Origin of the sequence: Streptomyces sp. NPDC085931 (genome assembly GCF_044540565.1) — a bacterium.
Lineage (GTDB): Bacteria > Actinomycetota > Actinomycetes > Streptomycetales > Streptomycetaceae > Streptomyces.
In genome coordinates, this window is the sequence record NZ_JBITSK010000012.1 from 1 (window position 1) to 54,411 (window position 54,411).

Genomic DNA, 54,411 nt, shown 5'->3' on the forward strand with positions numbered 1-54,411 from the left:
CGGTGTGTTCCTAGACAGCTCCACCACATCGGAGGTCTTCGCCATGATCAAGCCCGGCAACCGTTAACAACGCTCGTGATCAATACACCTAGGGCGCGGGGAACGGCGCGCTCAGCTCCCGGGGCGTCCGCCCGGCTGGGCGTGCACGTCCCGGTGCGCCTTCGCCAGCTCGGCGTACATCGTGCCGTTGAGGGTGAGACCCTGCCGCTCTTCCTCCGACAGCTCCCGCCGGACCTTGGCGGGCACCCCGGCGACCAGCGACCCGGGCGGCACCACCATCCCCTGCGGCACCAGCGCCTGCGCGGCGATCAGCGACCCGGCGCCGATGACGGCTCCGTTCAGCACGGTCGCCCCCATGCCGACGAGGCAGTCGTCCTCGACCGTCGCCCCGTGCACCACCGCGTTGTGCCCGATGGAGACCCGCTCGCCCACCGTCACCGGAAAGCCCGGATCGGCGTGGAGCGTGCAGTTGTCCTGCACGTTGCTGCTCGCCCCGACGGAGATCGACTCGACGTCCCCGCGCAGCACGGCCCCGTACCAGACGCTCGCGCCGGCGCCCAGCGTCACGCCCCCGATCACCGACGCCGTCGGCGCCACGAACGCCGTCTCGTCGATCTCCGGCTCCCTGCCGCCGATCCCGGTGATCATCGCCCGCTGTGCCATACCCGCCTCCTGAGGTGTCGTGGACACCCCGCACCGTACGCCACCGGGTAGGGCGAAGATCACAGGCCCTCGGCCCGCTGCCGGCTTGCCCGGCTGAGTACGGTGAGCTCGTGCCGAAGCGCAAGAACACGTTCTCATCCTGGCGGCGGGGCCTCGCCCAGCGCGCCGTCCACGCGGGCTGGGCCTGGTTGCAGCGCACGGCCTCGGTGACCGCCGAGCACCCGGGGCGCTACCGCTTCGGTGCGATGGGAACAGGTACCAGGCTCGCCTTCCCGCTCGGCACGGTCTTCGGCGAGCCCTGGATCCACCTCGGCTCCCACTGCATCATCGGCGAGCAGGTCACCCTGACCGCCGGCCTGATGCCCGACCTCGACCTCGGCCCCGACCCCATCCTGCGCATCGGCGACGGGGTCGTGCTGGGCCGGGGCAGCCATGTCATCGCGGACACCGCGGTCACCATCGGCAGCGACTGCTACTTCGGCCCGTACGTGTACATCACGTCCACGAACCACTCCTACGACGACCCGCACCAGCCGATCGGCAGGCAGTGGCCGCGGATGGAGCCGGTGGAGATCGGGACCGGCTGCTGGATCGGCACCGGCGCGGTCATCCTGCCCGGGGCCCGGATCGGGCGGAACGTGGTGGTGGCCGCGGGCGCGGTGGTGCGGGGCGCGGTGCCGGACCACGCGGTGGTGGCGGGCGCCCCGGCCCGCGTCGTACGGCGCTGGACCCCGGCGGACGGCTGGCAGCCGCCGCTGCGCACCCCGGCGCCGGTGCCGATACCGGAGGGTGTCACCCCCGAGCAGCTGCGGGCGCTGTCGGAGCTGGACGAGGAGACGGCGGCGCGTCTGGCCGCGCTGGACGAGGAGACGGCGGCCGGCCTGGCAGAGCTGGAGCCCGGCTCCTGAGCGGGCGGTCGGGTGTGGCCTGAGCCGGCTCTTGAGCGGACCGGTCGGGTGCGGCCGGGCTCTGGCTCCTGGCCGGGCGGTCGGATGCGGCCCGAGTCGGCTCGTGAGCTGACGGTCGGATGCGGCCCGACCCTGGCTCCTGGCCGGGCGGTCGGGTGTGGCCCGGGCGCGGCCGTCGGGGGCGGTGGGGCCTGCGCCCGCCGTGGTGCGGCCGGATCAGCCCGATGCGAGCAGGACCGTCCCGACCAGGGCCAGTCCCGCGCCCGCTGCCTGGATCGCCCGCAGCCGTTCGCGCAGGAACCCGCGCGCGGCCACCGCCGTCACCACCGGGTAGAGCGAGGCGAGGACGGCCGCCACGGTGACCGGGCCCTGCTGGGCCGCGATCGAGTACGTGCCGTTGGCGGCCACGTCCGCGAGGCCGACGAAGGCGAGGGCCGGCAGGGCGCGCCACGGGAAGCCCTCCACCGGGAGAGCGGGTGTGCCCCGGCGCACGGAGACGTACAGCGCCAGCCCACCGGCGGCGACGTTCGTCACCCGCTGCACGAACAGGGCGAGGAACAGGCCCGTGAGCGTCGTCGAGGCCTCCGCGATCAGGGCCATCACCGCGCCGAAGCCGAACGCCGCGAGCAGGGTCAGCGCGATGGCCTGCCGCTGCACCGGGGCGCCCCGGAACTGCGGCCCGCCCGCGAGACAGACCCCGGCGACGGCGACCAGGATGCCGACGAACTGCAGCAGCCCGGGTCGTTCGCCCAGGACCAGACCCACTCCGACGGGCACCGCCACGCCGATCGAGCCGAGGGGCGAGACCACGCCCATGGGGCCCAGCGCGAGCGCCTTGTAGAAGGCCAGCATGGCCACCGGCCCGACGAGACCGGCCGCAACGGCGAACCACAGCTGCGGGCCCGTCTCGCTCCAGCCGCCGGTCGCCACGACGACCGCGCCCAGCACGGCCACCGCGATCGACTGCGAGACGACGACCACGGTCAGCGCCGGGACGCGCCGGGTCAGCAGCCCGCCGCCGAAGTCGGCCAGGCCCCACAGCACGCTGGTGGCCAGGGCGAAGAGCGCTGTCATGGGACTCGGGCCTCGCAGTACAGTTCAGTGAACGATCAGGTCAACCACACCACAGTGCATCCTGTTGCACTGTGTCATACAGAATATTGGACGGAATGTGTCGGACCTCGACCTGCTGACCCAGTCCCTGGCGCGCAGCGTCAAGCACTGGCGCGCGGTGCGCGGCTTCACCCTGGACGTGCTCGCCGCCCGCGCGGGCGTCAGCCGCGGCATGCTCATCCAGATCGAGCAGGCCCGCACCAACCCCAGCCTGGGCACCGTCGTCAAGATCGGCGACGCGCTCGGCGTCAGCATCACCACCCTGCTGGAACACGAGCAGGGCCCGAACGTCCGCGTCGTCCCCGCCGAGCAGGCCGTGCGGCTGTGGCACACCGACGCCGGCAGCTACAACCGGCTGCTCGCCGGCACCGAGGCGCCCGGCCCGCTGGAGATGTGGGACTGGCGGCTCATGCCCGGCGAGAGCAGCCCGTCCGACCCGCACCCCGCCGGCACGACCGAACTGCTGCACGTCACGACGGGCGAGCTGACGCTCACCGTCGACGGGGTCGAGCACCGCGTCCCCGCGGGCGCGACCGTCCACTTCGAGGCCAACGTCCCCCACACGTACGGCAACACCGGCGAGGTGCCGATGGAGATGGTCATGGCCGTCTCGGTGCCGCCCGTGCCCTGAGACACCCGGGCCGGAAGCGGGCGCGAGTTGTTAGCGTGCGGCCATGCGCGCACCCATCGGACACTTCGACGACGCCCGGCCCGCCCCCGACTGCCTCGACCAGCTCACCGGCCCCGTCGCCGAGGCCGTTCGCCACTGGCGGGGCGGCGTCCCGGCCGAGCGGATCCTCTACGTGGACACCGAGCCCGAATGGGCCGACACGGCCACCTTCGTGGAGCACTACGGCCGGGAGCTGCTGGAGAGGTCGGCGAACTGCGTGGTGGTCACCGGCAAGCGCGGCGGCGAGGCCACCCGCGCCGCCTGTGTCGTGCTGTCCACCACCCGGGTCGACGTGAACAACACCGTGCGCCGCCGGCTCGGCGCCCGCAAGGCCTCCTTCGCCCCGATGGACACGGCCACCGGCGAGACCGGCATGGAGTACGGCGGCATCACCCCGCTGGGCCTGCCGGCGGGCTGGCCCGTACTGGTGGACGCCGCCGTCGTCGACCTGCCGTACGTGTTGGTCGGCAGCGGCCGGCGGCGGGGCAAGCTCCTGGTGCCGGGCAAGGCGTTCGCGGAGCTGCCGGGCGCCGAGGTCGTGGAGGGGCTCGGAGTGGCCTGACCTACGCCGCCGTGTGGTGCGCCAGCGGCAGATGTGGGTCGCTCTCGCCGGGGACCGGCTCCGGGTCCGCGTGCACCAGGGCCGCGGTCAGGCGGGGCACCGCGTGCAGCAGCGCGTGCTCGGCGTCGACGGCGATCCGGTGGGCCTCGCGCACCGTGACGTCCCCGTCCACCACGACCGCCACCTCGGCGCGCAGCCGGTGGCCGATCCAGCGCAGCCGCAGCTCACCCACCCCGCGCACGCCGGGAACCTCGGCCAGCGCCCGCTCGGCCCGGTCGACCAGGGCCGGGTCGACGGCGTCCAGCACCCGCCGGAACACCTCCCGGGCCGCGTCCCGCAGGACCAGCGCGATCGCCGCCGTGATGGCCAGGCCGACGACCGGGTCGGCCAGGTGCAGGCCCAGGGCCGAGCCGCCGGCCCCCAGCAGCACGGCCAGGGACGTGAAGCCGTCCGTGCGGGCGTGCAGTCCGTCGGCGACCAGCGCCGCCGAACCGATCGCACGGCCCACGCGGATGCGGTAGCGGGCCACCCACTCGTTGCCCGCGAAGCCCACCAGCGCGGCCACGGCGACCGCCGGGACGTGCTCCACCGGGCGCGGGTCGAGCAGCCGGTCGACCGCGGTCCAGCCGGCGAAGACCGCCGACGCCGCGATCGTCAGCACGATCACCAGGCCTGCCAGGTCCTCGGCCCGGCCGTAGCCGTAGGTGAAGCGGCGCGTGGCCGCCCGCCGCCCCAGCACGAAGGCGATGCCGAGCGGCACGGCGGTCAGCGCGTCCGCGGTGTTGTGCACCGTGTCCCCGAGCAGCGCCACCGAACCGGAGGCGGCCACCACGAACGCCTGGGCCAGCGCCGTCGCGCCGAGCACCGCGAGCGAGACCCACAGCGCCCGCATGCCGCGCGCGGAGGACTCCAGCGCGGAGTCGACCTTGTCGGCCGTCTCGTGGGAGTGCGGGGTGAGCAGGTGCGCCAGGCGGTGGCGCAGGCCGTGCCGGCCGTCGCGCGCACGGCCGTGGACGTGGACGTGGACGTGGGCGTGTGCGTGGGCGTGCCCGTGGTCGTGGGGGCGGCTGTGCGGGTGGGAGTGCTCGTGCCGGTCGCTCACGGGGGTTCCCTTCCGGTGCGGGCGAGTGGACGCGCACGCGTCCTCGGCGCCATTATGTGCGTATGAGCGCACGCATGCACCTGTCATCTGCGCACCATGCGCATCAGCGCAGCCCCGGCGAGGAGCAGTTCGCGCTGGCCGCCGAACGGCTGGCGCTGCTCGGGGACCGGACCCGGCTCGCCCTGCTGCACGTGCTGAGCGGGGGAGAGGCCGATGTCACGACGCTCACCGAGGCGTGCGGGGCGGCCCGCCCGGCCGTCAGCCAGCACCTGGCCCGACTGCGCCTGGCCGGCCTGGTGAACACCCGCAAGGAGGGCCGCCGGGTCGTCTACTCACTCCGCGACGGCCATCTGCGCCGGCTCGTGGACGAGGCGCTGAACGTGGCGGACCACCGGATCGCCGACCGTCCCCCGCACGACTGAGTCAGGACCGCGCGGCGCGTCGTAGGACTGAGTCAGGACCGCGCGGCCGTCGCACGACCGAGTCCATAGCGCGTGGCCGTCGCACGACCGAGTCAGTATCGTGCGGCCGTCGCACGACAAGTCAGTAGCGTGCGGCCGTCCCCAGGTACTGCTCGGCGAAGGCGGCCGCCGCCGCGGGCGAGGTGAACAGGCGGCGCAGCCGGGCCAGCGTGGTGCCCGCGCGGAACGGATCACCCGCCGCCGTGCCGTGGTACACCTCGGACAGCCACTGCGAGAACTCCTGGTAGTCCCACACGCGCCGCAGACAGGCCCGGGCATAGCCGGCCAGGCCGCCGCCCTCGCCCCGGGTCAGCCGGTCCACCAGCGCGTCACCCAGCAGGAAGGCGTCGTGCAGGGCGAGGTTCATGCCCTTGGCGGCGATGGGCGCGACCAGATGGGCCGCGTCACCGGCCAGGAAGAGCCGGCCGTGCACCATCGGCTCGACCACGTAGTCGTGCATGTCCAGCACACGCTTCTCGATCAGCCGCCCCTCCGTCAGCGGCGGCGCGCCGGACGCCCCGAGCCGCTCCCGGAGCTCCGCCCAGACCCGCTCGTGCGGCCAGTTCTCCGGGTCGTCGCCCGGCGGGCACTGCAGGTAGTAGCGGGTCACCTCCGGGCTGCGCGGCATCTGGCCGGCGAACCCGCGGGCGTGACAGCCGAACAGCACGCAGTCCGCGGACGGCGGGGCCTCGGCGAGCAGGGCCAGCCAGCCGATGCCGTAGTCGTGCCGGGCGATCCGGACCCGGTCCGGGGGCAGCGACGCCCGGGTCACCCCGCGCGCCCCGTCGCACCCGGCGACGAACTCCGTGCGCACGACCTGCCGTTCGCCCGTGTCCGGGCAGGCGTACGACACCGAGGGCCGGTCGGAGTCGAGGTCGTGCAACCGTACGTCCCGGACGCCGAAGACGATCCGGCCGCCGCGCACTTCGGCGTACTCGCGGACCAGGTCCGTCACCAGCAACGGCTGCGGGTAGACGAAGTGATGGCTGCCCGTCAGCTCGCCGTAGGAGAAGCGGTAGCGCTCCCCGTCGAAGCGGAACTCGCACGCGGTGTGCAGTTCCGCCCGGTCCAGCAGATTGCGGGCGAGGCCCCGCTTCTCCAGCCCCCGTACGGCCCACTCCTCGATGACCCCGGCCCGGGGCCGCTGTTCGATGAACTTGCGCGTCTCGGTCTCCAGGACCAGGCAGTCCACCCCGGCGGCCTGCAGGATGTTGCCGACGGTCAGACCGGCGGGGCCGGCGCCCACGATGACGACCGGAACGCGTTGCGGGGCGCCGGAGTCGGCAGGCGGCGGTGGCTGGGTCATGCCGCTCATTATGGAGGCCCCCGCCCGGGGACGGGCACGTTCGGGGCGCCCGTCCGGGGAGCGCCTCAGGAACCCTGCGCGCCGCCCCGGCCGAGCCGCGGGATCTCGATCGCCGGGCAGCGGTCCATCACCATCTCCAAGCCCGCGGCCCGGGTCCGCTCGAAAGCCGCCTCGTCGACGACGCCCAGCTGGAACCAGACGCCCTCGGCGCCCTTGGCGACCGCCTCGTCCGCGACGGCTCCGGCCAGCTCGCTGTTGACGAAGACGTCCACGACGTCCACGTCGAAGGGGATGTCCGCCAGGCTCGCGTACCCCTGCTCGCCGTGCACCGGCTCGGCCTTCGGATGCACCGGCACGACCCGCTTGCCGTAGCGCTGGAGCACGGCCGCGACGCCGTACGCCGCGCGCTGCCGGTTGGACGACAGGCCCACCACGGCCCAGGTGTCGCCGAGCTCGTCGAGAATCCTGCGGACCGTTGCGTCGTCGCCGTACACCGGCGGCCTCCTCGGAACGTCGTGGCTGAACTGCTGTCCGGGCAACGACGCGGGGCGCGCGCTGATTCCCCGCGAACCGCCGTGATAGCTTGCCGAGGCCAGTCGAACCCATGTACGTGGGTCAGGGAATCCGGTGGAAATCCGGAACTGACGCGCAGCGGTGAGGGGGACGGGCGGGGCCTCGGCCACTGGACTCCGGCACGGACGTCCGGGAAGGCGCTCCGCTCCGGGTGAACCCGAGTCCGAAGACCTGCTGGCGGCCCCCGCGGCCGGTGCGCGGCGGGGGAGCACCGTACGACCGGGCTCCGCGATCGGGCCCTCGACGACTGAGGACTGGTTCCCCGTGCCCCTCGCCCCACCCGCCCGTGCCGCCGTGCTGCTCGCGGCCGGCTCCCTGCTCCTGACCGGCTGCGGCGACGCCGAGCCCGCCCCAGCGAAGGCCGCCGCGGCCACCCTCGTCAACTGCGGCCACGAGGTGCGGGTCGGCGCCCCGCCCCGGCACGCCGTCTCCCTCGACCAGGGCAGCACCGAGATCCTGCTCCCCCTCGGCCTCGCCGACCGCCTCGCGGGCACGGCCACCTGGACCGACCCCGTGCTGAAGGGACTGGAGAAGGACAACGCGCGCGTGCCGCGCATCGCCGACGGCACCCCCTCCTTCGAGCGGGTCCTGGACGCGGACCCGGACTTCGTCACCGCCTCCTTCGTCTCCACCCTCGGCCAGGGCGGCGTCGCCACACGCGAGCAGTTCGAAAAGCTCGGCGTCCCGACCTACGTCTCCCCGTCCGACTGCGCCGGCAAGGACAACTCGGGCGGCGGTGACGGCGCCCGCGACAAGGCTCTCGGCATGGACGCGGTCTACGGGGAAGTGCGCGACCTCGCGGCCGTCTTCGGCGTGAAGGAGCGCGGCGACGAGCTCGTGGCCTCCCTCCGGCAGCGGATGGAGAAGGCCACCGCGGGGGTCGACGCCTCCGACGTGACCCTCCTGTACTGGTTCGCCAACTCCGAGTCGCCCTACATGGCGGGCTGTTGCGGGGCGCCCGGCATCATCACCCGCTCCCTCGGCGCGAGGAACGTCTTCGACGACACACACCAGGAGTGGCCGCAGATCAACTGGGAGACGGTCGCCGACCGCGACCCCGACGTCCTCGTCATCGGCGACCTGACCCGCACGTCGCAGACCGCCGAGTCGGCCGCGAAGAAGATCGCCTTCCTGGAGTCCAACCCGGCCACGAAGAACATGGACGCCGTCCGGCACAAGCGGTACGTGCTGCTCAGCGGCCAGGCCATGAACCCGACCATCCGCACGGTGGAGGGCGTGGAGCGCGTCGCCGCCGGGCTGCGCCGGTTCGGCCTGGTGAAGTGACCGCCCCGGGCCTTCCGGACGCCGGGGCCCGGTCCCGCCGCGGGGCCGGGCTCGCCCTGGGCGCGGCCGGGGCTGTCGCACTCGCCGCCTCCCTCGCGATCGCCATCACCATCGGCCCCGCCGACATCGGGGTCGGTGACGTGTGGTCCGTGGTGGCCGCCCATCTCGGCCTCGGCCATTCCGGCCTGACACCGATCCGGGACGGCATCGTCTGGCAGCTGCGGCTGCCGCGCACCCTGCTCGCCGCCGTCTGCGGAGCCGGACTCGCCGTGTGCGGGGCGGTGATGCAGTCGCTGCTGCGCAACCCGCTCGCCGACCCCTTCGTGCTCGGGGTCTCCTCGGGCGCCTCCACCGGCGCGGTCCTCGTCGTCGTGCTCGGCGCGGGCGGCGGTGCCGTCTCCGTCTCCGCGGGCGCCTTCATCGGGGCGCTGGTCTCCTTCGCGCTGGTCCTGCTGCTCAGCCACACCCTGGGCGGCAGCACCGACCGGGTGGTCCTCGCCGGGGTCGCCGCCATGCAGCTGTTCTCGGCGCTCACGTCCTTCGTGGTGATGACCTCCGCCGACGCCGAGACGACCCGGGGCGTGCTGTTCTGGCTCCTGGGCTCCCTCGGCGGCGTCGGCTGGACCGACGTGTGGCTGTGCCTGGCGGTGCTGGCCGTGGCCCTGGTGGTGTGCCTCGCCTACGCCCGTACCCTCGACGCCTTCGCCTTCGGCCAGGACGCGGCGGCCGCGCTCGGGGTGTCCGTGGCCCGCACCCGCCTGGTGCTGCTGTGCGTCACGGCCCTGCTCACGGCCGCGCTGGTCAGCTCGGCCGGCGCGATCGGCTTCGTCGGGCTGGTCCTGCCGCACGCCGCCCGGGCGCTGGCCGGGCCCGGGCACGCCCGGCTGCTGCCGGTCACGGCGCTGGCCGGTGCGGTGTTCCTGGTGTGGGTGGACACGCTGGCCCGGACCGTCCTGGATCCCCGGGAGGTGCCGGTGGGCGTGGTGACCTCGCTGATCGGGGTCCCGGCGTTCGTGGCCGTGCTGTACCGGACCCGGAGGACGCGGTGAGCGGGACGGGAGCGGGAGCGGGGGCCGCCGACCGCCGGGCCGGGCGCAGCGCGGGTGAGGCGCGGGGCGAAGGGCTCGAGCGGGCCGGGCTCCCTGACGGGGTGCCAGGTGAGAGGGCTGAGCGGGATGAGAGGGCTGAGCGGGCCGGCTGTCAGGGCGACGGGCTGCGGGCCGAGCGGGTCGGGCGTCGGACCGACGGACGCCTCATCCTCGACGGTGTCGTCCTCGCGCCGGAGCCCGGCTCCACCCTCGGCGTGCTCGGCCCCAACGGCTCCGGCAAGTCCACGCTCCTGCGGCTGCTGGCCGGACTGCTCGCCCCGACCGCGGGGGTCGTCACCCTCGACGGCACACCGCTGGGCGACCTGCCCCGCCGTACCGTGGCCCGCCGCCTCGCCGTCGTCGAGCAGCAGTCGGACACCCAGGCCGACCTGACGGTGGAGGACGTCGTACGGCTGGGCCGCATCCCGCACCGGCGGGCCTGGACACCCGCCTCGGCGGACGACGAGCGTGCCGTGCGGGCCGCCCTGGAGCGCACCGGCCTCGCCGATCGCGCCGGCCGGCGCTGGCACACCCTCTCCGGTGGCGAGCGCCAGCGCGTCCAGATCGCCCGCGCGCTCGCCCAGGAGCCCCGCGAACTCCTCCTGGACGAGCCCACCAACCACCTCGACATCCACCACCAGCTCGGCCTGCTCGCCCTGGTCGCGCGGCTGCCGGTCACCACCGTGGTCGCCCTGCACGACCTCAACCTCGCGGCGATGTACTGCGACCGGGTCGTCGTGCTGTGCGCGGGGCGGGTCGTCGCGGGCGGGACACCGGCGGACGTCCTCACCGAGGAGCTGATCGCCGAGGTGTACGGGGTGCGGGCCGCCGTCCACCCGGACGGCCCCGAGGGGCGCCCCCACGTGCGGTTCCTGGGCACGCTGGACTGAGCGACGGCTCACTCCGTGGCGGGACGGGTGGGCCGAGGTGACCGGAAAACGGCGCGCATGACTGCGCGGGCGGGCCCGCCCGCCTACGCTCGCCTCGTGCTGCGCATCATCGACGCCCGTACCGGCGAGCCGGCCGCCGCCGCCCCGGCCCGCCGGGGCCTGACGCGCGTGGAGGTGCACGCGTCCGGCTCCGAACCGACGGACCTGCGGGTGCTGCTGGTCGCGGACCTGCTCGTGCGGGCCCTGGAGATCGGCGGCACACCCGTGTGGGCCCTGCTGACCGGCGGTCACCGCCAGGCCGAGCTGCGGGCCCGGGCCGCGGCCCTCGGCATCCGTCTCTTCGAGGACAGCCACGATGTCGGCGCGGGGCTCGGTGAGGCCCAGGTCGTCCACGTGGCGGCCGAGGGCGGCCCGGCACCGGACGGCCTGCGCATCGCCGTGGCACCGGTACGACCGGACCCGCCCGGCCCTCTCCGCCTGGTCGGGCCATCCGGCCCGTTCGGCTCCCTCGGCTCCTCCGACGCGTCCGTACGGCCGGGCCCGGCCGACCCGCTCGGCCCCTCCGGCCTGCCCGACCCCTCCGGCGAGGCCCGCCTCACCGACGAGGCCGGTCCCTCCGACGCGGCCGGCCCCGCCGACCCCGCCGCTGTGCGGCTCGCCCTGTTCGCGCGGCATCACAGCGTCGGCGTCCGGCTGGACGGGGCCGCGCTGGGCGAGGCACGTACCACCCTCGCCCGCTGGCGCGCGGCGGTCGCCCGGTGGGCCCGGCGGCCGTCGCGACCCGTCCCCGACGACGTGCGGGCCCGGCTGCGCGACGCCTGGGAGGACGACCTCGACGTGCCCGGGGTGCTGGAGGTCCTGCGCCGGGTGGAGAGCGACCCGGAACTGCCGGACGGCGCCCGCTTCGAGACCTACGCCCACGCCGACCGGCTCCTCGGCCTCGACCTCACCCGCGACCTGGGAAGCTCCTGATGATCGAACGTGCCGGAACCGGTCCGCTGCGCCGCCTGGTCGTGCTGCGGCACGCCAAGTCCGCCTGGCCCGTGGACGTCGCCGACCACGAACGGCCCCTGGCCCCCCGCGGCCGCCGCGACGCCCCCGCCGCCGGACGGGCCCTGGCCGAGGCCGACTGCCTGCCCGACCTCGCCCTGTGCTCCACCGCCGTACGCGCCCGCCGCACCTGGGGGCTGGCCGCCGCCGAGTGGGGCACGCCCCCGCCGGTCCGCCACGACCGGCGCCTGTACGCCGCCGGGCCCGCCGGTCTGCTGGCCGTCGCGCGGGAGGTGCCCGCCGAGGTGGAGACGCTGCTGCTGATCGGCCACAACCCCGGCCTCGAGGAACTGGTCCTCGCCCTGGCGCGCGACGGCCTCGACGACACCCTGGAACGGGTCCGCACCAAGTTCCCCACCTCGGCGATCGCCGTCCTGTCCTGGCGCGGCGCGACCTGGCGGGACCTCGGGCCCGGCACGGCGCTGCTGACGTCCGTGACCGTGCCCCGAGGCGCGCGGAAGTAGCCCCGGGCTCGCGCATAGGCTGGCCCGATGCAGGACGAATACCGCACGGTCGCCCGCGCGGGCGTGCACGAGACCGAGGTCAACCGCTCCCGCTTCCTGTGCTCCCTCGCACCGGCGGCCACCGAGCAGGAGGCCCAGGCGTTCGTCGCCGCGGTCCGCAAGGAGCACGCCGACGCCACCCACAACTGCTGGGCCTACGTCATCGGCGCCGACGCCTCCGTGCAGAAGGCGAGCGACGACGGCGAACCCGGCGGCACCGCCGGCGTCCCCATGCTCCAGATGCTGCTGCGCCGCGACATGCGGTACGTCGTCGCGGTCGTCACCCGCTACTACGGCGGGGTCAAACTCGGCGCGGGCGGTCTCATCCGCGCGTACGGCGGGGCGGTCGGCGAGGCCCTGGACGCCCTCGGCACGCGCACCCGCCGCAGGTTCCGCCTCGCCACGGTCACCGTCGACCACCAGCGGGCCGGGAAGCTGGAGAATGAGCTGCGCGCCACCGGACGCGAGGTCCGGGACGTGCGCTACGGCGAGGCGGTCACCATCGAGATCGCCCTTCCGGACGCCGACGTCCAGCCGTTCCGGGCCTGGCTCGCCGACGTGACCTCCGGCACGGCGGGGTTCGAGGCGGGCGGCGAGGCCTACGGGGACGCCTGACGTTCCGCCCCGAAGCGGTCATAACGGTCGCTTTCGTGGCGGGAGATGACGGTCGATACGGGAGTAACCGCCCGTGCTGTCAGACCCGGCGGTTAGTCTCGGGGGATCATGAGACTGCTGCACACTTCCGACTGGCACCTCGGCCGGGCGTTCCACCGGGTCAATATGCTCGGGGCGCAGGCCGAGTTCATCGCCCACCTCGTCACGACCGTGCGGGAGCGGGCCGTGGACGCGGTGCTCGTGTCGGGAGACGTGTACGACCGGGCGGTGCCGCCGCTCGCCGCGGTCGAGCTGTTCGACGACGCCCTGCACCGCCTCGCGGACCTCGGCGTGCCCACGGTGATGATCTCCGGGAACCACGACTCGGCCCGCCGGCTGGGCGTCGGCGCGGGCCTGATCGGCCGGGCCGGCATCCATCTGCGGACCGAGCCGTCGGCGGCCGGCACCCCGGTGGTGCTGTCCGACACCCACGGGGACGTCGCCTTCTACGGGCTGCCCTATCTCGAACCGGCTCTGGTGAAGGACGAGTTCGGGGTGGAGAAGGCCGGGCACGAGGCCGTGCTCGCCGCCGCCATGGACCGGGTCCGAGCCGACCTCGCCGCCCGTGCGCCCGGCACGCGCTCCGTGGTCCTCGCGCACGCCTTCGTCATCGGCGGCGAGCCCAGCGACAGCGAGCGGGACATCACCGTCGGCGGCGTCGCGGCCGTGCCCGCCGGCGTGTTCGACGGCGTCGACTACGTGGCGCTGGGGCATCTGCACGGCTGCCAGACCCTCACCGACCGCGTCCGCTACTCCGGCTCCCCGCTGCCCTACTCCTTCTCCGAGGCGGCGCACCGCAAGAGCATGTGGCTCGTCGACCTCGCCGCCGACGGCTCCGTCACCGCCGAGCGCGTCGACTGCCCGGTGCCGCGCCCCCTGGCCCGGATCCGGGGGTCCCTGGAGGAGCTGCTCGCCGACCCGGAGCTGGCCCGGCACGAGGAGGCGTGGGTCGAGGCGACCCTCACCGACCCGGTCCGCCCGGCGGACCCGATGGCCCGGCTGACCGCGCGCTTCCCGCACACGCTCAGCCTCGTCTTCGACCCCGACCGGGCCGAGGACGACCCGGAGGTCTCCTACGCCCGCCGCCTCGCCGGCCGCAGCGACCAGCAGATCGCCGAGGACTTCGTCGCCCATGTACGCGGCGCCGGACCCGACCCGCACGAACAGGGCGTGCTGCGCGACGCCTTCGACGCGGTGCGGTCCGACGAGGCCGTACGGGAGGTGGCCCGGTGAGGCTCCACCGGCTCGCGGTCACCGCCTTCGGCCCCTTCGGCGGCACCCAGACCGTCGACTTCGACGCACTGTCGGCGGCCGGACTGTTCCTGCTGCACGGACCCACCGGCGCGGGCAAGACGTCCGTCCTGGACGCCGTGTGCTACGCCCTCTACGGCTCCGTTCCCGGGGCACGGCAGGGCGGCGGCCAGGGCGCCACCCTCCGCAGCGACCACGCCGCCCCCGCCACCCGCACCGAGGTCACCCTCGAACTCACCGTCGCCGGACGCCGCTTGGAGATCACCCGCCAGCCGCCCTGGGAGCGCCCCAAGAAGCGCGGCACGGGCACGACGGTGGACAAGGCCCAGACCTGGCTGCGCGCCTACGACGCCACGGCCGGGACCTGGAAGGACCTCAGCCGCTCCCACCAGGAGGTCGGCGAGGAGATCACCCAGCTGCTCGGCATGAGCCGCGAGCAGTTCTGCCAGGTGGTGCTGTTGCCGCAGGGCGACTTCGCGCGGTTCCTGCGCGCCGACGCCGAGGCCCGCGGCAAGCTCCTGGGCCGCCTCTTCGACACCCGCCGCTTCGCCGACGTGGAGAAGCGCCTCGCCGACCGCCGCCGGGCCACCGAGACCCGGGTCCGGGAAGGCGACGCCGCGCTGCTCGCCGACGCCCACCGCATGCAGCAGGCCGCCGGCGACGCCATGGAGCTGCCGGAGCTGGTCCCCGGCGAACCCGGGCTCGCCGACGCCGTACTGAGCGCCGCCGCCGTCGCCCGCAGCACCGCCCGGGAGCAGCTCGACGTCGCCGCGTGCCGGCTCGCCGCCGCCGAGTCCGCGCAGGCCGCCACCGCCCGCGCCCTGGAGGACGTCCGTGAACGCGCGCGGTTGCAGCGCCGGTTCGCCGACGCGCGGGAGAAGGCGGCCCTGCTGGAGCAGGGCGCCGAGGCCTACCGCCAGGCGCAGGCGCTGATGGAGCGGGCCCGCAAGGCCGAGGCGGTCGCGCCCGCCCTGGAGCTGCGGGAGGCCGCCGAGGCCGAGCACCGCCGGGCGGCCGACGCCGAGGCACGCGCGCGTGCGCTGCTGCCCGAGCGCTTCGCCGGCGAGGGCGCGGCCGGACTCGCCGCCGCCGCCCGCCGCGCCGCCGAGGAACTGGGCGGACTGGACTCCGCCCGCCGCGCCGAGCGGCGCCTGGCCGAACTCCTCGACGAGCGCACCGGCCTGGACCGCCAGGAGCGCGCCGACGCCGACCTCCTGCAGGAGGCGGAGGCCTGGCTCGACGGCTGGGAGGAGACCCGCACCGCCCTGCAGGAGCAGGTCGACTCCGCGCAGCAAGCCGCGGCCCTCGCCGAACAGCTCGCCGTCCGGCGCGAACCCGCCCGGCAGCGCCTGAGGGCGGCCCGGCTGCGCGACCAGCTCGCCGAGGACACCGAGCGGGCCGTCGAACAGGTCCGCTCCGCGCAGCAAGATGCGCTGCGCGCCCAGCAGCACTGGCTCGAACTCAAGGAACAGCGCCTCAGCGGCATCGCCGCCGAACTGGCCGCGCAGCTCACCGACGGCGCGCCCTGCGCCGTGTGCGGCGCCACCGAGCACCCCGCCCCCGCCCGCAGGGTCGCCGGGCACGTCGACCGCGAGGCGGAGGAACAGGCGCTCGCCGCCTACCGGCGCGCCGACGCGCAGCGCGCCGAGCAGGAGCAGCGGCTCGCCGCCGTACGCGAGGCGCTGGCCGCCGCCTCCGCCGAGGCCGGTGACACGCCCACCGGCCGGCTCGCGCGGGAGGCCGAGGAGCTGGAGGAGCAGTACGCGCACGCCCGGGGCGCCGCCGCCGGGCTGCACTCCGCGCAGGAGCGGCTGCGCCAGGCCGGGCAGGAGCACGAACGCCGGATCGCCGCCCGGCAGGAGGCCGCCGTGCGCACCGCCGCCCGGGTCGGTCACCGCGAGCGGCTCGACCGCGAACGGGCCGCGCTGCGGCAGGAGCTGGACCTCGCCCGGGGCGACCAGGACAGCGTCGCCGCACGGGCCGCGCAGGTGCAGCGGCGTACCGCACTGCTCACCGACGCCGCCGACGCCGCCCGGGTCGCCGAGGACACCGCCCAGCGGCTCAAGGACGCCGACGCCCGGCTCGCCGACGCCGCCTTCCGCGCCGGCTTCGAGACCCCGCAGGCCGCGGCCGACGCGCTGCTCGACCCCGCCGCACACCGGGAGCTGCAGCACCGGCTCGACGCCTGGCAGACCGAGGAGGCCGCCGTCCGGGCCGTCCTCGCCGAGGCCGACACGGTCGCGGCGGCGCAGCTGCCGCGGGCCGACGTCGAGTCGGCGCAACAGGCCGCCGACCTGGCCACCAGGCGGGTGCGCGAGGCCGCCTCCGCGCACGACGCGGCCGGCCGGCGCTGCGCCGAACTCGACCGGCTCTCCGCCCGGGCGGCCGAAGCCGTGCGTCGGCTGGGGCCGCTGCGCGAGGAGCACGACCGGGTCGCCCGCATGGCCGGGCTCACCGCCGGCACCTCCGCGGACAACGAACGCCGGATGCGCCTGGAGTCGTACGTCCTCGCGGCCCGGCTGGAGCAGGTGGCCGCCGCGGCGACCGTGCGGCTGCGGCGCATGTCGTCCGGCCGCTACACCCTCGTCCACTCCGACGACCGCACCGGACGCGGCCGCAGCGGCCTCGGACTGCACGTCGTCGACGCCTGGACGGGCCGCGAGCGCGACACGGCGACGCTGTCGGGCGGCGAGACGTTCTTCGCCTCCCTCGCGCTCGCCCTCGGCCTCGCCGACGTCGTCACGGACGAGGCGGGCGGGGTGCGGCTGGACACCCTCTTCATCGACGAGGGCTTCGGCAGCCTCGACGACCAGACCCTCGACGAGGTCCTCGACGTCCTCGACTCGCTGCGCGAACGCGACCGCAGCGTCGGCATCGTCAGCCACGTGCCCGACCTGCGGCGGCGCATCCACGCCCAGCTGGAGGTCGTCAAGGGCCGGTCGGGTTCGGTGCTGCGGCAGCGCGGCACGGGCTGAGCTCAGCGGCCCAGCGGGCGCCGGGGCAGGGGCGAGGAGTACACCACGCTCGTCGTCACCGAGCCCAGGGCCCCGATCCTCCCGGACACCTCCTCCAGATGGCGCATCGAGCGGGCCGTCACCTTGATGACGAAGCAGTCGTCGCCGGTGACGTGGTGCGCCTCCAGGATCTCCGGCGTGACGGCGACGAGGTCGTGGAAGGGCTTGTAGTTGCCGTGGGGGTAGCGCAGCCGCACGAACGCCAGGATCGGCAGCCCGAGCCGCTCCGGGTCGACCACCGCCGCGTACCCCTGGATGACCCCGGCCTCCTCCATGCGCCGCACCCGTTCGGTGACCGCGCTCGCGGACATGGAGACGGCACGGGCCAGCTCGGCGAAACTGACGCGGCCCTCACGCTGGAGGACCTCGAGGATGCGCCAGTCGGTGGCGTCCGGGGAATACGCGGTCATGGCCGAGGGATAGCAGGGAAATCCCCGGCGGATCAAGCCGGACGCAGTGGATCGCCGCTTCAGACAGCGGTCCGGCGGCCGTAGTTTTCTGGTCATGACCACCACCGTGAACTCCGTCCTGCGGGTCGCCCCCGCCGCCCCGGCCGAGGCCGCCGCCCACTTCCGCGCCGCCCTCGCCTTCCACACCGACGTGTCCGACGTCGCCGCCGCGCTCGCGTCCGGCGATCCCGGCTTCGTCCTCGTCGACTCCCGCTCCACCGAGGCCTGGGACCTCGGCCACGTCCCCGGCGCCCTCCACCTGCCGACCGCGCTCGTGGCCGAGCGGGCCGCACAGTTGCTGGACCCGGCGGTGCCGGTCGTGACGTACTGCTGGGGCCCGGGCTGCGACGGGGCCGCGCGGGCGGCCCTGGCCCTCGCCGAACTCGGCTACCGGGTCAAGGAGATGCTCGGCGGCTTCGAGTACTGGGTCCGCGAGGGCTTCGCGTTCGAGACCCGGCGGGGCCGCGAGCGCCGGGCCCCGGACCCGCTGACGGCGCCCGTGGACGGCGAGGACTGCGGCTGCTGAACCCCCTTGTCGCCGCCGCGAGTTGACCCTGTAGGTTCAGGCGCCATGGTGCGATACGCGGAACCGGGCGTCGTGGAGTGGGTGGAGTCGGGCGGCGGGCCGCTGATAGCGGTGCCCGAGACCGTCCTGCCGTTCTGGGCGGGCGCCGACGGCGAGGAGACGGCGTCGGACTACGACCGGGCCTGCGAGGTGGACGGACAGGCCGGGCTGCTCCCCGTCGGCGACGGCACCGCCCTCGTCCTGGGCGACGAACCGGCCGCGACGGCCTACCTGCCCGGGCCCGGCCTGTTCGTCCGCTGGTGCGCGGCCGACTCCGAGGAGGAGGTGCTGGCGAGCGTCCCCTCGGCGGTCGCCACGGCCGCATGGGGCCCGGAGCTGACCTGGCGGGTGCCCGGGCCGGTCCGTCTCTTCGACGCGGCCTGGCCCGGGACGGGCCTCACGGGCACCGGCCAGGTCCGGGTCGCCCTGGAACCCGGTACCTACGCGGTCAGCGCGGCGCGGGCCCAGCCGGGCCCGGAGACCTGGCTGGACCTCGTCCGGCTCCGCCGCGTGCCGCCGGCCTGACAACGTCCGGCGGGAGCACCGGCGGGACGGCTACAGCTGCGACAGCTCGTCCACCAGGTCGTCCAGCCCCAGGGAACCCTGCGACAGCGCCGCCATGTGCCACGCCTTCGGGTCGAAGGCGTCGCCGTGGCGCTGACGGGCCTTCTCGCGCCCGAGCAGCCAGGCCCGCTCGCCGAGCTTGTAGCCGATGGCCTGGCCCGGCATCGACAGGTAGCGGGTCAGCTCGCTCTCCACGAAGTCGGCGGGCCTGCTGCTGTGCGAGCCGAAGAACTCCTGGGCCAGTTCCGGTGTCCAGCGCTCGCCGGGGTGGAAGGGCGAGTCGTCGGGGATCGTCAGCTCCAGGTGCATGCCGATGTCGATGATCACGCGCACGGCCCGCATCATCTGCGCGTCCAGGTAACCGAGCCGCCGTTCGGCGTCGGTGAGGAAGCCCAGCTCGTCCATGAGCCGCTCCGCGTACAGGGCCCAGCCCTCGGCGTTGGCGCTGACCATGCCGACGCTCGCCTGGTAACGGGAGAGATCCGCCGCCACGTGCTTCCACTGGGCGAGCTGGAGGTGGTGGCCGGGCACGCCCTCGTGGTACCAGGTCGACACCAGGTCGTAGACCGGGAAGCGGTCCTTGCCCATGGTCGGCAGCCAGGTGCAGCCCGGGCGGGAGAAGTCGTCCGACGGCGGCGTGTAGTACGGGGCCGCGGCGCTGCCGGGAGGCGCGATGCGCGACTCGACCCGGCGCACCCGCTCGGCCAGGTCGAAGTGGGTGCCGTCGAGCGCGTCGATCGCCTCGTCCATCAGGCCCTGCAGCCAGTCGCGCACCCCGTCGACGCCCTCGATGTGCGTGCCGTGCTCGTCGAGGTGGGCCAGCGCCGCCCACGGCGTGGCCGCGCCCGGCAGGATCTTCTCCGCCTCCGCCTTCATCTCGCCCAGCAGGCGGTGGTACTCGGACCAGCCGTAGGCGTACGCCTCGTCCAGGTCGAGGTCCGTGCCGTTGAAGTACCGCACCCAGCGCGCGTACCGCTCCCGCCCGACCACGTCCGGCGCGCCCTCGATCGCCGGCGCGTACACGTCCCGCATCCAGTCGCGCAGCGCCACCACGGCCCCGGTGGCCGCGCGGGCCGCCGGGTCCAGCTCCGACCGCAGCGCCTCGGGGCCGGCGGCCGCGTACTGCTCGAACCAGCCGTGACCCTGCCCGTCCGCGTCGGCCCACTCGCCGAGCTGGGCCACGAAGGTGGCCGTGGCACGGGGCCCGGCGTACAGCTTGCGCTCCAGGCCGAGCGCCAGGGACTCCCGGTAGCCCTCCAGCGCCGCCGGGACCCCGCGCAGCCGCTCGGCGATCGCCGCCCAGTCCTCCTCGGTCCGCGCCGGCGTCACGGTGAACACCTGGCGCACCGCGTGCGCGACGGAGCTCAGGTTGCTGACGGAGCGCAGGCTCTCGTCGGCCCCGTGCACGGCCAGTTCGGCGGTGAGCCGCTCGCGCAGCAGCCGGGCGCAGCGGCGTTCGATGTCGCTGTCCGCGCCGGGCCGTCGCTCGGCCTCGTCCAGCCGGGCCAGCGTCCGGCGCGCCAGCTCGGCGAGCGCCTCCTGGCCCGCGGGGGAGGTGTCGGGCAGCCTGCTGGAACTCTCGGAGACGCCGAGGAACGTGCCGGTGATCGGGTCGAGGGCGACGAGCTCGTCGACATACGCGTCGGCGACCTCACGGGGCAGCGGGCTCTTGATCTCAGACATGCGGCCATCCTCGTACGGCGGACCGCGCACGTCACGCGGATTGAGCCGTGGGCGAAGGCGGCAGCAGCGGCCCGCACTCCCACTGCTGGAAGATCAGCCGGGTCTCCACCCGGGCCACCTCCCGCCGTGCCGTGAACTCGTCCAGCACGAGCCGCTGCAGATCGGCCATGTCGGCGACCGCGACATGCACCAGATAGTCGTCGGGACCGGTGAGATGGAAGACCGTCCGGGACTCCGGAAGCGCCCGGATCCGCTCCACGAACGGCCCGACCAGCTCCCGTCGGTGCGGCCTGACCTGCACCGACAGCAGCGCCTGCAGTCCGCGCCCCAGCTTGGCCGGATCCAGCTCCAGCCGGTGCCCGAGGATCACCCCCGAGCGCCGCAGCCGGGCCACCCGGTCCAGACAGGTCGACGGCGCCACCCCGACCTGCGCGGCGAGATCCCGGTACGTCGCCCGGGCGTCGTTCTGCAACAGCCGCAGAAGGTGAAGATCAACCGGGTCCAGTACGACAGCTTCGGCCATCGACCGAACGTAGCACGGGATTCGCCGCCGCCGGCCCGGCCGGTGTTCACCCTTCCGTCATGGACACAGCGAGCATGGGCGCCTACGACGACGTACGCACCGCACCGCGAGCACTCGCCACCGAGGCCGTGCACGCCGGCCGGGACGATCTCGCCCGGCAGGGACTGCACGCCCCGCCGATCGACCTGTCCACCACCTACCCCTCGTACGACAGCCGCGGCGAGGCGGCCCGGATCGACGCCTTCGCCGCCACCGGCGCCGAGCCGGACGGCCCGCCCGTGTACGGGCGGCTGGGCAACCCGACCGTCGCCCGCTTCGAGACCGCCCTGGCCCGCCTGGAGGGCACCGAGGCGGCGGTCGCCTTCGCCAGCGGCATGGCCGCGCTGACCGCCGTCCTGCTGGCCCGGGGCGCGACGGGCCTGCGCCACGTCGTCGCCGTACGCCCCCTGTACGGCTGCAGCGACCATCTGCTCACCGCCGGGCTGCTCGGCACGGAGGTCACCTGGACCGACCCGGCCGGGGTCGCCGACGCGTTGCGCCCGGACACCGGTCTGGTCATGGTGGAGTCCCCGGCCAACCCGACCCTCGCCGAGGTCGACCTGCGGGCCGTGGCGCACGCCTGCGGCTCGGTGCCGCTGCTGGTGGACAACACCTTCGCCACACCGGTCCTGCAGCGCCCGGCCGGGCAGGGGGCGCGGCTGGTGCTGCACAGCGCCACCAAGTACCTCGGCGGGCACGGGGACGTGCTGGCGGGCGTGGTCGCCTGCGACGAGGAGTTCGCCGGCCGGCTGCGGCAGGTGCGCTTCGCCACCGGCGGCGTGCTGCACCCGCTGGCCGGTTATCTGCTGCTGCGGGGTCTGTCCACCCTGCCCGTCCGGGTCCGGGCGGCCTCCGCCACGGCGGCCGAACTCGCCCGCCGCCTCGCCGCCGACCCGCGCGTGACCCGGGTCCACTACCCGCGGATCGGCGGCGCCATGGTCGCCTTCGAGGTCGACGGCGACCCGCACGAGGTCATCGCCGGGGTACGCCTCATCACCCCGGCGGTCAGCCTCGGCAGCGTCGACACCCTCATCCAGCACCCGGCGTCCATCAGCCACCGCATCGTGGACGAGGAGGACCGCAGGGGAGCGGGTGTGAGCGACCGGCTGCTGCGCATGTCCGTGGGCCTGGAGGACGTCGAGGACCTCTGGTCGGATCTCGACCGGGCCCTGGAGCGCCCCGGAAGGGGCGCGGGGCTGTGCTGATGTGCGGCTCTCCGCCGCGTGGGCGCGACCAGCCACCACGCACCCGCGCCCGCCCACTGACGCACGCCCCTACGGCGCGGAGGCGCTGCCCAGTTCCTCCGCACCGGTCGTCACCACGGATTCATCCAGCCGCGCCGTGATGACCAGCGTCCCCTCCTCGACCTGGTAGTCGAGCGGCAGCCCGAGCCCCCGCATCGCGGCGACCATCCCCGTGTTGGACGCCTGCGTCACCGCGTACACACTCGCGCAACCGGCCTCACGGGCCAGCGCGACCAGCCGCCCCAGCAGCTCCGCGCCCACGCCCCGGCGCTGCCACGCGTCCTCCACCAGCAGCGCGACCTCCGTCTCGTCCCCGTCCCACAGGAGGTGACCGAGTCCGACGATCCGCCCGGAGGCGGTCTGCACGGCGAGGGTGCGGCCGAACCGCGGGCTCAGCAGGTGGTTGAGATACCGGTCGGCATCCCCGACCGGTCCGTGGTAGCGCAGCTTCAGCGTGTGCGCCGAGCACCGCTCGTGCATCGCCCGGGCCGCCTCCAGGTCGCGGGTGTCGGCCCGCCGCACGGTGATGTCGCTGCCCTCGGCGAGGGTCAGCACGTCCCGGCCGCGCGGGACGCGCGGCCCGAGCCGGGCGTCCAGCTCCACCAGGGCCCGGGCCCGGGCGAACTCGGTCGGGGTGAAGGGCAGATGGGGCCGCTCCACGGTGATCACCCCGCCCTCGGGGGCGCGCAGCCGCATCACCGTGTCGTCGAGGGCGCCCTCGACGGGCAGACCGCCCGCCGTCCGTCCGGCGCCGGCCGGCGCGGGCTGCGAGCGGATGGTGCACCGGCCCAGCAACTGGCGTAGCGCCAGCGGCAGTTCGGCCGCGTCCAGGGCGGTGCGGGCGGCGAGGGAGAGCACCCGGGTCGGCGCGTCCACCAGGTCGTGCGCGTCGGCCCGCTCGATCCAGGTGTCGCGGCCGCCGGCCGAGGAGACCGCCGCGGTGATCGCCGAGGCCGGCAGGTCTCCCGGGGCCCGCAGCAGGAACTCGTCCACCGTGCCCTCGGCCAGCGGATGCGTCTGGAGGCTGAGGATGTCGACCCGCTGTCCGGCCAGGGCCGCGCACAGGGCGGCCAGCGATCCCGGCGCGTCCCGCACCGTGGTCCGCATCCGCCACAGCGTGTTCGCCCCCGGCACCGGCTGCGGTGCCGGGGACTCGGTATCACTCGCCGGCGGCGCGTGTTCGTGGCGTCGTGTTCGCCGGGACCGGAACGCCTCCGCGAACCGCTGCCACCGGGTGGTGGGGCGGCATGCGTCGTTCCGGTGCGGCACTGGGGTCACGTCTCGCGTCATGCACCCACTGTGACGGAACGGTGTTGCGTGATCGAGAACGCTCTGTGACCAGGGGGTAAAGGGGCGAGTTTCCCCCCTTTGTCGACGCTTCAAACGTTGCGTTCCGTGCCTACTGGCCGACCCGGCCCGGCTGCAGGACCTTGGTGAACAGTACGGTGCCGTCCTGCTCGCGCAGCCGGACCGTCAGCTCGCCGCTGCCGCCGTCGATGTCGACCTCGCCGAAGAACTGGTAGCCGCCGGCCGGGGAGACGTTGGCGGTGGCCGGGGCCTTCACGAACACCCGCTCGGGGCCGAAGGTCGCGTCCAGCGCGCTCGCCGGGAAGGCACCGGCGTTCAGCGGCCCCGAGACGAACTCCCAGAACGGCTCGAAGTCGGTGAAGGCGGCCCGCGACGGCTGGTAGTGCTGGGCCGAGGTGTGGTGCACGTCGGCGGTCAGCCACACCGTGCCGGTGATCCGCCGGTGCTTGATGTGCCGCAGCAGTTCGGCGATCTGCAGCTCACGGCCGAGCGGCTTGCCCGGGTCGCCCTGGGCGACGGCCTCGATGTCCGCGCCGTCCGGCACGACCAGGCCGAGCGGCATGTCGGAGGCGATCACCTTCCACACCGCCCGGGACCGGGACAGCTCGCGCTTGAGCCACTCCAGCTGCTCGCGCCCCAGGATGCCCTGGGCGTCCACGGGCTGGGTGCCGGGGGAGTTGGCGTCGCGGTAGGTGCGCATGTCCAGGACGAAGACGTCCAGCAGCGGGCCGTGGTGCTGGACCCGGTAGACCCGGCCGTCGGGGCGGCGCAGCGTGGAGATCGGGAAGTACTCCGCGAACGCCCGGCGGGCCCGGGCGGCGAGCACGTCGACGCGCTTCTCGGTGTACCGGGCGTCGGTGAGGATCTCGCCCGGGTACCAGTTGTTGGTGACCTCGTGGTCGTCCCACTGGATGATGGACGGCACCCGGGAGTTGAAGGCCCGCAGGTTCTCGTCGAGGAGGTTGTAGCGGAAGTTGCCGCGGAACTCGCCGAGCGTCTCGGCGACCTTGGCCTTCTCCTCGGTGGTGACGTTCCGCCAGGTGCGGCCGTCCGGCAGGGTCACGGTCGCGCTGATCGGGCCGTCGGCGTAGATGTTGTCGCCGCTGCACAGGAAGAAGTCGGGGTCCAGCGCGGCCATCGCTCGGTAGATCGTGTAGCCGCCGAACTCCGGGTTGATGCCCCAGCCCTGGCCGGCCAGGTCGCCGGACCAGACGAAGCGGACGCCGTCGCGGCGCTTCACGGACGCCGTGCGGAAGGTACCGGTGACCGGCTCGCCCGTGCGGCGCGGGTCGTCCGGGTCGGCGAGCAGCACGCGGTAGTGGATCTGCTCGCCGGGCGGCAGGCCGTGCAGCCGGGTCGTGCCCGTGAAGTCCGTGCCGGAGCCCAGCAGCGGGCCGTGCCAGCGGCGCGGGTTGCGGAACGACTCGGTGGCCGACGTCTCGACGACCATCCGGGCCGGCCGGTCGGAGCGCACCCACACCAGCCCGGAGTCGCAGGTCACGTCGCCCGCCTGGACGCCCCAGGGCGCGGCGGGGCGCCCCGAGCGCGCGAAGGCGGGCGCCGCGCCGAGCGCGGTGGGCAGGGACAGGGCCGCCGACGCGGCGAGAGAGCCGCGCAGGACGCTACGGCGCCCGGGGAACGGACGGTGGGACATGGATACGCCTCCAGGGACGGGATCCGGCCGGTGTGCAGAGCCACACCTACGCGCACGCCGCAGCGCACACACGAACCCCAAGTGAACAACTGGCCGCAGCGGGAGGGAACCCGGCCGCGCGCGGGGTCAGCCCGTGGCGGCCCGGGCCATCAGCCGCACGCCCTCGGCGATCCGGGCGGGCGGCACGTGCGCGTAGCCCAGCACGAGCCGTATCTCCTTCGCCTCGGCGCTCTCGCCGGGAGCGTGGGCGTACGCCGACAGCGGGCGCACCGCCACCCCGGCCGCCGCCACGCGCGCGAGGAACCGCTCCTCGGGGCCGTACCGCTTCGGCAGCGTGGCGATGACGTGCAGACCTGCGGCGATCCCGGACACCCGGGAGCCGGGGAGGTGCGCCTCCAGGGCGGCGACCAGGGCGTCGCGCCGCTCGCGGTAGGCACGCTGGCAGCGGCGGAGCTGGCGGTCGTAGTCGCCGCGCTCCAGGAACCGGGCGAACAGCGCCTGGTCCAGGGCGGGGTGGCCGAGGTCCATGGTGCGTTTGCGCTCCACGACGTCGTCCGTCCACGACTCGGGCACCAGCAGCCAGCCCAGCCGCAGGCCCGGCGCGAGCGACTTGCTGACCGAGCCCGTGTAGGCGACGTGGTCCGGGTCGAGCCCCTGCAGGGCGCCGACGGGGGCGCGGTCGTAGCGGAAGTCGCCGTCGTAGTCGTCCTCCAGGACGATGCCGTCCACGGACCGCGCCCAGTCCAGCAGCCCGGCCCGGCGGCGCGCCGAGTAGGCGATGCCGGTGGGGAACTGGTGGGCCGGTGTCGTCACCACGGCCCGCACGCCCGACGCCCGCAGCGACTCCAGGGAGATTCCCTCACCGTCCACCGGCACGGGTACGGCCCGGACCCCGGCCGCCGCGTACAGCGTGTCGTGCTGGGGGCTGCCGGGATCCTCGACCGCGACCGTGCGCACCCCGCGCGCGTGCAGCGCGAAACCGAGCAGGGTCGTCGCCTGGGCGACCCCCGAGACCACCACGATCCGCTCCGGGTCGGCCACCACGCCCCGCCGCCGGGCCAGCAGTTCGGCCAGGGCCGTCCGCAGCCGGGGCAGTCCGCGCGGATCGGGATAGCCCAGCTCCTGGTGCGGCAGTTCGGCCAGCACGCCGCGCTGGGCGGCCGCCCACGCCGAGCGCGGGAACAGCGCCAGGTCCGGCGTTCCGGGCACGAAGTCCGCGCGGGTGCCGGGCGAGCGCGGGGCGAGGTCGTGCGCGCGCGGCGGCGCGGCCCGTACGGCCGCGCCCACCCAGGTCCCGGCACCCCGGCCGCTGCGCAGGTAACCCTCCGCCGTCAACTGCTCGTACGCCTCCGTGACCAGCCCCCGGGACACCCCCAGGTCGGCCGCGAGGTCCCGGCTCGACGGCAGCCGGGTGCCCGGTGCCAGCCGGCCCGAGCGGACCGCCTCGCGCAGCGCCGCCTGCAGGGAGCGGCCACGCGTGCGTGCCGGTGCCGAAACCGCCGGGAGGAGCAGCTCCCAGGCCGCGGACGCGGCATCCCGGCCCGGGTCGCTCTGCGTTGCCCTCATGAGGGGAGACCCTAGAGGCTCCGGGCCGGGCGGGCGGTCGCGGCCGTGGGGCCGGCGGCCGTCGGATCAGCGGCTGCCGTCGAGGACGACCCGGGCCACCAGCGCCGGGTCGTCGTTCATGGGGACGTGGCCGCAGCCGGGCAGCCGCACCAGCCGGGCCTTCGGGATGACGGTCTTGGCGCGCACGCCCTGGCGGGGGACGAGCAGCCGGTCCCGGTTGCCCCACGCCACCGTGACCGGCGTGCCGACGATGTCGTCGGTGAATCGCACGGTCCGGCCCGAGCGGAGCGTCTCCGCGAAACCCTGGGCCCGGGCCAGCGCGAGCGTCTCGGCGACCACGGCCTCGGGGGAACGGCGGCCCGGGCGGGCGTAGATGGTGCTGGTCAGCAGGGTGCGTCCGAGCGCGGGCCGGGCCAGGCGCTCGACCAGGGGCGGCGGGAGCCGCCGGGCGATCCGCCGCATCGCGCTCAGCACCGTGAACGCGTAGCGCCGCTCGGCGTCGTTCCAGAACCCGGCGGGGGACAGGGCCGTGACGGAGCGGACCAGGCGCGCCCGGGCCAGGTCCAGGGCCAGCAGGCCGCCCAGCGAGTTGCCCGCCGCGTGCGGCCGTTCGATCTCCAGCGCCGCGCACAGCCCCACCAGCACCGCGCTCATCGTCGGCAGGTCGTGCGCCATGCCGTCCGGGAGCGCCGGCGACTCACCGCAGCCGGGCAGGTCCACGGCGATGACGTCGCGCTCGGCCGCCAGCGCCGGGAGCACCGGGTCCCAGACCTGCCGGTGGTGGCCGATGCCGTGCAGCAGCAGCAGGGGCTCGCCGCTGCCCCGGCGGGTGTAGGCGAGGGTCACGTGCTGTTCGCCGCGCTCGGTGGCGACGGGGAAGGAGACGGTGGTGGGCATGCGGTAGCTCCTCGGCTGGACTCGCTGACGGACGCCGTAGACAGCTTGTCAGCAATTGCTACCGACGGGTAGGTCCGAGACGGCGCCAGGTTTCCCGGCCGGGGCGCGCCGACGTGCCCGGGCTTGTCCGGGAACGGTCGGTTCCGCCTGGACAAGGGCCGCGGCCGTGGGCTGGGATGGAGCCGTGACCTCCGAGACCGCGACCGACGTGTTCGAAGCACACCGCCCCGTCCTGCTGGGCGTCGCCTACCGCATGCTGGGCCGCGTGGCCGACGCGGAGGACGTCGTCCAGGACGCCTGGCTGCGCTGGTCCGGCGCCGACCGCGCGGACGTGCGCGAACCACGCGGCTACCTGGTCCGGATCACCACCCGGCTCGCCATCGACCGGCTGCGCCAGATCAAGTCCCGCGGCGAGACCTACGTCGGCCCCTGGCTGCCGGAGCCGTACGTCACCGACTTCGGCGCCACCGTGCCGGACACCGCCGAGCGGGCCGTGCTCGCCGACTCCGTCTCGTTCGCCGTCCTCGTCGTCCTGGAATCGCTGTCCCCGCTGGAACGGGCGGTGTTCGTGCTGCGCGAGGCCTTCGGCTACCCCTACGCCGACATCGCCGCCATGCTCGACCGCGGCGAACCGGCGGTACGTCAGCTCGCCGGGCGGGCCCGCAGACACGTCGAGGAGGGCAGGCCGCGCTACGAGGTCGATCCCGCCCAGCGCCGCGACCTCACCGAGCGGTTTCTCGCCGCCGCCGCGGAGGGCGACCTCGAAGGGCTGATGGCGCTGCTCGCCCCGGACGTCCGGCTGGTCGGCGACAGCGGCGGCAAGGCGCGCGCGCCGCTGCGGGTGCTGGAGAGCGCGGACCACGTGGGCCGCTTCCTGGTGGGCGCCGCACGCAAGGGCCTGCCGGACTTCTCCGTGCGGTTCCTGGAGGTCAACGGCGGCCCGGCCGTGCTGGTCCTGTCCGGCGACAAGCCCGACTCGGTCTTCCAGCTCGACGTCGCCGAGGGGCGCATCCAGGCCGTGTACGTCGTCCGCAACCCCGACAAGCTGCGCTCGCTGGCCGTCTGACGGAGGCCGCCGCGGCACCGGCGAAGGCTGTATTGCCGTGCCGTGAACGTTCCCGGCATTGGTCTTGACCAAGCATCAGGGCCGCCCTATGGTCGCAGAGAAGTGCAACAACCTTTAATAAACAAGGGCGCTAAACGCCGCCGACCACGGCTCTTGCGGAGGACAGGGTGGGGACCACGCAGCTGGAATCGGTGCCGGAACCGAAGTACTGGCATCTCAAGACCGTGCTCAGCCAAGCGCTCGACTCGGAGTTCTCGGTGGGGGAGATCCTGCCCAACGAGCGTGATCTGGCGGCCCGTTTCGGCGTCGCCCGCGCCACGCTCCGCCAGGCCCTGGAGCAACTGGAGCTGGAAGGCAGGCTGCAGCGCCGCCGCGGTGTCGGCACGACCGTCGCGCCGCCGCGCATGGGCGTCTCCCTCGGCACCGGCCCGCACACCTGGCCGGGCGGTCCCCAGGACGCCTGGCAGCCCGTCGACTGCACGGCGGCGGTGCCGCCCGCGGCCGTCGCCGACGCCCTGAAGACCGGCCGTGACGAGCCCGTGCACATCGTGCGCCGCTCCCGCGTCTCGCACGGCCGGCCGGTGGCCGCGGAGCTGCTCTACGTCCCGGAGTGCTCGGTGCCCGAACTCTCCGGCATCGACGCCCCGTCCGGGGCGGCACGCGCGCGTGCGGTGCTGCGCGAGCTGCAGCGGCGGGAGCTGGAGCGGCAGGAGAACGCGGTGGAACTCGGCTCCGCCGGGGCGGGCGACGCCAAGGAACTGGACCGGCTGCCCGGGGCACCCGTCCTCGTCGTCACGACCCGTTTCGTCGCCGCCGGGCGCACGGCCGCGCTGTCGGTGGCGACGTACCGGGCCGACACGTGCCGGCTGACCTTCGGTGACGCGGGCGGCGTGGAGATCCACACGGCGCCGGAGCGGAAGGCCTCCTGAGCGTCGCGGCCGGCGGGTGAGGGCGCGTCAGGACCGGTCGTGGCCACGCGGCGGGAACGGCGTCGCCCTGCCCTCCACCGTGAAGAGCTGCTCCTCCACGTGGTCCAGGGCCAGACGCAGGGCCCCCGTCGCCACGGCCGCGTCGCCGAGCCGGGAGAGGGTCACCTGCGGGGGACGCAGACAGTAGCGGGCGAGTTCCCGGCGGAGGGGGTCGAGGACACCGTCCAGGCCCGCCGCCCAGCCCCCGATGACGACGAGTTCCGGATCCAGGGCGAGGGCGAGGGCCGCCACGTCGTGGACCAGGCGCCGGATGAAGCGGTCGACGGCGGCCCGGGCCCGCTGGTCACCCTCGCGGGCCTGGGCGAAGACCTCGGCGACCGCCTGCTCGTCGAGCGGGTGCAAGGGCTCGTCCGTGGTCGACAGCAGCGTCTCGGGCGTCACCTCGCGGCCCAGCAGGTGCAGCGCCCCGATCTCGCCGGCCGCGCCGCCGTAACCGCGGTGCAGCCGGCCGCCGATCAGCGAACCGGCACCCGGGCTGAGCCCCGCCAGGACGTACACCACGTCGTCGGTCTCGGTGGCCGCGCCCTTCCAGTGCTCGGCGACGGCCGCCGCGTTGGCGTCGTTCTCCACCAGCACCGGGCACTTGAACGACCGGCTGAGCCGCTCGCCCAGCCGCAGCCCCGTCCACCCCGGCAGGGCGGTCCCGAGCCGAACCGTGCCGTCCGCCTCGACGATCCCCGGCGTCGCCACGCCGACGGCCCGCAGCGAGCCCCGCGCGACCCCGGCCCGCCGCAGCAGCTCGGCGACGGCCCCGCGCAGCCGCTCCAGCCGCTCGTCGGCCTCCGCGGTCTCCGCCACGTCCTTGGCCTGGGAGCCGATCACCCGGCCGTCCAGGTCGGCGAGCAGCACCGCGACCCGGCGGGCGCCGACCTCCACGCCGAGCAGATGCCCGGCCTCGGCCCGGAACCTGAACCGCCGCGCCGGCCGGCCCTGCCGGCGGGCGGCTCCCTCCTCGGCCGCCTTCTCGACGACCAGGCCGGCCTCGATGAGCCCTTCCACGACACCCTCGACCGTCGGCCTCGACAGGCCCGTCACCCGGGTGATCTCGGTCAGCGTCGCGCAGTCCGTGGCACGCAGCGCGTGCAGCACCACCGCGGAGTTGATCCTTCGCAGCAGCGAGGGATCCCCGCCGGTCAGCCGCCCCACCGTCCGTCCTCCCAGGTCGTGCGCGTGTTGGCCGGATCGTACTGCGGCACGGCGTACCCCGGCGAGGGGCGGGCACCGCGCCGCGGTGATCAGCCCGGTGCGACGAACCCCGACTCGTACGCCGCGATCACCGCCTGCGTGCGGTCCCGTGCCCCCAGCTTCGCCAGCACCGAGCTGACGTGCGACTTCACGGTCTCCGTCCCGACCACCAGCCGGTCCGCGATCTCCGCGTTGGACAGGCCCCGTGCCATCAGCCGCAGCACCTCCGCCTCGCGCTCGGTCAGCCGCGCCCGTTCCATCGCGGCCCGCGCGACCCGGTTCCCGCCGCTGTCGCCGTACTCGGCGGCGAGTTGCCGCACCGAGGCCGGGAACAGCAGCGACTCGCCCTCGGCGATCAGCCGCACCGCGTGCACGATCTCGGCGGGCCGGGCCCGCTTCAGCAGGAACCCGTCGGCGCCCGCGCGCAGCGCCTCGTAGACGTACTCGTCGTTCTCGAAGGTCGTCACCACGAGGATGCGCGGCGGCTCGTCGACCGTCCGCAGCAGCGCCCGCGTGGCCTCGATGCCGTCCAGCAGCGGCATCCGCACGTCCATGGCCACCACGTCCGGCCGCAGCCGCCGCACCAGCGGGATCACCGCCGCCCCGTCGGCCGCCTCCCCGACGACCTCGATGTCGGGCTGCGCCTCCAGCACGGCCCGCAGACCCGCGCGCACGAGGGGTTCGTCGTCGACGAGCAGAACGGTCACCGGCATCGGACCAGCGTAGATCAACTCAACGGCAGCTCAGCATGGACCTGCCAGTAGCCCTCGTGGGGTCCGGTGCGGGCCCGGCCACCGAGCAGGGCGGCGCGCTCGCGTATGCCGCGCAGACCGCTGCCGCGCCCGGGATCCGCTGCCCCGGCCGGCAGCGGATTGCGTACCGCGAGGACGAGCGTGCCGTCGGCGATCCGTACGCGGACCCGGACCGGGACCGCCCCCGCGTGCCGCAGCACGTTCGTGAGCGCCTCCTGGAGGATGCGGTAGCCCTCGCGGGACACCGGCCCGGGCACCGCCTCCACCGGCCCGGTCACCTCGGCGTCCACCGTCGCCCCCGAGGAGCGCGCGGACTCCAGCAGCCGCCCAGCGTCCGCCAGGGTGGGTCTGCCGCGGGCCGGCTTCCCCGACTCGCGCAGGACGCCGAGCACCCGCTCCAGGTCCTCCAGCGCGGCCCGGCCGGTCTCCTCGATGGCTGCCAGCGCCCGGTCGGTGAACGCGGGATCACCCGCCGCCCGCGCGGCCCCCGCCTGGACGACGGCGACCGTGAGCGCGTGGCCGATGGAGTCGTGCAACTCGCGGGCGATCCTGGTGCGTTCCAGCAGCTGCTCGGTGCGCTCCTCCAGGGCGGCGACGCGCTCGGCGGGGGAGGGGCCCAGCAGCCGCACGGCCAGCGCGGTGACGAGATGGCCCGACCAGACGACGACCACGGGCAACAGCAGCAGCGGCACGGGCGCGAACAGCCCGTACCACCAGTGGTGTCCCGCCGGGTGCAGCAGCGCACCGCCCCCCGGCTCCCTGCCCAGGGCCGTCGTCGCCAGATCGATCGACAGGAGCGGCAACTGCATGGAGAGCATGGCCACGGCGTAGCCGATGACCAGCCGGACCTCCAGCCACACCACGGTCCGGCCACGGTCGGCCCAGGTCGCCGACGGGGCAGCCACGATCTCCGCGCTCGCGCTGTCGTGCCGGTGACCGGTCAGCAGCAGCCGGGCCTGCAACCCCTCCACGAGCCGCATCGCCGGCACGAGCCCGGCGAGCCCGAGCAGCACCGCCGCCGTGACCTGCGTCCACCACGTCTCCTTGATGAACAGCCACAGGGACGGCCACACGACGGCCATGGCCAGGTGCAGCCATCGCGTGTACGTCACGGCCCGCGTCAACGGGCGCAGCATGCGGACCATGGCGTCATCGTGCCAGCCGCCACCGACAGCGGGCCTCCCCCGCACGGGGGAGGCGATCTCCACCGCCGGGGGAGGACCCGGCCCCGCGCGGGCGGCCACGCTTGCCGCCATGACCAGCATCGACGTCCAGGACCTCACCAAGGAGTTCGGCGGCCGGCGGGCCGTGGACCGGCTCTCGTTCCGTGTGCTGCCCGGCCGCGTCACCGGCTTCCTCGGCCCCAACGGCGCGGGAAAGTCCACCACCATGCGGCTGGTGCTCGGCCTCGACCGGCCCACCGCCGGTTCGGCCACGCTCGGCGGCCGCGCCTACGCCACCCTGCGCGAGCCCCTGCGCCACGTGGGCGCCCTGCTCGACGCCCAGGCGGCCCACGGCGCGCGCACCGCCCGTGACCACCTGCGGATCCTCGCCGTGAGCAACCGCATCCCGGACCGGCGCGTCGACGAGGTGCTGGAGCGGACCGGCCTGGCCTCCGTGGCCCGCCGCCGCGTGCGGACCTACTCCCTGGGCATGCGGCAGCGGCTCGGCATCGCCGCCGCGCTGCTGGGCGACCCCGAGGTGGTCATGCTGGACGAGCCGTCCAACGGGCTCGACCCCGAGGGCATCGCCTGGATCCGGCAGCTGCTGCGCCGGCTGGCGGCGGAGGGCCGCACGGTGCTGGTGTCCAGCCATCTGATGAACGAGACCGCGTCCTTCGCCGACCACCTCGTCGTCCTCGGCCGCGGCCGGCTGCTCGCCGACACCCCGATGCGGGACTTCATCCACGCACGCGTGCGCCCCGGCGTACGGATCCGCACCACCGACCCCGCCGCCCTGGCCACCGCCCTGGCCCGGCACGGTCATGACGCCGTGGAACACCCGGACGGCCACTGGACCGTCCCCCACGCGCGCGTGGACGACATCGGCCGCATCGCCTCGGCGGCGGGCGTGCCCGTCCTGGAACTCGCCGCCGAAGAGGCGACCTTGGAGCAGGCCTACTTCGACCTCACCGGCTCCGAGACCGAGTTCACCGCACAGCCGCAGGAGGCCTGACCATGGACCACACGCCCGTACTGCGCTCCGAGTGGCTGAAGATCCGCACCCTGCGGTCCCTGCCCGGAGCGCTCCTGGCCCTGTTCGCCGCCACCACGGCGTTCTCCGCGATCGCCGGTGTCTCCGAGACGTCGGACCCCGACTTCGACCCGCTGTTCACGGCCCTGTCCGGTGCCGTACCGGGGCAGATCGCGGCCGTCTCGTTCGGGGCGATGGCCGTGTCGGCGGAGTTCCACCCGGGCGCGCTGCGGCTGTCGCTGGCCGCCGTGCCCCGGCGGGGCCGGTGGTTCGCGGCCAAGGCGGCCGTCGTCGCCGCGACGGTGTTCCCGGTGGGGCTGGTGACGGCCGCGGCGGCTCTCCTCGCGGCGCGGGCGGGGCTCGGCACGGCCGCCGGCCGGCTCGACGCCGGGGAGCAGGTGCGCGGTGTGGTGGGCTGCGCCGTCTACCTGACGCTCATGGCCCTGTTCGCGGCGGGGCTCGCCGCGCTCCTGCGCAGCGGGGTCGCCACCCTGTCCCTGCTGATCCCGTTCGTCCTCGTCGTGTCCTTCGTGATCGGCGACGCGACGGGCACGGCCGCCGACTTGCTCCCGGACAAGGCGGGACAACTGGTCCTGCACGAGACCCACGGCGGGACCCTGGGGCCCTGGTCGGGGCTGGCGGTGACCGCGCTGTGGACGGGCGCCGCCCTGCTGGCGGGAGGATGGCGCCTGCGGCGCGGGGACGCCTGACGGGGCGCCGGCCTGATGCCCCGCCATGTGTCAGTGGCGGCGGGTTTACTGGAGCCATGAACATCGCACAGCACATCGCCCTCATCGACGAGCTGTGCTACCGCCCCTTCCCGGCGGAGCACGGCCCGTCGGACGTCGGCGTCTCGGGACCCGGCCGGCACGTCGCGGTGTTAGACGCCGCGGCGGACGACGACCCCGCGCGGTGGGCGGTGGTCGTGGACCAGTTGGAGAAGGAGCGGGACGCCGTCCGCGAGCTGCTGGCCTCCCGATGGGGCGACACCACGCCCTACGGTCTGCAGACCGTCCTGCTGCGGACCGCGCACGAGGAGATACCCGGGCCGTGGGCCGAGTTGAGCATGCGCGCCGGCTTCGCCCACGTGTGGGAGGTGGAGGGCACCGGCCGCTGGGTCGCCGTGGCGGTCACCGACCGCGACGCGACCCAAGGGCCCCTGCTGGTGGCGCTGGTGACGGAGATCCCCCCGCCCTGAGCGGGAGCGCGCCGCCGGGGACCGGCTCGCCGTGGGCGCTCAGCCCTCGGCCGCTTCCCGCAGGCGGGCGAACTCCTCGGCCATCGTCTCGGCCGTCCAGTGCGCGTTCAGTCCGCTCGGATTGGGCAGCACCCACACGCGCGTGCCACCGATCGTCCGTGCCTGCGGCCCCACCCGCGCCTTGCGGTCGTCGAACGCGGCGCGGTAGGCGGTCACTCCCACCACCGCCAGCCAGCGCGGCCGCAGCCGCCCCACCTTCAGCGCGAGCAGCCGGCCGCCCTCCCGGTACTCCTCGGCGCTCAGCTCGTCGGCCCGGGCGGTCGCCCGCGCCACGACGTTGGTGATGCCGAGCCCGTACGACAGCAGCTCCCGCTGCTCGGCCGGCTTCAGCAGCCGCGGTGTGAACCCGGACCGGTGCAGCACCGGCCAGAAGCGGTTGCCCGGGCGGGCGAAGTGATGGCCCGTCGCGGCCGTCATCAGCCCGGGGTTGATGCCGCAGAACAGTACGCGCAGGTCCTCCGCGACCACGTCGGGCACGACGCGGTCGCGGGCGGCCTGAAGCTCCTCGGGGGTGAAGCGGGTCATGGCGTGCGGCGCGTCAGAGGATCGCGCCGGGGGTGTAACCCGCGGCCCCGGGGTGCTGCTTGACGATCTCCTCGATCCGGGCGACGACCGTGGCGACCTGGTCGCCCGCGGCACCCGTGAAGGACAGCTTGTCGGCCATCAGCGCGTCCAGCTGGGCACGGTCCAGCGGGATGCGCTCGTCGGCGGCCAGCTTGTCGAGCAGTTCGTTGCGCTCGGCGCCCTGCTCGCGCATCGCGAGCGCGCAGGCCACGGCGTTCTCCTTGATCGCCTCGTGCGCCAGCTCCCGGCCGACGCCCGCGCGCACGGCGCCCATCAGCACCTTGGTCGTGGCGAGGAACGGCAGGTAGCGGTCCAGCTCCCGGGCGACGACCGCCGGGAAGGCGCCGAACTCGTCGAGCACCGTCAGGAACGTCTCCAGCAGACCGTCCAGCGCGAAGAACGCGTCCGGCAGCGCGACCCGGCGCACCACCGAGCAGGACACGTCGCCCTCGTTCCACTGGTCGCCCGCCAGCTCACCGGTCATCGAGGCGTAGCCCCGCAGGACGACCATGAGGCCGTTGACGCGCTCGCAGGAGCGGGTGTTCATCTTGTGCGGCATCGCCGAGGAGCCGACCTGGCCGGGCTTGAAGCCCTCGGTGACCAGCTCGTGCCCGGCCATCAGCCGGATCGTCTTCGCCAGCGAGGAGGGCGCCGCCGCCAGCTGCACCAGCGCGGTGACGACCTCGTAGTCCAGGGAGCGCGGGTAGACCTGGCCGACCGAGGTGAACGCCTGGGAGAAGCCCAGGTGCGCGGCGATGCGCTGCTCCAGGTCCGCGAGCTTCGCGGCGTCGCCGCCCAGCAGGTCGAGCATGTCCTGCGCGGTGCCGACCGGGCCCTTGATGCCGCGCAGCGGGTAGCGGCCCAGCAGCTCCTCGACGCGGCCGTAGGCGACCAGCAGCTCGTCGGCGGCGGTCGCGAAGCGCTTGCCGAGGGTGGTGGCCTGCGCGGCCACGTTGTGGGAGCGGCCGGCCATGACCAGCTCGCCGTACTCGCCGGCGAGCTTGCCGAGGCGCGCCAGCACCGCGACCGTGCGGTCGCGCATCAGCTCCAGGGAGAGCCGGATCTGCAGCTGCTCGACGTTCTCGGTGAGGTCGCGGGAGGTCATGCCCTTGTGCACGTGCTCGTGCCCGGCGAGGTCGTTGAACTCCTCGATCCGCGCCTTCACGTCGTGCCGCGTGACCTTTTCGCGCTCGGCGATGGAGGCCAGGTCGACGGTGTCCAGGACCCGCTCGTAGTCGGCGAGCGCCGCGTCCGGCACCTCGATCCCGAGGTCCTTCTGGGCGCGCAGCACGGCGAGCCAGAGCTGCCGCTCCAGCCTCACCTTCTGCTCGGGCGACCAGAGCGTGGCGAGCTCGGCGGAGGCGTAGCGTCCGGCGAGGACGTTCGGGATGCGGGGCTTGGCGGGAGCGGAAGTCACGTGCACGGATTCTACTGGCGATTCGTGCAGGCCAGCGCAGCGGGTGGGTTCGTCGGAACCTACGAGAGCGTTCCGGGAGTGGCGCGGGCACGGCCGGAGCGGGCGCGGCGCGGCCGCCGGGGAGCGGCGCAGCCGCAGGTGGCGGCCCGCTACGCCGGCTCTTCCCAGGGCAGCAGGTCCGGCCGCTTGGGCGGGAGGCCGTCGCCCGAGGAGCGGCCCGTCAGGCGGCGGCCTATCCACGGCAGCAGGTGCTGCCGGGCGAACCGCACGTCCGCCGCGCGCCGCACGACCCAGCCCGGGGGCAGCGTCGCCGGCATCGGCGTGCGCCACTCCGGGTCCTCCGGCTCGTAGCCGAGCGCCTGCCAGACCGCCTCGGCCACCCGGCGGTGGCCCTCGGCCGTCAGATGCAGCCGGTCCACGTCCCACAGCCGCGGGTCGGCGAGCGAGGGGGCGCCGTACAGGTCGACCACGAGCGCGCCGTGCCGCGCGGCCAGCTCGTCCACGCAGGCGAACAGCTCCTCCATGCGCGGCCGGAACCGCTCCAGGACCGGGCCCTGCCGGCCCGGGCTGCGCATCAGCACGAGCTGCCGGCAGGCGGGGGCCAGCTTCTCGACGGCCTCCTCCAGCAGGGCGCGCACCCGGCCCATGTCGCACTTCGGCCGCAGGGTGTCGTTCAGCCCGCCCACCAGCGTGATCACGTCGGCGCCCATGGCCGCCGCGACGTCCACCTGCTCGTCGACGATCTGGCGGATCAGCTTGCCGCGCACCGCGAGGTTGGCGTACCGGAAGCCGGGCGTACGGGCGGCCATCCGTGCGGCGAGCAGGTCCGCCCAGCCCCGGTAGGTGCCGTCGGGCATCAGGTCCGACATGCCCTCGGTGAAGGAGTCGCCGAGGGCGACCAGGCTGCTGTGGGTGGGGTTCGTGTCCATGGCGGCGGAAATGATATCCCGTGCACATACCCAGCAGTCGGTCACCCGTCTCGGAGCACCGGCGGCCCGGGTGTCACGCCCGCTGCCCGAACAGCTCCCGCAGCACGTCCTCCATGGTGACCAGCCCGGCCAGCCGCCCGTCCGCCCCGAGGACGGCCGCGAGGTGCGTCCGGCTGCCCCGCATCGCGGTGAGGACGTCGTCGAGCGGCGTGTGCTCCCGCACGCGCGCGATGGACCGCATGTCCCGCAGCCGGAACGGCACATCGCGCCCGAGCGCGTCCAGGGCGTCCTTCACATGGAGGTAGCCGACGATCCGCCGGCCCTCGTCCACCACCGGGAACCGGGAGAACCCGGACTCCGCCGACAGCCGCTCCAGCTGCTCCGGGGTGACGCCCACGCGCGCGTAGACCACGCGTTCCAGCGGCATGACCACGTCGCGCACCGGGCGGCGGCCCAGTTCCAGCGCGTCGTGCAGCCGCTCCTGGGCGCGGTCGTCGATGAGGCCGGCCTCGCCGGAGTCCTTGACGATCTGCGCGATCTCGGCGTCCGAGTAGGAGGCGGCGACCTCCTCGCGGGCCTCCACGCGCAGCAGCTTCAGCAGCGCGTTGGCGAAGGCGTTCACCGTGAAGATCACCGGCCGCAGTGCCCGGGACAGCGCCACCAGGGGCGGGCCGAGGGCCAGCGCGCTGCGCACCGGTTCGGCCAGCGCGATGTTCTTCGGCACCATCTCGCCGAGCAGCATGTGCAGATACGTCGCCAGGGACAGCGCGATCACGAAGGACACCGCGTGCCCGGCGCCCTCGGGCACGCCCATGGCGTGGAACGCCGGCTCCAGCAGGTGGGCGATCGCGGGCTCGGCGACCACGCCCAGCACCAGCGTGCACAGCGTGATGCCGAGCTGTGCGGCCGCCATCAGCGCGGACACGTGCTCCAACCCCCACAGCACGCTCTTGGCGCGCCGGTCGCCCTGGTCCGCGTGGGGTTCGATCTGGCTGCGGCGCACCGAGATCAGCGCGAACTCCGCACCGACGAAGAAGGCGTTGACGACGAGTGTCGCCAGGCCGATCAGCAACTGGACGGCGGTCACAGCTCCACCCCCTTCCCGGCGCGCTTCGCGCCGGGCTGCTCGTCGTCCAGGGGCGCGCGCAGCAGGACGCGGGCGGCCCGCCTGCCGGTGGCGTCCAGGACCTCCATCCGCCAGCCGGCGACCTGGAGCGTGTCACCCTCGGCCGGTATCCGGCCCAGTTCCGTCGCCACCAGGCCGGCGAGCGTCTCGTAGGGCCCCTCCGGCGCGCGCAGGCCCACGCGCTCCAGATGGTCCACGCGCGCGGAGCCGTCGGCCGAGTAGAGGGCGTGCCCGGTCTCGTCCGTGCCGGCCGGCGCGAGGTCCGGCAGCTCGTGCGGGTCGTGCTCGTCGCGCACCTCGCCGACGACCTCCTCGACGATGTCCTCCAGGGTGGCCACGCCCGCCGTGCCGCCGTACTCGTCGATGACGACGGCCATGGTGCGCTTGCCGGAGAGCCGGTCCAGGAGGCGGTCGACGGTGAGCGTCTCGGGGACCAGCAGCGGCTCGCGCATCAGCTCGGAGACGTGGACCCGGGTGCGCTGCTCGGCGGGGACCGCCAGCACGTCCTTCACGTGCGCGGTGCCGACGACCGAGTCGAGCGTGCCGCGGTAGACGGGGAACCGGGACAGACCGGTCGCCCGGGTCGCGTTCGCCACGTCCTCCAGGGTCGCCTGCACCTCCAGGGCGACCACCTGCACCCGGGGCGTCATCACGTTCTCCGCGGTCAGGTCGGCGAGGTTCAGCGTCCGCACGAACAGCTCGGCGGTGTCGGCCTCCAGGACGCCCTCCCTGGCGGAGTGCCGGGCGAGCGCCGCGAGCTCCTGCGGCCCGCGCGCCGAGGCCAGTTCCTCGGCGGGCTCGACGCCGATCCGGCGCACGACCCGGTTCGCCGTGTTGTTCAGATGCGTGATGAACGGCCGGAACGCGGCGCTGAACCAGCGCTGCGCGCTGCCCACGGTCTTGGCGACGGCCAGCGGCGAGGAGATCGCCCAGTTCTTGGGCACCAGCTCGCCGACGACCATCAGGAACACCGTCGACAGGGCCGTGCCGATCACCAGCGCCAGACTGCGCGACGCGGAGCGCGAGACACCGGCGTCCTCCAGCGGGCCGGCGATCAGCGCGGCGATGGACGGCTCGGCCAGCATGCCGACGACCAGATTCGTGACGGTGATGCCGAGCTGCGCCCCGGAGAGCTGGAACGTCAGGTTCCGTACGGCCTTGAGGGCGCCCTGGGCGCCGCGTTCGCCGCGCTCCACGGCGCGTTCCAGCTCCGCGCGCTCGACCGTGGTGAGGGAGAACTCGGCCGCCACGAAGGCGCCGCAGGCCAGCGAGAGCAGGATCGCCGCCAGGAGGAGGAGCACTTCGGTCATCGGTTCACCCCCGTTCCATGGTTCTGCAGGACCGGGCTGGGCGCGCGGCGTGGCGCGCTGGGAGGCTCGCCCATGGGCGGACGCTCACAACCTTTCATAAAGAACCGAGTGGCCATCCAAGAGTAAAGGATGGGCAAAGTCCTTCCCGCGGGGTGCTCAGCCGGCCGTTTCAGCCGGTCAGCGGCTTCACCCAGCGGCGCCACTGCTCCTCGGCCGCGTACCCGGCGGCGCCCCACGCGCGGTGTGCGGTCGCGTTGCGGGTGAGGACCATCGCGTCGGCCCGTCGCCCGCCGAGCCGCACGAACCGCTCCTCGGCGGCGGCGAGCAGCGCGGAGGCGATGCCCTCGCGGCGGTGGTCCGGGTGCACGGCCAGGCGGTACAGATGGCAGCGCCAGCCGTCGAACCCGGCGATGACCGTGCCGGCCAGTTCGCCGTCCCGCTCCGCCAGGACGAGCGCCTCGGGGTCGCGCGCCACCAGGCGCTCCACACCGCCCCGGTCGTCGCTGATGCTCGTGCCCTCGGCGGCCACCTTCCAGAAGGCCAGCACGGCGTCGAGGTCGTCGGGCGTCGCGGCCCGGATGCGCAGTTCGCTCATGCGGTGATCCCACCACGCGGCGACCGGGGGAGCAGGCCGTTTCAGGATGCGGACGTCACCGGGGCGGGACGCCGCCGCGCAGCGCTGAGCGGCTCGGGCGCCCGCCCCGGGTGCCGTCACTCGTGCGCGATGGCCGCCAGTACGTTCAGACGCGAGGCGCGCAGCGCCGGCAGCAGCGCCGCGACCACCCCGACCACCGCCGAGCCCACCACCACCGCCACGACCGTGAACCACGGGATCGCCAGGGCCGTCATCCCCTGCAGCGCCAGCACCTGCTGCATGCACAGGCCCCACACCAGCCCCAGGGCGAGCCCGAGGACCGCGCCGAACACGGCGATCACCACCGACTCCAGCCGGATCATGCGCCGCAGCTGACGCCGGGACAGCCCGATGGCCCGCAGCAGCCCGATCTCCCGGGTGCGCTCGACCACCGACAGGGCGAGCGTGTTGACCACGCCGAGCACCGCGATGACGATCGCCAGCCCGAGCAGCGCGTACACCAGGTACAGCAGCACCGAGATCTGGTCGCGGACCAGCTGCTTGTAGTCGGCCAGGTCCCGCACCTGCACCTGCGGATACGGCTCCAGGGTCTCCTCCAGGCGGTCGCGCAGGGTGTCGTCGCCCGTGCCGGGGGCGGCGTTGACGTACAGCGCGGAGTCCTGCCCGCCCGGCGCGTACCGCTCCAGGGTGGCCAGCCCGAAGTAGAGCCCGCCCTGGGTGCCGAAGCCCTCGGCGGAGTCCTGGTCGGTGAGCGCGCCCACCCTCAGCTCCGCGCTGCGCCCGCCCTGGAACGACACCGGGAGCGTGCTGCCCACCCGCACACCGTGGTCGCGGGCGAAGTCCCGGTCCATGGCCAGGCGCCCCGGCGCGAGCGCGGCGGCGGTGTCCCCCTGCGTATAGGTGATGCCGGCGACCTCGTCGAGCCGCGGATCGTAGCCCGCGGCGGTCGTCTCCACGCGGTCGCCGTCCGGCAGCCGCACCGCCACCGGCGCGAACCGCCCGCGCACCACCAGGCCCACCCCCTCGGTGTCGCGCACCGCGTCGGTGACCTCCCGCGGGAACGGCAGGAAACCGGTGTTCTGCACGACGAAGTCGGCTCCCAGCGTCCGGTCGATCTGCCGGTCGAACGACCTGGTCATCGACTCGCTCGCCACGGACAGCCCGGCGACCAGGGCGATGCCCACCATCAGCGCGGCCGCGGTCGCCCCGGTACGGCGCGGATTGCGCAGCGCGTTGCGCCGGCTCATCCGGCCGACCGCCCCGAACAGCGCGGGGAACGCCGCGCCGAGGACCTGGATCACCGGACGCACCAGCAGCGGCCCGGCGATCACGGCCGCGATCAGCGTCAGCACCACGCCGAGGCCCAGCAGGGACGCCGCCGTCGCCGTCCGCCCGGACGCCGCGCAGCCCGCGAGCGCCGCCGCACCGGCCGCCCCGACGACCGCGCCCGCCACGGCGCGCACCCGCAGCGGCCGGCCCACCCCGGCGACCTCGGCGTCGGACAGCGCCGCCATCGGCGACACGCCCGCGGCCCGCCGCGCCGGGAGGTAGGCGGCGACGAAGGTGACGCCGAGGCCGACGGCGTACGCCACCACGGGGGTCACCGGGCCGATGACCATCTCGTCGGCGTCGATGTCGGTCCCCAGCAGGCCCACCAGCTCGATGAGCCCGGCCGCGAGCCCGATGCCGGCGGCGAGCCCCAGCGTGGAGCCGGCCAGGCCGAGCAGGAAGGCCTCGGTGAGGACGGAACGGCGGACCTGGCGCCGGTCCGCCCCGAGCGCGCGCAGCAGCCCCAGTTCACGGGTGCGCTGGGCGATGAGCATCGAGAAGGTGTTGACGATCAGGAACACGCCGACCAGCACGGCGACCCCGGCGAAGCCGAGCATCACGTACTTGATCACGTCGAGGAACCCGCCGAGCCGCTCGACGTCCGACTCGGCCTGCTCGCCGGCCGTCCGGAAGTCGTAGGTGTGCGGGCCGAGCGCGGCGGCCACACGCCGCTTGAGCTCCTGGTCGGCCACCCCGTCCGCCGCGTCGACCGCGAGGGAGGTGGCGGCGGACGGGGCGCCGAGCAGCTTCGCCCGGGCGGCGGGGGCGTCGAAGTAGATCCGGGCGGCGCCGGGGTTGGTGGTCGTGAAGGTGACGAGGCCGACGACCCGGACCCGGAACGAGCCGGGCGGTGCGATCACGGTGAGCGTGTCGCCGACGTCCACGTCCTTGCGGCCGGCGGTCTCCGAGTCGAGCAGGGCCTGCGCGGGGCCCTTCGGAGCGCGGCCCGCGCTCAGTTCGACAGGGCTGCGCGGCCCGGGGAGCCAGGCGCTGCCGAGCGTGGGCGCGCCGGTGGTGGGGCTCACCGGCTCGTCGTTCCCGTCGGTGACGGTGAGGCCCTGCACCTCCACCTCGGCGCGGACGGCCGCGACCCCCTCCACCCGGCGGACCCGTTCGGCGAGCGCCGCCGGCAGGGTCGCCGTCCGGCCGGAGGGCACCGCCTCGTCGAGGTCCTCCTTCGGACTGACCGTGACATCGGCGGCGGAGGAGGCGAACAGCCGGTCGAAGGTCCGGCCGACGGTGTCGGAGAAGATCAGGCTCCCCGTGACGAACGCGACCGACAGCAGGACGGCGAGCGCCGAGAGCAGCAGCCGCCCCTTGTGCGCCAGGAAGCTCCGCAGGGTCGCCTTGAGCACCGGGTCAGGTCTCCTCGGCCGGGGAGCCCTCGGACCGGGTGCGGATCACGTCGAAACGCTTCATGCGTTCCAGTACGGCCTCCGCGGTCGGCTGCCGCATCTCGTCGACGATCCGGCCGTCCCCGAGGAACAGCACCAGGTCCGAGTGGGCGGCGGCCCCCGGGTCGTGGGTGACCATGACGACGGTCTGCCCCAGCCGGTCCACGGCCTCGCGCAGGAAGCCGAGCACCTCCAGACCGGCGCGCGAGTCGAGGTTGCCCGTCGGCTCGTCCGCGAAGATCAGCTCGGGCCGGGAGGCGAGAGCCCGCGCGCAGGCCACGCGCTGCTGCTGGCCGCCGGAGAGCTGCGACGGCCGGTGCCGGAGCCGGTCGCGCAGGCCCAGCGTGTCGATGACCCGGTCCAGCCACTGCGGGTCGGGCCTGCGGCCCGCGATGTCCATCGGCAGCGTGATGTTCTCCAGCGCGTTCAGGGTCGGGATCAGGTTGAACGACTGGAACATGAAGCCGATCCGGTCCCGGCGCAGCCGGGTCAGCTCGCGCTCCTTCAGGCCCGTGATCTCGACGTCGCCGAGCCACACCTGACCGGCCGAGACGGTGTCGAGCCCGGCCAGGCAGTGCATCAGCGTGGACTTGCCGGAGCCCGACGGCCCCATCACCGCGGTGAACCGGCCGCGGACCACGTCCACGTCCACCGCGTCCAGGGCGAGCACGGCCGTCTCGCCCGACCCGTAGGCCTTGGTCAGACCGCGGGCCCGGGCCGCGATTCCGTCGGCCGGCGCGAGGCCGGGGGCGTGCTCCGCAGCGGGTGTGGACAAGGCCGCCTCCTCGGGGTCGGTACCGGAACCTCCCGGCTCAGCCCGAGGGTAATGTGACCGGCCCCACACCCGACATCCTCCGCGAGTCGGACCCGCGGTGCCCCACACCCGACATCCTCCGCGAGTCGTACCCGCGGTGCCCACACCGGGCGCCCTCCGTGAGTCGCACGGGGGGTGCCCACACCGGGCGTCCTCCGCGAGTCCCACTCGGGGAGCCCACACCGGGCACCTTGCGCGAGTCGCACTGAGAGCCCACACCCGGCGCCCTCCGCGCGAGGGGGGGGAAGCGTGAGGCGGGGCCTGCGCCCTGGTGGCCCCCGCGCCGTTGCTCCCGCGGGCGTCACGCCGGGCATGTGCCCGGGCCCCGGGCCGCCGAGCGGGGCCTGTGGCCGCGGTGGCCTGGGCGTCACTCCCGGGCAGCCACGCCGCGCCCGGCATCGCGGCGCCGGGCGCGGGCCGGGCGGCCGCCGCGTTGGGCCCGCGCCTCGGTCGCCTGAATGTCGCGCCCCGATCGTCGTGCCGCGCCGAGCGGCCTGGGACCGGCCGTCGCTCCCGGACTGACGCGCCGGGCCCATGTCCGGCCGGCCCGGGCGTCGGCCGCGGCCGTCATACCGGGCCGAGCGCCTTGGCCCAGGTATCGGTCTCCGGCCGCCACGCCGTGCCCAGCACGCAGTACGACGTGGGCAGCACCGGACCCCGCTCCGGCATCAGCAGCCGCCGGTACGGGCCGAGTTCGAACCCGGCCTCGCGCAGCGCCCGCACCGGCTCGCGGGACAGGTGGCAGCCCCCGTTCAGCAGCGGCCACACCGTCCGGTCCAGCGCGCGCTGCGTCGCGCCCATCGCCCTCCGCCGCCCCCGCCGTGCTCGAAGAACCGCACCTCACCGCCCGGCCGCAGCACCCGCTGCAGCTCCGCGAGCGCCCGGGGCACGTCCCGCACACTGCACAGCACCAGCGACACCACCGCCGCGTCGAAGCCCTCGCTCTTGACCGGCAGCGCCTCGGCCGCGCCCGGCACCACGTCCACCGGCACCTCGGCGCGCAGCGCGGCCTCCACGGCCGACTGCCGCAGCCGCCGCTCCGGCTCGATCGCCACGACCTCCGCGACGGTGCCCGGGTAGCGCGCGAAATTCAGCCCGTTGCCGGCACCGATCTCGATCACGCGGCCCGACAGCCCGCGGAGCAGTCTCCCGCGCACCCGGCCCATGCCCATCCGCGTCTCCGCGGTGACACTGACCCGGGCGTAGTAGCGGGCGAACAGCGGATGGCGTACGGCGTCCCGCGGCAGCGCGCCGGAGCGGAGCGGCATCAGGACCTCCCTGGACAAGGCCGGCCTCACCCGCATTGTCCCCCGGTCGGGCCCGGCCCACCCCCGCCCCTCACGGCAGACGGACGCGGCCCAGCACCGGGAGGTGGTCACTGCCCGTCGCCTCCAGCGCCGACACCCGCGTCACCTCGACGCCCCGCCCCAGCACCTGGTCGATCCGGGCCACCGGCAGGGCGGACGGCCAGCTGAACGCGAAGCCCGTGCCGGGGGCGTCCAGGTGCGCGGTGAGCGGCCGGAGCCCGCGGTCCCACACCGTGCCGTTGAGATCGCCGACGACCAGCAGCCGTCCGGCCGGGTCGGCCGCGATCCGGGCCCCGAGCAGGGCCGCGCTCTCGTCCCGGGCCGCCGACGCCAGCCCCGTCGGCTCGAGGCGGACCGAGGGCAGATGGACCACGTACACCGCGACCGGCCCGCCCGGCGTGGAGACGGTGGCCCGCAGAGCGCGCCGCCAGCTCGCCGGGAAACCCGCGGGCCGGATGTCCACGGGCCGCACGTCCGACAGCGGCCAGGCCGACCAGAGCCCGACCGTGCCCTGGACCGCCCGGTGCGGATGGGAGGCCCCGAGGACCTCCTCGTACCGGGGCCGCGCCGCCGCCGTCAGCTCCTGGACGGCCACCAGCCCGGCGCCCGGGGCGAGCAGCGCGCGGGCCGTGCCGGCCGGGTCGGCGTTGTCGTCGGCGACGTTGTGCTGCACGACGGTCAGGTCGTGCGGCCCCGGGGACGGGGAGAACCACAGGCCGCCGAACATCCAGCACCAGACCAGCGCGGGCGCCGCGCAGGCCAGCAGCCCCACCCTCGACCGCGCGTACAGGGCCAGGGCGACGAGGACCGGCACGGCCGCGCCCGGCCAGGGCAGGAACGTCTCCAGGAGACTGCCCAGCCGCCCCGCCCCGTTGGGCACGGCGGCGTGCAGGGCCGGCAGCCCGGCGACGCCGGCGGCGCCGGCGACGAGCCAGGTGTCCCACGCCGTCCCGCACCGGGCGGTCACGCTAGGCGAGTTCCCCGGCCAGCAGCGCCGCCGTCCTCGCGACGAGCGGGTTGTCGGCCGGGGCGTCCTCCTCCGGCTGGGTCGTCAGTACCGACATCACGATCGGCGGGCCGTCCGGCGGCCAGGTGACGCCCACGTCGTGGTTGCCGCCGTAGCGTCCGCCGCCGGTCTTGTCGGCGATCAGCCAGTCCGCGGGCAGGGCCTTGCGGAACTTCTCGGCACTGGTGGTGTTGCGCAGCAGCCAGTCCGTGAGCCGGGCCCGGTCCCGCGGGGCCAGCGCGTCCCCCACCACGAGCCGGGCGTAGGTCCGGCCGATGGCGCGCGGTGTGGTCGTGTCGGTCAGGCGCCACGGCTCCGCGCTGTTCAGCTCGGGCTCCCAGCGGTCCAGCCGGGTGACGCCGTCGCCGACCGAGCGGGCGAAGCGGGTGATCGCGGTCGGCCCGCCCAGCTCCTTCAGCAGCAGGTTGCCCGCGGTGTTGTCGCTGAAGCGGATGGTGGCGTCGCACAGCTCGCCGACGGTCATGCCGGTCGCGACGTGCCGCTCGGTGACCGGGGAGTACCCGGACCTCGTCACGTAGTCCTGGCTGTAGCGGATGCGGCGGGCCAGGAACTCCCCGTCACGGTCGAGGTCGCGCAGCACCGCGGCCGCCGCAAGCGTCTTGAACACCGAGGCCATCGGGAAGCGCTCGTCGGACCGGTAGGCCACCGTCCGGCCCGTGCGCAGGTTGCGGGCGTAGACGCCCAGCCGGGCGGTGTGCTCCCGTTCCAGCTCCCGCAGCCGGGCGGTGACACCGCCGGTGCCCGCTGACGCGTGGGCCGTGCCGCCGCCCAGCGCGAGGGCGGCGGCCGCGCCCAGCACGAGTGCCGTACGGCGGGTGGGGCGTGGTGGTTCGGTGCGCACGGTGTTCCCTTCGACGGTGATCGCCTACGAAGGTCAACACGCGAGGGGCGCCCGCGCCGGTTTCACCCCGCGCCCCGCGCGCTCCAACTTCACTCCGCGCGCCGTTTCACCCACCCCCCTCCCACACCTCAGGACGCTCCGGGTGCCTCCCGCGTCCGGAAGGCCTCGGCGTCCCACGTGCCGTCCAGCCGGGGCGCCAGCCAGTGCGGGGCCGCAGCGCGGAAGGCGGCGGGGGAGAGTGCCGCCGAGCCGGCGGGCACGGCCCCCAGCAGCGGTGCCCGGGCCACGTCCGGCAGATCGGCGAGATTGCAGCGAGCGGCCAGATCCGGCGCCGCGGGCCAGCTGCCGATCACGATCCCGGCCAGGTCCAGCCCCCGGTGCCGCAGTTCACGCGCGGTCAGCTCCGTCGTGTTGAGGGTGCCCAGACCCGCCGCGGTCACGACCAGCACGGGCGCCGCCAGCAGCCCGGCCGCGTCCGCCAGGGTGCCGCCGGCCGCGTCGAACCGCACGAGCAGTCCGCCCGCTCCCTCCACCAGCACCAGGTCGTGCTCGGTGGCCAGTTTGGCGGCGGCCTCCGCGACCTCGTGCGGGTGCACCGGGGCCCGGCCGGCCCGGCGCGCGGCCGTGGCCGGGGCCAACGGGTCCGGATAGCGGGCCAGTTCGGCCGTCGTCACCGGGCCCGCCAGGCGCGCGACCTCCGCCGCGTCGCCCGCCTCGCCCGGGAGCACGCCCGTCTGCGCGGCCTTCAGCACGGCCACCGAACGGCCCGCGGCGAGCGCCGTCGCGGCGACGGCCGCGGTCACGACCGTCTTGCCGACCTCCGTGCCCGTGCCCGTGATCACCAGTACCGTCATGTCATCCCTCCCGCGCCGCCGCGCACACCGCTCGCGCTATGCGCGCCAGGTCCGCGTCGCCCGTGACGTACGGCGGCATGGTGTAGATCAGATCGCGGAACGGCCGCAGCCACACGCCCTCGCGCACGGCCGCCTCCGTCGCCGCCTTCATGTCCACGGGGTGGTCCAGCTGCACCACCCCGATGGCGCCGAGGACCCGCACGTCCTTCACCCCCGGCAGGTCCGAGGCCGCCGCGAGTCCCTCGCGCAGGCCCGCCTCGATCCGCCTGACCTCCGCGCGCCAGTCCTGCCCGAGCAGCAGCTCGATCGAGGCACAGGCCACGGCCGCCGCCAGCGGATTGCCCATGAACGTCGGGCCGTGCGCGAGCACCGGCACCTCGCCGCGGGAGATGCCGTCGGCCACCCGCGCGGTGCACAGCGCCGCCGCCATCGTCAGGTAGCCGCCGGTCAGCGCCTTGCCGACGCACATCACATCCGGTGTCACCGCCGCGTGCTCCGCCGCGAACAGCGCGCCCGTGCGCCCGAAGCCGGTGGCGATCTCGTCGAACACCAGCAGCACTCCGTGCGCGTCGCACGCCTCGCGCAGCACCCGCAGATAGGCGGGGGAGTGGAAGCGCATCCCGCCCGCGCCCTGCACCACCGGCTCGACGATCACCGCGGCCAGCTCCTCGGCGTGCCGCCCGATCAGCGACCGCAGGTGCTCGGCGTAGGCCTCGTCGTACTCGGCCGGGGGCGGATCGGCGAAGACCTGGCGCGGGAGCACCCCGGACCACAGCTCGTGCATCCCGCCCTCGGGGTCGCACACCGACATCGGCTGCCAGGTGTCGCCGTGGTAGCCGCCGCGCCAGGTCAGCAGCCGCCGCTTGCCGGGGCGGCCCAGCGAACGCCAGTACTGCAGGCACATCTTGACCGCCACCTCGACCGACACCGACCCGGAGTCGGCGAGGAAGACGTGCTCGAGACCGTCCGGCGACATGTCGACAAGGAGCTTCGCCAGACGCACGGCGGGTTCGTGGGTGAGCCCGCCGAACATCACGTGGCTCATCCGCCCGAGCTGCTCGCGCGCGGCCTCGTTCAGCACCGGGTGGTTGTAGCCGTGGATCGCCGACCACCAGGACGACATGCCGTCGACCAGCTCGCCCGAACCGTCCGCGAGCCGCAGCCTGACCCCGCTCGCCGACTCCACGACGAGCGGTTCCTGCCGTCCGGGCATCGGGCCGTACGGGTGCCACACATGCCGCCGGTCGAGCTCCAGCAGCTCGGCGACGGCCGGCTCAGGCATTGGGCGCGAGGTCCGTCCCGGCGCCCCGGCGGCGCACGGCGACCAGGTCGGTCCGGGGCCCGGCGGGCTGCGCGGCCGGCGCGGAACCGCACACGCCGCCCTCCTCGGAGCCCTCCGAGCCGCAGCCACCACCGCTGCCGCAGCCGCCCGCGGCCCGGTGCTCGGGCAGCGTCACCTGGCCGGTGCCCTCCACCTCGAACCCGGCGTCCGCGATCATCTCCAGGTCGGCCTTGCCCGCCTGGCCCTCGCTGGTGAGGTAGTCGCCCAGGAAGATGGAGTTGGCCAGGTGCAGCGCGAGCGGCTGCATCGTGCGCAGATGGACCTCGCGCCCGCCCGCGATGCGGACCTCCACGTCCGGGCAGACGAACCGGACCATGGCCAGGATCCGCAGGCAGCGCTGCGGGGTCAGGTTCCACTCCTTGCCGAGCGGGGTGCCCTCGAACGGGATCAGGAAGTTCACCGGGACCGAGTCCGGGTCCAGCTCGCGCAGCGAGAACACGACGTCGACCAGGTCCTCGTCGCTCTCGCCCATGCCGGCGATCAGCCCGGAGCAGGCGGACAGACCGGCGGCGTGCGCCTTGTTCACCGTGTCGACCCGGTCGGCGTACGTGTGGGTGGTGGTGATGTCCCCGTACGTCGCCTCGGACGTGTTCAGGTTGTGGTTGTAGGCGTCGGCGCCGGCCTCGCGCAGCCGCTCCGCCTGGCCGTCGGAGAGCAGGCCGAGGCAGGCGCACACCTCGACGCCCTCGTTGTTCTCCTTGATCGCCTTGATGGTCTCGGAGACCCGGTCCACGTCACGGTCGGTGGGGCCGCGCCCGCTGGCCACCAGGCAGACCCGCTTGGCGCCCCCGGCCACCCCGGCCGCCGCCGCGTCGGACGCCTGGTCCGGTTTGAGCCAGGTGTACTTCAGGATCCCGGCCTCGGAGCCGAGCCGCTGCGAACAGTACGAGCAGTCCTCGGGGCACAGGCCCGACTTCAGGTTGACGAGATAGTTGAGTTTCACCCGCCGGCCGAACCAGTGCCGGCGCACCTTTCCGGCCGCGGCCACCACATCGAGCAGGTCGTCGTCGGACGTCGCGAGGACGGCCAGTGCCTCGTCCCGGGTCGGCAGTTCGCGCCGAAGCCCCTTGTCCACCAGCGTGTTCAGCAGGTCCATGAGAGCCGATCCTGTCCTACCGAGGCGGTCCGGGCCAAGGAGACTTCGCACAACTAAGTCCCTTCGAGGTGTGGGTATTGCCACACAGTGACCTGCTGGTCGTCCCGCTAGTGTCTGTGCACTGCCTACAAATTCCGCGGAGGACCACCCATGGCGTTCGGCTGGATCGACGAGCAGGCGGAGCTGCGCCGCCGCGCGGGACTCGTGCGGACCCTGCGCCCGCGCCCGGCGCGTTCCCCGCTCCTCGACCTGGCGGGCAACGACTACCTGGGGCTGGCCCACCACCCGGAGGTCACCGACGGCGCGGCCCGCGCGGCGCGGACGTGGGGCGGTGGCTCGACCGGCTCCCGGCTCGTCACCGGCACGACCGAACTGCACACCGAGCTGGAACGGGAACTGGCCGGATTCTGCGGCTTCGAGGCGGCCCTGGTCTTCTCCTCCGGCTACGCCGCCAACCTCGCGGCGGTCACCGCGCTGGCGCCGCACGGCTCGCTGATCGTCTCCGACGCGGGCAACCACGCCTCGCTCATCGACGGCTGCCGGCTCGCCCGCGGCACGACCCAGGTGGTGGCGCACGCCGAGCCGGAGGCCGTGCGCAAGGCGCTGGCGGCCCACACGGGCACGGCGATCGCCGTGTCCGACACGGTCTTCTCCGTCGACGGCGACGCGGCCCCGCTCGCGGCGCTCGCCGCGGCCTGCCGAGAGCACGGCGCCGGGCTGGTCGTGGACGACGCCCACGGCCTGGGCGTCCTCGGCGCCGGCGGCCGCGGCGCCCCGCACGCGGCGGGACTCGCGGGCGCCGACGACGTCGTCGCGACGGTCACGCTGTCCAAGTCGCTCGGCAGCCAGGGCGGAGCCGTCCTCGGCCCGGCCCGGGTCGTCGACCACCTGGTCAACGCGGCACGGACGTTCATCTTCGACACGGGCCTGGCCCCCGCCGCGGCGGGGGCCGCCCTGGCGGCCCTGCGGCTGCTGCGCCGCGAGCCGCAACGGGCGGAGCGGGCCCGCGCGGTGGCGGACGAGCTGTACACGCGCCTGACCACCGCGGGTCTGGAAGCGGTGCGTCCGGACGCCGCGGTGGTCTCGGTGCGGGCGCCCTCGGCCGAGGACGCCGTGCGCTGGGCGGCCGAGTGCCGCGCGGCCGGCCTGGCCGTGGGCTGTTTCCGCCCGCCGTCCGTGCCGGACGGCATCTCACGGCTCAGGCTGACCGCCCGCGCGGACCTGACCGGTCAGCAGATCGATCGCGCTGTACGGGTGATCGGCGAGACGCGGCCATGAGTCGGCGTGACACGGCCGTGCGTCGCACGACGGCGGACGGAGCGGCAGGGTTCAGATGCGGTCGACCGCGGACGTGAAGTCGGCCCAGCTCTGCGCGGAGAAGAGCAGTGCGGGCCCGTCCGGGGCCTTGGAGTCGCGCACGGCGAGCAGACCGGCCCAGGGCGGGCTGTGCGGACACGCGGTCTCGACGCAGTTGTTCGCGCCGGTGCTGTAGCTGCTGCGCAACCACCGCACACCGTGCAGTTCGCTGCTTGAGGGGACATGACGAGGCAGTGCACGCATGGTGCCTCCTTACGCGCCGGCGGCTGTCCCGGCGATGAAATCCAACGAGTCCTCGGGCGAAAGGGCGTGGATCTGAAGGGCGTTGAAGGCCTCCGTGTACGCCTGGAGGTCTTCTTTCCGTTCCAGGTAGAGGCTACTCGTCAAGTGGTCGAGAACAACCACATCCAGATCAGAAGTGCTCGAAAATGAGAAGATAACGAAAGGTCCCGTCACGCCGATGTGCGCCCCGGCAGCGAACGGGAGTACCTGCAACCGCACTTGGGGCAGGCGCGCCGCCTCGACCAGCCGTTCCAGCTGCCGGGCCATGACCCCGGGCCCGCCCACCTCCCGCCGCAGCACCGCCTCGTCCAGGACGGCGCTCAGTTCCAGGGGAGGATCCGCGCGCAGCACGTCCTGCCGGGCCAGCCGCACCTCGACCAGTGTGTCCAGCCGGTCCTCCGGCAGTCCCTCCACCGCCGCCCGTGTCACCGCCCGCGCGTACTCGGGCGTCTGCAACAGGCCCGGGACGACGGTCGTCTCCAGCGTGCGCATCGTGCTGGCCTGCGACTCCAGGCTGATGAAGTCCCGGTAGGTCGGCGGCAGCACCCCGCGGTAGGCGTGCCACCAGTGGTGCCGCCCGCCGCTGTCGTCGGAGCCGGCCAGCATCGTGAGCAGCTCGCGCAGCTGGGTGTCGGCCACGTCGTAGGCGTCGAGCAGTAACCGCACATCGGCCGGCTTCACCCCGCTGGTGCCCGTCTCGATCCGGCTGACCTTGGACTGATGCCAGCCCACCAGCCGGGCCGCCTCACCGCTGGTGAGCCCCGCCGCCGCGCGCAACGCGCGCAGTTCGGCGCCCAGTTTCCGGCGGCGCACCGCGGGACCGTGCTGCATGGGCTTCTCCCTACTCCTTCCGTGCCACCCATATACGGTCTCGCGTCGCAGAGTTCACCGCATCGAGCGACAGATATATGCATATCTTGGTGGATCGCCGTCCTTCACGGGTGATTCGGTGGCAGTCTGGCGGACGAAGCACCAGTCCGGGACCGTACTCGAACCATCCGCTCCGTGTCGGACTGCGGTCCCGTGGGAAAGGGACGACGTCGCCATGGCAGACCATCTGGAAGCATCCGTCACTCTGCCGAGCGATCCGGCCTCGGTCTCGGCGGCCCGTGCCTACGTGGTGGGCACGCTCGCGGAGTGGGGGCTGCCGGCGGACACGGAGGTGTCCGACACCGTGCGGCTCATCATCTCCGAGCTCGCCACCAATGCCGTCCAGCACACCTTCGGGCAGTCGCCCACCTTCACCGTGGACATGGCGCTCGAGCGCGACGAGCGGCTGCGCATCGGCGTCACCGACAGCCATCCGCGCTTCCCCAGACGGCTCCCCGCCGCCGTCCAGCAGGACAACGGCCGCGGCCTGGTCATCATCCGGTGGCTGACCGCCGAGTGCGGCGGCCGGTTCAGGATCCGCCCCACCCGTGAGGGCGGCAAGACCATCTCGGTCGAACTGCCGTGGGCCACTCCCGCCCGGGCGGCGACGACGGCGGTCCGGCAGGAGCCGTAGCCGCCCTCACCGGTGCCACGCCGAGGCTTCCCGGCGCCCCAGTGGTGCGGGACCCTCGTACCGTCCCGGGACGGCGTCCCAGGCCTCCCGGAAAGCCGTGGTCCCCCGCTCCTCCTCACACGGTCCCGTGCGGCGCGTTGCAGCGGAGTCTCGTTGCGTGCGGTGCAGGGGCGGTGCCCGGCCGTGGGGGGACGGTGTCCCTGGGCGCGGTGTCACGCTCCGGCGTGGGGGGGGGGGGGGGGGGGGGCCCCCCCCCCCCCGCCGGGGGGCCCCCCCCCCCCCCCCCCCCCCCCCGGGGGGCCCCCCCGGGGGGGGGGCCCCCCCCCACCCCCCACC

At 74.7% G+C, this 54,411-nt stretch carries 52 protein-coding genes, 1 pseudogene and 1 riboswitch; of the genes and pseudogenes, 22 read left to right on the plus strand and 31 right to left on the minus strand.

The window, feature by feature from the left end:
- Positions 1–111 precede the first annotated feature (111 nt).
- Entirely contained in the window at positions 112–663 is a 552-nt protein-coding gene (locus tag ACIGAN_RS24320) for a gamma carbonic anhydrase family protein (RefSeq protein ID WP_365742027.1), read from the minus strand.
- Positions 664–773: 110 nt separating this feature from the next.
- Between ACIGAN_RS24320 and ACIGAN_RS24325 the strand changes: the two genes are divergently transcribed.
- The gene (locus ACIGAN_RS24325) at positions 774–1,571 is read left to right on the plus strand and encodes an acyltransferase (protein ID WP_365098748.1); all 798 of its coding nucleotides are present in this window, start codon (positions 774–776) and stop codon (positions 1,569–1,571) included.
- Positions 1,572–1,787: 216 nt separating this feature from the next.
- Here ACIGAN_RS24325 and ACIGAN_RS24330 read toward each other — a convergent pair whose 3' ends face one another.
- Positions 1,788–2,645, minus strand: coding sequence for a DMT family transporter (locus tag ACIGAN_RS24330; RefSeq protein ID WP_365742023.1), 858 nt, complete (start codon positions 2,643–2,645; stop codon positions 1,788–1,790).
- Between the two features lie 97 nt (positions 2,646–2,742).
- Here ACIGAN_RS24330 and ACIGAN_RS24335 point away from each other — a divergent pair, with 97 nt between their 5' ends.
- Together ACIGAN_RS24335 and ACIGAN_RS24340 are read left to right on the plus strand one after the other, a co-directional pair.
- On the plus strand, positions 2,743–3,315 hold the full coding sequence (locus ACIGAN_RS24335; protein ID WP_399860441.1) for a helix-turn-helix domain-containing protein: 573 nt from the start codon (positions 2,743–2,745) through the stop codon (positions 3,313–3,315).
- 43 nt (positions 3,316–3,358) lie between these two features.
- Complete coding sequence (locus ACIGAN_RS24340; RefSeq protein ID WP_365098751.1) at positions 3,359–3,916, plus strand: YbaK/EbsC family protein; 558 nt, start codon at positions 3,359–3,361, stop codon at positions 3,914–3,916.
- Between the two features lies 1 nt (position 3,917).
- On the opposite strand, the gene ACIGAN_RS24345 is transcribed toward ACIGAN_RS24340, so the two are convergent.
- Positions 3,918–5,018 carry a cation diffusion facilitator family transporter gene (locus tag ACIGAN_RS24345; RefSeq protein ID WP_399860444.1) on the minus strand — a complete coding sequence of 367 codons (1,101 nt, stop codon included), beginning with the start codon at positions 5,016–5,018 and terminating at the stop codon, positions 3,918–3,920.
- Positions 5,019–5,080: 62 nt separating this feature from the next.
- Here ACIGAN_RS24345 and ACIGAN_RS24350 point away from each other — a divergent pair, with 62 nt between their 5' ends.
- Entirely contained in the window at positions 5,081–5,440 is a 360-nt protein-coding gene (locus tag ACIGAN_RS24350; RefSeq protein WP_399860447.1) for an ArsR/SmtB family transcription factor, read from the plus strand.
- Positions 5,441–5,561: 121 nt separating this feature from the next.
- Here the strand turns inward: ACIGAN_RS24350 and ACIGAN_RS24355 are convergent, their stop codons facing one another.
- Together ACIGAN_RS24355 and ACIGAN_RS24360 are read right to left on the minus strand one after the other, a co-directional pair.
- On the minus strand, positions 5,562–6,785 hold the full coding sequence (locus tag ACIGAN_RS24355) for a 4-hydroxybenzoate 3-monooxygenase (protein WP_399860450.1): 1,224 nt from the start codon (positions 6,783–6,785) through the stop codon (positions 5,562–5,564).
- Between the two features lie 65 nt (positions 6,786–6,850).
- On the minus strand, positions 6,851–7,279 hold the full coding sequence (locus ACIGAN_RS24360) for a CoA-binding protein (protein ID WP_365742013.1): 429 nt from the start codon (positions 7,277–7,279) through the stop codon (positions 6,851–6,853).
- 82 nt (positions 7,280–7,361) lie between these two features.
- Positions 7,362–7,552: riboswitch (cobalamin riboswitch) on the plus strand.
- 70 nt (positions 7,553–7,622) lie between these two features.
- Between ACIGAN_RS24360 and ACIGAN_RS24365 the strand changes: the two genes are divergently transcribed.
- From ACIGAN_RS24365 to ACIGAN_RS24400, 8 genes are all read left to right on the plus strand, one after another.
- Entirely contained in the window at positions 7,623–8,642 is a 1,020-nt protein-coding gene (locus tag ACIGAN_RS24365; protein WP_399860453.1) for an ABC transporter substrate-binding protein, read from the plus strand.
- Positions 8,639–9,691 (plus strand): FecCD family ABC transporter permease, encoded by a 1,053-nt coding sequence (locus tag ACIGAN_RS24370; protein ID WP_399860456.1) that lies wholly within the window; start codon positions 8,639–8,641, stop codon positions 9,689–9,691. Before ACIGAN_RS24365 ends, ACIGAN_RS24370 begins: the two co-directional genes overlap by 4 nt.
- A gap of 101 nt (positions 9,692–9,792) precedes the next feature.
- On the plus strand, positions 9,793–10,620 hold the full coding sequence (locus ACIGAN_RS24375; protein ID WP_399860458.1) for an ABC transporter ATP-binding protein: 828 nt from the start codon (positions 9,793–9,795) through the stop codon (positions 10,618–10,620).
- A 57-nt stretch (positions 10,621–10,677) separates the two neighbouring features.
- Positions 10,678–11,592, plus strand: a complete 915-nt coding sequence (locus tag ACIGAN_RS24380) for a hypothetical protein (protein WP_399860460.1) — start codon at positions 10,678–10,680, stop codon at positions 11,590–11,592.
- On the plus strand, positions 11,592–12,134 hold the full coding sequence (locus ACIGAN_RS24385; protein WP_399860462.1) for a SixA phosphatase family protein: 543 nt from the start codon (positions 11,592–11,594) through the stop codon (positions 12,132–12,134). Before ACIGAN_RS24380 ends, ACIGAN_RS24385 begins: the two co-directional genes overlap by 1 nt.
- A gap of 27 nt (positions 12,135–12,161) precedes the next feature.
- Positions 12,162–12,788: a YigZ family protein gene (locus tag ACIGAN_RS24390; RefSeq protein ID WP_399860465.1), complete on the plus strand. Its 627-nt coding sequence runs from the start codon at positions 12,162–12,164 to the stop codon at positions 12,786–12,788.
- A 108-nt stretch (positions 12,789–12,896) separates the two neighbouring features.
- The gene (locus ACIGAN_RS24395) at positions 12,897–14,060 is read left to right on the plus strand and encodes an exonuclease SbcCD subunit D (RefSeq protein ID WP_399860467.1); all 1,164 of its coding nucleotides are present in this window, start codon (positions 12,897–12,899) and stop codon (positions 14,058–14,060) included.
- On the plus strand, positions 14,057–17,053 hold the full coding sequence (locus tag ACIGAN_RS24400) for an AAA family ATPase (protein WP_399860469.1): 2,997 nt from the start codon (positions 14,057–14,059) through the stop codon (positions 17,051–17,053). Before ACIGAN_RS24395 ends, ACIGAN_RS24400 begins: the two co-directional genes overlap by 4 nt.
- 2 nt (positions 17,054–17,055) lie before the next feature.
- Here the strand turns inward: ACIGAN_RS24400 and ACIGAN_RS24405 are convergent, their stop codons facing one another.
- Positions 17,056–17,502 carry an Lrp/AsnC family transcriptional regulator gene (locus ACIGAN_RS24405; protein WP_365098762.1) on the minus strand — a complete coding sequence of 149 codons (447 nt, stop codon included), beginning with the start codon at positions 17,500–17,502 and terminating at the stop codon, positions 17,056–17,058.
- Positions 17,503–17,596: 94 nt separating this feature from the next.
- Here ACIGAN_RS24405 and ACIGAN_RS24410 point away from each other — a divergent pair, with 94 nt between their 5' ends.
- Both ACIGAN_RS24410 and ACIGAN_RS24415 read left to right on the plus strand, forming a co-directional pair.
- On the plus strand, positions 17,597–18,067 hold the full coding sequence (locus ACIGAN_RS24410; protein WP_365098763.1) for a rhodanese-like domain-containing protein: 471 nt from the start codon (positions 17,597–17,599) through the stop codon (positions 18,065–18,067).
- Positions 18,068–18,112: 45 nt separating this feature from the next.
- Positions 18,113–18,631, plus strand: a complete 519-nt coding sequence (locus ACIGAN_RS24415) for an immunity 21 family protein (RefSeq protein WP_365098764.1) — start codon at positions 18,113–18,115, stop codon at positions 18,629–18,631.
- Positions 18,632–18,661: 30 nt separating this feature from the next.
- Here ACIGAN_RS24415 and ACIGAN_RS24420 read toward each other — a convergent pair whose 3' ends face one another.
- The gene (locus ACIGAN_RS24420; protein ID WP_399860473.1) at positions 18,662–20,353 is read right to left on the minus strand and encodes a DUF885 domain-containing protein; all 1,692 of its coding nucleotides are present in this window, start codon (positions 20,351–20,353) and stop codon (positions 18,662–18,664) included.
- A gap of 31 nt (positions 20,354–20,384) precedes the next feature.
- On the minus strand, positions 20,385–20,876 hold the full coding sequence (locus tag ACIGAN_RS24425; RefSeq protein ID WP_365098766.1) for an Lrp/AsnC family transcriptional regulator: 492 nt from the start codon (positions 20,874–20,876) through the stop codon (positions 20,385–20,387).
- Positions 20,877–20,935: 59 nt separating this feature from the next.
- On the opposite strand from ACIGAN_RS24425, the gene ACIGAN_RS24430 reads away from it, so the two are divergent.
- Positions 20,936–22,120 carry a trans-sulfuration enzyme family protein gene (locus ACIGAN_RS24430; RefSeq protein ID WP_399860476.1) on the plus strand — a complete coding sequence of 395 codons (1,185 nt, stop codon included), beginning with the start codon at positions 20,936–20,938 and terminating at the stop codon, positions 22,118–22,120.
- A 69-nt stretch (positions 22,121–22,189) separates the two neighbouring features.
- On the opposite strand, the gene ACIGAN_RS24435 is transcribed toward ACIGAN_RS24430, so the two are convergent.
- From ACIGAN_RS24435 to ACIGAN_RS24450, 4 genes are all read right to left on the minus strand, one after another.
- Positions 22,190–23,449 carry a GNAT family N-acetyltransferase gene (locus ACIGAN_RS24435; RefSeq protein WP_399860478.1) on the minus strand — a complete coding sequence of 420 codons (1,260 nt, stop codon included), beginning with the start codon at positions 23,447–23,449 and terminating at the stop codon, positions 22,190–22,192.
- 109 nt (positions 23,450–23,558) lie between these two features.
- The gene (locus ACIGAN_RS24440; protein ID WP_399860480.1) at positions 23,559–25,121 is read right to left on the minus strand and encodes an alkaline phosphatase D family protein; all 1,563 of its coding nucleotides are present in this window, start codon (positions 25,119–25,121) and stop codon (positions 23,559–23,561) included.
- 126 nt (positions 25,122–25,247) lie between these two features.
- Entirely contained in the window at positions 25,248–26,687 is a 1,440-nt protein-coding gene (locus ACIGAN_RS24445) for a MocR-like pyridoxine biosynthesis transcription factor PdxR (protein WP_399860483.1), read from the minus strand.
- A 66-nt stretch (positions 26,688–26,753) separates the two neighbouring features.
- Complete coding sequence (locus ACIGAN_RS24450) at positions 26,754–27,584, minus strand: alpha/beta fold hydrolase (RefSeq protein WP_365098771.1); 831 nt, start codon at positions 27,582–27,584, stop codon at positions 26,754–26,756.
- Between the two features lie 184 nt (positions 27,585–27,768).
- Between ACIGAN_RS24450 and ACIGAN_RS24455 the strand changes: the two genes are divergently transcribed.
- Complete coding sequence (locus ACIGAN_RS24455; protein WP_365745014.1) at positions 27,769–28,650, plus strand: RNA polymerase sigma-70 factor; 882 nt, start codon at positions 27,769–27,771, stop codon at positions 28,648–28,650.
- 167 nt (positions 28,651–28,817) lie between these two features.
- The gene (locus ACIGAN_RS24460; protein WP_399860488.1) at positions 28,818–29,579 is read left to right on the plus strand and encodes a GntR family transcriptional regulator; all 762 of its coding nucleotides are present in this window, start codon (positions 28,818–28,820) and stop codon (positions 29,577–29,579) included.
- A 27-nt stretch (positions 29,580–29,606) separates the two neighbouring features.
- On the opposite strand, the gene ACIGAN_RS24465 is transcribed toward ACIGAN_RS24460, so the two are convergent.
- From ACIGAN_RS24465 to ACIGAN_RS24475, 3 genes are all read right to left on the minus strand, one after another.
- A complete protein-coding gene (locus ACIGAN_RS24465; RefSeq protein ID WP_365098774.1) occupies positions 29,607–30,785 on the minus strand; it encodes an ROK family transcriptional regulator in 1,179 nt (392 codons plus the stop codon).
- A gap of 89 nt (positions 30,786–30,874) precedes the next feature.
- Positions 30,875–31,537 carry a response regulator transcription factor gene (locus ACIGAN_RS24470; protein ID WP_399860491.1) on the minus strand — a complete coding sequence of 221 codons (663 nt, stop codon included), beginning with the start codon at positions 31,535–31,537 and terminating at the stop codon, positions 30,875–30,877.
- A gap of 14 nt (positions 31,538–31,551) precedes the next feature.
- A complete protein-coding gene (locus tag ACIGAN_RS24475; RefSeq protein WP_365745006.1) occupies positions 31,552–32,721 on the minus strand; it encodes a sensor histidine kinase in 1,170 nt (389 codons plus the stop codon).
- Positions 32,722–32,830: 109 nt separating this feature from the next.
- Here ACIGAN_RS24475 and ACIGAN_RS24480 point away from each other — a divergent pair, with 109 nt between their 5' ends.
- The 3 genes from ACIGAN_RS24480 to ACIGAN_RS24490 are packed head-to-tail and all read left to right on the plus strand — an operon-like array spanning position 32,831 to position 34,967.
- On the plus strand, positions 32,831–33,751 hold the full coding sequence (locus ACIGAN_RS24480; protein ID WP_365745005.1) for an ABC transporter ATP-binding protein: 921 nt from the start codon (positions 32,831–32,833) through the stop codon (positions 33,749–33,751).
- Between the two features lie 2 nt (positions 33,752–33,753).
- Complete coding sequence (locus ACIGAN_RS24485) at positions 33,754–34,479, plus strand: ABC transporter permease (protein WP_399860494.1); 726 nt, start codon at positions 33,754–33,756, stop codon at positions 34,477–34,479.
- 56 nt (positions 34,480–34,535) lie between these two features.
- Positions 34,536–34,967 (plus strand): hypothetical protein, encoded by a 432-nt coding sequence (locus tag ACIGAN_RS24490; protein ID WP_399860497.1) that lies wholly within the window; start codon positions 34,536–34,538, stop codon positions 34,965–34,967.
- A gap of 39 nt (positions 34,968–35,006) precedes the next feature.
- Here the strand turns inward: ACIGAN_RS24490 and mug are convergent, their stop codons facing one another.
- From mug to bioB, 14 genes and pseudogenes are all read right to left on the minus strand, one after another.
- Positions 35,007–35,552 (minus strand): G/U mismatch-specific DNA glycosylase, encoded by a 546-nt coding sequence (gene mug / locus ACIGAN_RS24495; RefSeq protein WP_399860500.1) that lies wholly within the window; start codon positions 35,550–35,552, stop codon positions 35,007–35,009.
- 13 nt (positions 35,553–35,565) lie between these two features.
- Positions 35,566–37,008 carry an adenylosuccinate lyase gene (purB, locus tag ACIGAN_RS24500; RefSeq protein WP_365745000.1) on the minus strand — a complete coding sequence of 481 codons (1,443 nt, stop codon included), beginning with the start codon at positions 37,006–37,008 and terminating at the stop codon, positions 35,566–35,568.
- Positions 37,009–37,157: 149 nt separating this feature from the next.
- On the minus strand, positions 37,158–37,937 hold the full coding sequence (locus ACIGAN_RS24505; RefSeq protein WP_365098781.1) for an SGNH/GDSL hydrolase family protein: 780 nt from the start codon (positions 37,935–37,937) through the stop codon (positions 37,158–37,160).
- A 73-nt stretch (positions 37,938–38,010) separates the two neighbouring features.
- Positions 38,011–39,024: a hemolysin family protein gene (locus ACIGAN_RS24510; RefSeq protein WP_365098782.1), complete on the minus strand. Its 1,014-nt coding sequence runs from the start codon at positions 39,022–39,024 to the stop codon at positions 38,011–38,013.
- Positions 39,021–40,373, minus strand: coding sequence for a hemolysin family protein (locus ACIGAN_RS24515; RefSeq protein WP_399860503.1), 1,353 nt, complete (start codon positions 40,371–40,373; stop codon positions 39,021–39,023). The genes ACIGAN_RS24510 and ACIGAN_RS24515 overlap by 4 nt, the downstream gene beginning before the upstream one ends.
- Positions 40,374–40,542: 169 nt before the next feature.
- Entirely contained in the window at positions 40,543–40,968 is a 426-nt protein-coding gene (locus ACIGAN_RS24520; protein WP_365098784.1) for a GNAT family N-acetyltransferase, read from the minus strand.
- A 116-nt stretch (positions 40,969–41,084) separates the two neighbouring features.
- Positions 41,085–43,652, minus strand: a complete 2,568-nt coding sequence (locus ACIGAN_RS24525) for an ABC transporter permease (protein ID WP_399860506.1) — start codon at positions 43,650–43,652, stop codon at positions 41,085–41,087.
- Positions 43,653–43,656: 4 nt separating this feature from the next.
- Positions 43,657–44,466 (minus strand): ABC transporter ATP-binding protein, encoded by an 810-nt coding sequence (locus ACIGAN_RS24530; RefSeq protein WP_365098786.1) that lies wholly within the window; start codon positions 44,464–44,466, stop codon positions 43,657–43,659.
- Positions 44,467–45,072: 606 nt separating this feature from the next.
- Positions 45,073–45,773, minus strand: a pseudogene (locus tag ACIGAN_RS24535) (class I SAM-dependent methyltransferase).
- A 70-nt stretch (positions 45,774–45,843) separates the two neighbouring features.
- On the minus strand, positions 45,844–46,779 hold the full coding sequence (locus ACIGAN_RS24540) for an endonuclease/exonuclease/phosphatase family protein (RefSeq protein ID WP_399860510.1): 936 nt from the start codon (positions 46,777–46,779) through the stop codon (positions 45,844–45,846).
- A 1-nt stretch (position 46,780) separates the two neighbouring features.
- A complete protein-coding gene (gene bla, locus ACIGAN_RS24545; RefSeq protein ID WP_399860513.1) occupies positions 46,781–47,680 on the minus strand; it encodes a class A beta-lactamase in 900 nt (299 codons plus the stop codon).
- A gap of 128 nt (positions 47,681–47,808) precedes the next feature.
- A complete protein-coding gene (gene bioD / locus ACIGAN_RS24550; RefSeq protein WP_399860515.1) occupies positions 47,809–48,534 on the minus strand; it encodes a dethiobiotin synthase in 726 nt (241 codons plus the stop codon).
- Position 48,535: 1 nt separating this feature from the next.
- Positions 48,536–49,816: an adenosylmethionine--8-amino-7-oxononanoate transaminase gene (locus tag ACIGAN_RS24555; RefSeq protein WP_399860518.1), complete on the minus strand. Its 1,281-nt coding sequence runs from the start codon at positions 49,814–49,816 to the stop codon at positions 48,536–48,538.
- Positions 49,809–50,972, minus strand: coding sequence for a biotin synthase BioB (gene bioB / locus ACIGAN_RS24560; protein ID WP_365744953.1), 1,164 nt, complete (start codon positions 50,970–50,972; stop codon positions 49,809–49,811). Before bioB ends, ACIGAN_RS24555 begins: the two co-directional genes overlap by 8 nt.
- 150 nt (positions 50,973–51,122) lie before the next feature.
- Here bioB and ACIGAN_RS24565 point away from each other — a divergent pair, with 150 nt between their 5' ends.
- Positions 51,123–52,250, plus strand: a complete 1,128-nt coding sequence (locus tag ACIGAN_RS24565; protein ID WP_399860521.1) for an 8-amino-7-oxononanoate synthase — start codon at positions 51,123–51,125, stop codon at positions 52,248–52,250.
- Between the two features lie 51 nt (positions 52,251–52,301).
- Here the strand turns inward: ACIGAN_RS24565 and ACIGAN_RS24570 are convergent, their stop codons facing one another.
- Together ACIGAN_RS24570 and ACIGAN_RS24575 are read right to left on the minus strand one after the other, a co-directional pair.
- Positions 52,302–52,532 (minus strand): DUF397 domain-containing protein, encoded by a 231-nt coding sequence (locus ACIGAN_RS24570; RefSeq protein ID WP_365089021.1) that lies wholly within the window; start codon positions 52,530–52,532, stop codon positions 52,302–52,304.
- A gap of 9 nt (positions 52,533–52,541) precedes the next feature.
- Positions 52,542–53,402, minus strand: coding sequence for a helix-turn-helix domain-containing protein (locus ACIGAN_RS24575; protein WP_365089019.1), 861 nt, complete (start codon positions 53,400–53,402; stop codon positions 52,542–52,544).
- A gap of 214 nt (positions 53,403–53,616) precedes the next feature.
- Between ACIGAN_RS24575 and ACIGAN_RS24580 the strand changes: the two genes are divergently transcribed.
- On the plus strand, positions 53,617–54,075 hold the full coding sequence (locus ACIGAN_RS24580; RefSeq protein WP_399860525.1) for an ATP-binding protein: 459 nt from the start codon (positions 53,617–53,619) through the stop codon (positions 54,073–54,075).
- Positions 54,076–54,411 lie beyond the last annotated feature (336 nt).

What these genes read in the sequence shown, in the direction of transcription:
- ACIGAN_RS24320 (WP_365742027.1), bottom strand. Translation starts at nt 663, where the DNA reads ATGGCACAGCGGGCGATGATCACCGGGATCGGCGGCAGGGAGCCGGAG.
- ACIGAN_RS24330 (WP_365742023.1), bottom strand. Translation starts at nt 2,645, where the DNA reads ATGACAGCGCTCTTCGCCCTGGCCACCAGCGTGCTGTGGGGCCTGGCC.
- ACIGAN_RS24340 (WP_365098751.1), top strand. Translation starts at nt 3,359, where the DNA reads ATGCGCGCACCCATCGGACACTTCGACGACGCCCGGCCCGCCCCCGAC.
- ACIGAN_RS24350 (WP_399860447.1), top strand. Translation starts at nt 5,081, where the DNA reads ATGAGCGCACGCATGCACCTGTCATCTGCGCACCATGCGCATCAGCGC.
- ACIGAN_RS24355 (WP_399860450.1), bottom strand. Translation starts at nt 6,785, where the DNA reads ATGACCCAGCCACCGCCGCCTGCCGACTCCGGCGCCCCGCAACGCGTT.
- ACIGAN_RS24380 (WP_399860460.1), top strand. Translation starts at nt 10,678, where the DNA reads ATGACTGCGCGGGCGGGCCCGCCCGCCTACGCTCGCCTCGTGCTGCGC.
- ACIGAN_RS24385 (WP_399860462.1), top strand. Translation starts at nt 11,592, where the DNA reads ATGATCGAACGTGCCGGAACCGGTCCGCTGCGCCGCCTGGTCGTGCTG.
- ACIGAN_RS24390 (WP_399860465.1), top strand. Translation starts at nt 12,162, where the DNA reads ATGCAGGACGAATACCGCACGGTCGCCCGCGCGGGCGTGCACGAGACC.
- ACIGAN_RS24395 (WP_399860467.1), top strand. Translation starts at nt 12,897, where the DNA reads ATGAGACTGCTGCACACTTCCGACTGGCACCTCGGCCGGGCGTTCCAC.
- ACIGAN_RS24405 (WP_365098762.1), bottom strand. Translation starts at nt 17,502, where the DNA reads ATGACCGCGTATTCCCCGGACGCCACCGACTGGCGCATCCTCGAGGTC.
- ACIGAN_RS24410 (WP_365098763.1), top strand. Translation starts at nt 17,597, where the DNA reads ATGACCACCACCGTGAACTCCGTCCTGCGGGTCGCCCCCGCCGCCCCG.
- ACIGAN_RS24415 (WP_365098764.1), top strand. Translation starts at nt 18,113, where the DNA reads ATGGTGCGATACGCGGAACCGGGCGTCGTGGAGTGGGTGGAGTCGGGC.
- ACIGAN_RS24420 (WP_399860473.1), bottom strand. Translation starts at nt 20,353, where the DNA reads ATGTCTGAGATCAAGAGCCCGCTGCCCCGTGAGGTCGCCGACGCGTAT.
- ACIGAN_RS24425 (WP_365098766.1), bottom strand. Translation starts at nt 20,876, where the DNA reads ATGGCCGAAGCTGTCGTACTGGACCCGGTTGATCTTCACCTTCTGCGG.
- ACIGAN_RS24430 (WP_399860476.1), top strand. Translation starts at nt 20,936, where the DNA reads ATGGACACAGCGAGCATGGGCGCCTACGACGACGTACGCACCGCACCG.
- ACIGAN_RS24435 (WP_399860478.1), bottom strand. Translation starts at nt 23,449, where the DNA reads ATGACGCGAGACGTGACCCCAGTGCCGCACCGGAACGACGCATGCCGC.
- ACIGAN_RS24440 (WP_399860480.1), bottom strand. Translation starts at nt 25,121, where the DNA reads ATGTCCCACCGTCCGTTCCCCGGGCGCCGTAGCGTCCTGCGCGGCTCT.
- ACIGAN_RS24445 (WP_399860483.1), bottom strand. Translation starts at nt 26,687, where the DNA reads ATGAGGGCAACGCAGAGCGACCCGGGCCGGGATGCCGCGTCCGCGGCC.
- ACIGAN_RS24450 (WP_365098771.1), bottom strand. Translation starts at nt 27,584, where the DNA reads ATGCCCACCACCGTCTCCTTCCCCGTCGCCACCGAGCGCGGCGAACAG.
- ACIGAN_RS24470 (WP_399860491.1), bottom strand. Translation starts at nt 31,537, where the DNA reads ATGCCGGTGACCGTTCTGCTCGTCGACGACGAACCCCTCGTGCGCGCG.
- ACIGAN_RS24475 (WP_365745006.1), bottom strand. Translation starts at nt 32,721, where the DNA reads ATGGTCCGCATGCTGCGCCCGTTGACGCGGGCCGTGACGTACACGCGA.
- ACIGAN_RS24480 (WP_365745005.1), top strand. Translation starts at nt 32,831, where the DNA reads ATGACCAGCATCGACGTCCAGGACCTCACCAAGGAGTTCGGCGGCCGG.
- ACIGAN_RS24485 (WP_399860494.1), top strand. Translation starts at nt 33,754, where the DNA reads ATGGACCACACGCCCGTACTGCGCTCCGAGTGGCTGAAGATCCGCACC.
- ACIGAN_RS24490 (WP_399860497.1), top strand. Translation starts at nt 34,536, where the DNA reads ATGAACATCGCACAGCACATCGCCCTCATCGACGAGCTGTGCTACCGC.
- mug (WP_399860500.1), bottom strand. Translation starts at nt 35,552, where the DNA reads ATGACCCGCTTCACCCCCGAGGAGCTTCAGGCCGCCCGCGACCGCGTC.
- ACIGAN_RS24505 (WP_365098781.1), bottom strand. Translation starts at nt 37,937, where the DNA reads ATGGACACGAACCCCACCCACAGCAGCCTGGTCGCCCTCGGCGACTCC.
- ACIGAN_RS24515 (WP_399860503.1), bottom strand. Translation starts at nt 40,373, where the DNA reads ATGACCGAAGTGCTCCTCCTCCTGGCGGCGATCCTGCTCTCGCTGGCC.
- ACIGAN_RS24520 (WP_365098784.1), bottom strand. Translation starts at nt 40,968, where the DNA reads ATGAGCGAACTGCGCATCCGGGCCGCGACGCCCGACGACCTCGACGCC.
- bioD (WP_399860515.1), bottom strand. Translation starts at nt 48,534, where the DNA reads ATGACGGTACTGGTGATCACGGGCACGGGCACGGAGGTCGGCAAGACG.
- ACIGAN_RS24555 (WP_399860518.1), bottom strand. Translation starts at nt 49,816, where the DNA reads ATGCCTGAGCCGGCCGTCGCCGAGCTGCTGGAGCTCGACCGGCGGCAT.
- bioB (WP_365744953.1), bottom strand. Translation starts at nt 50,972, where the DNA reads ATGGACCTGCTGAACACGCTGGTGGACAAGGGGCTTCGGCGCGAACTG.
- ACIGAN_RS24565 (WP_399860521.1), top strand. Translation starts at nt 51,123, where the DNA reads ATGGCGTTCGGCTGGATCGACGAGCAGGCGGAGCTGCGCCGCCGCGCG.
- ACIGAN_RS24570 (WP_365089021.1), bottom strand. Translation starts at nt 52,532, where the DNA reads ATGCGTGCACTGCCTCGTCATGTCCCCTCAAGCAGCGAACTGCACGGT.
- ACIGAN_RS24575 (WP_365089019.1), bottom strand. Translation starts at nt 53,402, where the DNA reads ATGCAGCACGGTCCCGCGGTGCGCCGCCGGAAACTGGGCGCCGAACTG.
- ACIGAN_RS24580 (WP_399860525.1), top strand. Translation starts at nt 53,617, where the DNA reads ATGGCAGACCATCTGGAAGCATCCGTCACTCTGCCGAGCGATCCGGCC.